The organism is Gracilibacillus kekensis, assembly GCF_900143085.1.
Classification (GTDB): Bacteria; Bacillota; Bacilli; order Bacillales; family Amphibacillaceae; genus Gracilibacillus; species Gracilibacillus kekensis.
The window spans coordinates 173,015-230,685 of sequence record NZ_FRCZ01000003.1; the positions used below are offsets into that span (position 1 = coordinate 173,015).

At 35.3% G+C, this 57,671-nt stretch carries 50 protein-coding genes, 2 riboswitches and 1 other annotated feature (2 of these 53 running past the window's edge); of the genes, 43 read left to right on the forward strand and 7 right to left on the reverse strand.

Annotated features, from left to right (window positions below):
* Window positions 1–376: the 3' portion of an Ltp family lipoprotein gene (locus BUC25_RS08725; RefSeq protein ID WP_073201491.1), read on the forward strand. It extends 338 nt beyond the left edge of the window; the window shows 376 of its 714 coding nt (coding positions 339–714); the start codon falls outside the window, past its left edge; the stop codon is at window positions 374–376.
* Window positions 377–510: 134 nt separating this feature from the next.
* Here BUC25_RS08725 and BUC25_RS08730 read toward each other — a convergent pair whose 3' ends face one another.
* The 5 genes from BUC25_RS08730 to glgB are packed head-to-tail and all read right to left on the reverse strand — an operon-like array spanning window position 511 to window position 8,524.
* A complete protein-coding gene (locus BUC25_RS08730; protein ID WP_084543438.1) occupies window positions 511–2,886 on the reverse strand; it encodes a glycogen/starch/alpha-glucan phosphorylase in 2,376 nt (791 codons plus the stop codon).
* A 23-nt stretch (window positions 2,887–2,909) separates the two neighbouring features.
* Window positions 2,910–4,361, reverse strand: coding sequence for a glycogen synthase (locus BUC25_RS08735; RefSeq protein WP_073201493.1), 1,452 nt, complete (start codon window positions 4,359–4,361; stop codon window positions 2,910–2,912).
* Window positions 4,362–4,379: 18 nt separating this feature from the next.
* On the reverse strand, window positions 4,380–5,483 hold the full coding sequence (glgD, locus tag BUC25_RS08740) for a glucose-1-phosphate adenylyltransferase subunit GlgD (RefSeq protein ID WP_073201494.1): 1,104 nt from the start codon (window positions 5,481–5,483) through the stop codon (window positions 4,380–4,382).
* A gap of 15 nt (window positions 5,484–5,498) precedes the next feature.
* Window positions 5,499–6,635, reverse strand: coding sequence for a glucose-1-phosphate adenylyltransferase (locus BUC25_RS08745; protein WP_073201495.1), 1,137 nt, complete (start codon window positions 6,633–6,635; stop codon window positions 5,499–5,501).
* Complete coding sequence (glgB, locus tag BUC25_RS08750; protein ID WP_073201496.1) at window positions 6,632–8,524, reverse strand: 1,4-alpha-glucan branching protein GlgB; 1,893 nt, start codon at window positions 8,522–8,524, stop codon at window positions 6,632–6,634. Before glgB ends, BUC25_RS08745 begins: the two co-directional genes overlap by 4 nt.
* A gap of 218 nt (window positions 8,525–8,742) precedes the next feature.
* Here glgB and pulA point away from each other — a divergent pair, with 218 nt between their 5' ends.
* From pulA to yihA, 7 genes are all read left to right on the forward strand, one after another.
* Window positions 8,743–10,842, forward strand: coding sequence for a type I pullulanase (gene pulA, locus BUC25_RS08755; RefSeq protein WP_073201497.1), 2,100 nt, complete (start codon window positions 8,743–8,745; stop codon window positions 10,840–10,842).
* A 135-nt stretch (window positions 10,843–10,977) separates the two neighbouring features.
* Window positions 10,978–11,928, forward strand: coding sequence for a D-2-hydroxyacid dehydrogenase (locus tag BUC25_RS08760; RefSeq protein WP_073201498.1), 951 nt, complete (start codon window positions 10,978–10,980; stop codon window positions 11,926–11,928).
* A gap of 87 nt (window positions 11,929–12,015) precedes the next feature.
* Entirely contained in the window at window positions 12,016–13,002 is a 987-nt protein-coding gene (locus BUC25_RS08765; protein WP_073201499.1) for a hypothetical protein, read from the forward strand.
* 264 nt (window positions 13,003–13,266) lie between these two features.
* Window positions 13,267–14,553: a trigger factor gene (gene tig / locus BUC25_RS08770; RefSeq protein WP_073201500.1), complete on the forward strand. Its 1,287-nt coding sequence runs from the start codon at window positions 13,267–13,269 to the stop codon at window positions 14,551–14,553.
* Between the two features lie 480 nt (window positions 14,554–15,033).
* Entirely contained in the window at window positions 15,034–16,305 is a 1,272-nt protein-coding gene (gene clpX, locus BUC25_RS08775; protein ID WP_073201501.1) for an ATP-dependent protease ATP-binding subunit ClpX, read from the forward strand.
* Window positions 16,306–16,617: 312 nt separating this feature from the next.
* Window positions 16,618–18,951, forward strand: a complete 2,334-nt coding sequence (gene lon, locus BUC25_RS08780; RefSeq protein WP_073201502.1) for an endopeptidase La — start codon at window positions 16,618–16,620, stop codon at window positions 18,949–18,951.
* Window positions 18,938–19,522 (forward strand): ribosome biogenesis GTP-binding protein YihA/YsxC, encoded by a 585-nt coding sequence (yihA, locus tag BUC25_RS08785; protein ID WP_073201503.1) that lies wholly within the window; start codon window positions 18,938–18,940, stop codon window positions 19,520–19,522. Before lon ends, yihA begins: the two co-directional genes overlap by 14 nt.
* A 592-nt stretch (window positions 19,523–20,114) precedes the next feature.
* On the opposite strand, the gene BUC25_RS08790 is transcribed toward yihA, so the two are convergent.
* Window positions 20,115–20,603 carry a LiaI-LiaF-like domain-containing protein gene (locus tag BUC25_RS08790; protein ID WP_342039395.1) on the reverse strand — a complete coding sequence of 163 codons (489 nt, stop codon included), beginning with the start codon at window positions 20,601–20,603 and terminating at the stop codon, window positions 20,115–20,117.
* A gap of 218 nt (window positions 20,604–20,821) precedes the next feature.
* Here BUC25_RS08790 and hemA point away from each other — a divergent pair, with 218 nt between their 5' ends.
* The 8 genes from hemA (at window position 20,822) to BUC25_RS08830 (ending at window position 29,862) form a co-directional block, all read left to right on the forward strand.
* A complete protein-coding gene (gene hemA / locus BUC25_RS08795) occupies window positions 20,822–22,189 on the forward strand; it encodes a glutamyl-tRNA reductase (protein ID WP_073201504.1) in 1,368 nt (455 codons plus the stop codon).
* 18 nt (window positions 22,190–22,207) lie between these two features.
* Window positions 22,208–23,026, forward strand: a complete 819-nt coding sequence (locus BUC25_RS08800) for a cytochrome C assembly family protein (protein WP_073201505.1) — start codon at window positions 22,208–22,210, stop codon at window positions 23,024–23,026.
* 24 nt (window positions 23,027–23,050) lie between these two features.
* Window positions 23,051–23,983: a hydroxymethylbilane synthase gene (gene hemC / locus BUC25_RS08805; protein ID WP_073201506.1), complete on the forward strand. Its 933-nt coding sequence runs from the start codon at window positions 23,051–23,053 to the stop codon at window positions 23,981–23,983.
* A complete protein-coding gene (locus tag BUC25_RS08810; protein ID WP_073201507.1) occupies window positions 23,980–24,741 on the forward strand; it encodes a uroporphyrinogen-III synthase in 762 nt (253 codons plus the stop codon). The genes hemC and BUC25_RS08810 overlap by 4 nt, the downstream gene beginning before the upstream one ends.
* 6 nt (window positions 24,742–24,747) lie before the next feature.
* On the forward strand, window positions 24,748–25,728 hold the full coding sequence (hemB, locus tag BUC25_RS08815) for a porphobilinogen synthase (RefSeq protein ID WP_073201508.1): 981 nt from the start codon (window positions 24,748–24,750) through the stop codon (window positions 25,726–25,728).
* 14 nt (window positions 25,729–25,742) lie between these two features.
* Window positions 25,743–27,035, forward strand: coding sequence for a glutamate-1-semialdehyde 2,1-aminomutase (gene hemL, locus BUC25_RS08820; protein WP_073201509.1), 1,293 nt, complete (start codon window positions 25,743–25,745; stop codon window positions 27,033–27,035).
* Window positions 27,036–27,303: 268 nt separating this feature from the next.
* Window positions 27,304–28,248: a stage VI sporulation protein D gene (gene spoVID / locus BUC25_RS08825; protein WP_073201510.1), complete on the forward strand. Its 945-nt coding sequence runs from the start codon at window positions 27,304–27,306 to the stop codon at window positions 28,246–28,248.
* A 597-nt stretch (window positions 28,249–28,845) separates the two neighbouring features.
* Entirely contained in the window at window positions 28,846–29,862 is a 1,017-nt protein-coding gene (locus BUC25_RS08830; protein WP_073201511.1) for a phosphotransferase, read from the forward strand.
* Here BUC25_RS08830 and BUC25_RS08835 read toward each other — a convergent pair whose 3' ends face one another.
* Window positions 29,863–30,051: a hypothetical protein gene (locus tag BUC25_RS08835; protein ID WP_058307227.1), complete on the reverse strand. Its 189-nt coding sequence runs from the start codon at window positions 30,049–30,051 to the stop codon at window positions 29,863–29,865.
* A gap of 237 nt (window positions 30,052–30,288) precedes the next feature.
* Between BUC25_RS08835 and BUC25_RS08840 the strand changes: the two genes are divergently transcribed.
* The 27 genes from BUC25_RS08840 to BUC25_RS08970 form a co-directional block, all read left to right on the forward strand.
* A complete protein-coding gene (locus BUC25_RS08840) occupies window positions 30,289–31,785 on the forward strand; it encodes an alpha/beta hydrolase (protein WP_073201512.1) in 1,497 nt (498 codons plus the stop codon).
* Between the two features lie 91 nt (window positions 31,786–31,876).
* Window positions 31,877–31,963: riboswitch (cyclic di-GMP riboswitch) on the forward strand.
* Window positions 31,964–31,998: 35 nt separating this feature from the next.
* On the forward strand, window positions 31,999–32,127 hold the full coding sequence (gene sinI, locus BUC25_RS19145) for a DNA-binding anti-repressor SinI (RefSeq protein ID WP_139251797.1): 129 nt from the start codon (window positions 31,999–32,001) through the stop codon (window positions 32,125–32,127).
* Between the two features lie 330 nt (window positions 32,128–32,457).
* Window positions 32,458–33,672, forward strand: a complete 1,215-nt coding sequence (locus BUC25_RS08850) for an NAD(P)/FAD-dependent oxidoreductase (protein WP_073201513.1) — start codon at window positions 32,458–32,460, stop codon at window positions 33,670–33,672.
* Between the two features lie 265 nt (window positions 33,673–33,937).
* On the forward strand, window positions 33,938–34,579 hold the full coding sequence (locus tag BUC25_RS08855; protein WP_073201514.1) for an ABC transporter ATP-binding protein: 642 nt from the start codon (window positions 33,938–33,940) through the stop codon (window positions 34,577–34,579).
* A complete protein-coding gene (locus tag BUC25_RS08860) occupies window positions 34,572–35,351 on the forward strand; it encodes an ABC transporter permease (protein ID WP_073201515.1) in 780 nt (259 codons plus the stop codon). Before BUC25_RS08855 ends, BUC25_RS08860 begins: the two co-directional genes overlap by 8 nt.
* A gap of 58 nt (window positions 35,352–35,409) precedes the next feature.
* Window positions 35,410–35,640, forward strand: a binding site (T-box leader).
* Window positions 35,641–35,864: 224 nt separating this feature from the next.
* Window positions 35,865–38,516 (forward strand): valine--tRNA ligase, encoded by a 2,652-nt coding sequence (locus tag BUC25_RS08865; RefSeq protein WP_073201516.1) that lies wholly within the window; start codon window positions 35,865–35,867, stop codon window positions 38,514–38,516.
* An 88-nt stretch (window positions 38,517–38,604) separates the two neighbouring features.
* Window positions 38,605–39,858 carry a bifunctional folylpolyglutamate synthase/dihydrofolate synthase gene (locus BUC25_RS08870; protein ID WP_073201517.1) on the forward strand — a complete coding sequence of 418 codons (1,254 nt, stop codon included), beginning with the start codon at window positions 38,605–38,607 and terminating at the stop codon, window positions 39,856–39,858.
* Window positions 39,859–40,074: 216 nt separating this feature from the next.
* Entirely contained in the window at window positions 40,075–40,536 is a 462-nt protein-coding gene (locus tag BUC25_RS08875) for a type IV pilus modification PilV family protein (RefSeq protein ID WP_073201518.1), read from the forward strand.
* Complete coding sequence (locus BUC25_RS08880; protein WP_073201519.1) at window positions 40,529–40,945, forward strand: PilW family protein; 417 nt, start codon at window positions 40,529–40,531, stop codon at window positions 40,943–40,945. The genes BUC25_RS08875 and BUC25_RS08880 overlap by 8 nt, the downstream gene beginning before the upstream one ends.
* Window positions 40,946–40,954: 9 nt before the next feature.
* Window positions 40,955–42,400: a pilus assembly PilX family protein gene (locus BUC25_RS08885; RefSeq protein ID WP_073201520.1), complete on the forward strand. Its 1,446-nt coding sequence runs from the start codon at window positions 40,955–40,957 to the stop codon at window positions 42,398–42,400.
* A 15-nt stretch (window positions 42,401–42,415) separates the two neighbouring features.
* Window positions 42,416–44,035 carry a GspE/PulE family protein gene (locus tag BUC25_RS08890; RefSeq protein ID WP_073201521.1) on the forward strand — a complete coding sequence of 540 codons (1,620 nt, stop codon included), beginning with the start codon at window positions 42,416–42,418 and terminating at the stop codon, window positions 44,033–44,035.
* Between the two features lie 9 nt (window positions 44,036–44,044).
* On the forward strand, window positions 44,045–45,079 hold the full coding sequence (locus BUC25_RS08895) for a type IV pilus twitching motility protein PilT (protein WP_073201522.1): 1,035 nt from the start codon (window positions 44,045–44,047) through the stop codon (window positions 45,077–45,079).
* Between the two features lie 14 nt (window positions 45,080–45,093).
* Complete coding sequence (locus BUC25_RS08900; protein ID WP_073201523.1) at window positions 45,094–46,296, forward strand: type II secretion system F family protein; 1,203 nt, start codon at window positions 45,094–45,096, stop codon at window positions 46,294–46,296.
* Window positions 46,297–46,355: 59 nt separating this feature from the next.
* Window positions 46,356–46,439, forward strand: a riboswitch (cyclic di-GMP riboswitch).
* Between the two features lie 59 nt (window positions 46,440–46,498).
* Entirely contained in the window at window positions 46,499–46,846 is a 348-nt protein-coding gene (locus BUC25_RS08905; RefSeq protein ID WP_073201524.1) for a prepilin-type N-terminal cleavage/methylation domain-containing protein, read from the forward strand.
* Between the two features lie 87 nt (window positions 46,847–46,933).
* On the forward strand, window positions 46,934–47,686 hold the full coding sequence (locus BUC25_RS08910) for a prepilin peptidase (protein WP_073201525.1): 753 nt from the start codon (window positions 46,934–46,936) through the stop codon (window positions 47,684–47,686).
* Window positions 47,687–47,737: 51 nt separating this feature from the next.
* Window positions 47,738–48,709, forward strand: coding sequence for a type IV pilus biogenesis protein PilM (pilM, locus tag BUC25_RS08915; protein WP_073201526.1), 972 nt, complete (start codon window positions 47,738–47,740; stop codon window positions 48,707–48,709).
* Entirely contained in the window at window positions 48,706–49,251 is a 546-nt protein-coding gene (locus BUC25_RS08920; protein ID WP_073201527.1) for a hypothetical protein, read from the forward strand. Before pilM ends, BUC25_RS08920 begins: the two co-directional genes overlap by 4 nt.
* Window positions 49,241–49,798 (forward strand): hypothetical protein, encoded by a 558-nt coding sequence (locus BUC25_RS08925; RefSeq protein ID WP_073201528.1) that lies wholly within the window; start codon window positions 49,241–49,243, stop codon window positions 49,796–49,798. The genes BUC25_RS08920 and BUC25_RS08925 overlap by 11 nt, the downstream gene beginning before the upstream one ends.
* A gap of 159 nt (window positions 49,799–49,957) precedes the next feature.
* Window positions 49,958–50,845 (forward strand): SPOR domain-containing protein, encoded by an 888-nt coding sequence (locus BUC25_RS08930; RefSeq protein ID WP_073201529.1) that lies wholly within the window; start codon window positions 49,958–49,960, stop codon window positions 50,843–50,845.
* 306 nt (window positions 50,846–51,151) lie between these two features.
* A complete protein-coding gene (gene radC, locus BUC25_RS08935) occupies window positions 51,152–51,820 on the forward strand; it encodes a RadC family protein (protein ID WP_073201762.1) in 669 nt (222 codons plus the stop codon).
* A 312-nt stretch (window positions 51,821–52,132) separates the two neighbouring features.
* Window positions 52,133–53,173: a rod shape-determining protein gene (locus BUC25_RS08940; protein WP_073201530.1), complete on the forward strand. Its 1,041-nt coding sequence runs from the start codon at window positions 52,133–52,135 to the stop codon at window positions 53,171–53,173.
* A gap of 12 nt (window positions 53,174–53,185) precedes the next feature.
* Window positions 53,186–54,064 (forward strand): rod shape-determining protein MreC, encoded by an 879-nt coding sequence (gene mreC / locus BUC25_RS08945; protein WP_073201531.1) that lies wholly within the window; start codon window positions 53,186–53,188, stop codon window positions 54,062–54,064.
* Window positions 54,061–54,600 carry a rod shape-determining protein MreD gene (gene mreD, locus BUC25_RS08950; RefSeq protein WP_073201532.1) on the forward strand — a complete coding sequence of 180 codons (540 nt, stop codon included), beginning with the start codon at window positions 54,061–54,063 and terminating at the stop codon, window positions 54,598–54,600. Before mreC ends, mreD begins: the two co-directional genes overlap by 4 nt.
* Before the next feature lie 36 nt (window positions 54,601–54,636).
* Window positions 54,637–55,320, forward strand: a complete 684-nt coding sequence (gene minC, locus BUC25_RS08955; RefSeq protein ID WP_073201533.1) for a septum site-determining protein MinC — start codon at window positions 54,637–54,639, stop codon at window positions 55,318–55,320.
* Window positions 55,313–56,110: a septum site-determining protein MinD gene (gene minD, locus BUC25_RS08960; RefSeq protein ID WP_073201534.1), complete on the forward strand. Its 798-nt coding sequence runs from the start codon at window positions 55,313–55,315 to the stop codon at window positions 56,108–56,110. Before minC ends, minD begins: the two co-directional genes overlap by 8 nt.
* 615 nt (window positions 56,111–56,725) lie before the next feature.
* Entirely contained in the window at window positions 56,726–57,505 is a 780-nt protein-coding gene (locus tag BUC25_RS08965) for a M23 family metallopeptidase (RefSeq protein WP_073201535.1), read from the forward strand.
* Window positions 57,492–57,671, forward strand: partial view of a site-2 protease family protein gene (locus BUC25_RS08970; protein WP_073201536.1) — the 5' portion only. Its footprint extends 675 nt past the window's final position; 180 of the gene's 855 nt are visible here — the first part of the coding sequence; its start codon is at window positions 57,492–57,494; its stop codon lies beyond the right edge, outside the window. Before BUC25_RS08965 ends, BUC25_RS08970 begins: the two co-directional genes overlap by 14 nt.

The window sequence follows — 57,671 nt, forward strand, 5'->3', positions numbered from 1 at the left end:
CGATCAATTGACTGCTGAAATGGGTGATCAATTCCCTGAAGAGGCGGCACAATACGCAATAGATAATATGGAAGCTGATTGGAACGAAAATGCATTGAAGTCAGCAGAAAATTACAGTGAGACGATGCATATGTCAAAAGCATCTATATACGATCAATTGACATCAGAAAATGGAGAGCAATTTACAGATGAAGAGGCGCAATACGCAATAGATAATATAGAAGCAGACTGGAATGAGAATGCCTTACAATCAGCAAAAAATTACCAAGAAACAATGGACATGTCTAAAGAGGCAATCAGAGATCAATTAACATCAGATTATGGAGACCAATTTACACAAGAACAAGCAGATTATGCTGTTGAGAATTTAGAATAATTACTTACGTAAACACCTACCAATTTATTTGGCAGGTGTTTTTTTACGTGACTAATTTACGTGGCGCTAAATCCTCGGTAATAAATCTGCTCACTAGGGTTTCTATTAGTAAAATAGTGTATTAATTATTCAATTTATAACTTCCAAATCGAAGTCGCATATTCCCTAATGGTGCGGTCACTGGAAAACTTACCAGAATGCGCAATATTCACAAGACTTTTGGATAACCACTTGTTGCTATTGCGATAGGTTTGATCTACAAATTGATGGGTTTCTACATAATCATCAAAGTCTTTTAAGATAAAATAAGGGTCATTGCTCGATAGCAGGTGGTAATAAATATCGTTGAATTCCTGACCGAAAAAACCATCCCTTATTTGATGCATGATTTGTGTGAGTCGTTCATCCGTTTGATAGATCTCTGTCGCTTGGTAATCACCATTATGATAATATTCCTGTACCTGATCAGCAGTAAGTCCAAAAAGAAAAATGTTCGACCTATTCACCAGATCTTTCATTTCAATATTTGCACCATCTAACGTACCAATGGTAAGGGCACCATTCATCATCATTTTCATATTGCCTGTGCCTGACGCCTCTTTACCAGCAGTCGATATTTGTTCACTTAGGTCTACTGCAGGTATTATTTTTTCTGCTAAGCTTACGTTATAATTTTCTAGAAAAACAACTTTAAGTTTCCCTTTAATAGATGGATCGTAATTAACGATGTCAGCTACCGTGTTAATCAATTTAATTACTTCTTTGGCAAAATAATAACTGGGAGCTGCTTTTGCTGCAAAAATAAAGGTGCGAGGTGTGATATCTAATGAAGGGGTATCTTTTAATTCATTGTATAAATAAATGACATGGAAAATATTAAGAAGCTGTCGTTTATACTCATGAAGTCGCTTGATTTGGACATCGAAAATCGAGTGATCATCTACTAATATACCTGTTGATTGCTGGATGAATTTCGCTAATTCTATTTTGTTTTCACGTTTTATCTGGTTGAGCCGATCTAATAAAGGCTGATCTTTAATATGTCTTATGAGATGTGTTAACTCTCTTGGGCGCAGGATCCATGCCGGGCTGATGGTTTCTGTGATGAGTTCAGATAGTTTTGGATTGACCATTAATAACCAGCGTCTATGTGTAATCCCATTGGTTTTATTATTAAAACGTTTAGGAAAAAGCTGATTAAACTCTTTCATTTCTTGTGTTTTTAATATTTCAGTATGTAGCTTAGCGACACCATTAACACTAAAACTACTGATGATGGCGAGTCTAGCCATATGAATTTGATTATCTGCAATCACAGCTAATTGTGGTATTTGATCTCGTAATTGAGGTTGATTGAACCATAGCCCCTGACAAAATCGTTCATTTATTTCATCAATAATCATATAGATGCGAGGTAAAAGGTTTCGAATCATGTCTACAGGCCATTTTTCCAAGGCTTCACTCATAATCGTATGGTTGGTATAGGCGAAAATGTTAGTGGTTATTTCCCAGGCGTCATCCCAACCAAAACCTTCTTCATCCATTAACAATCTCAACATTTCAGGAATAGCTAAAGTTGGATGAGTGTCATTGATTTGGATAACTGCTTTTTTTGGTAAGTGTTTTAGCGATTTTTTCATATTTGATTTAAAGTTTGAGATAATATTTTTTAAGCTTGCCGCCACGAGAAAATACTGTTGTTTGATTCGGAGTAATTTACCTTCCTCACTGGAATCATCCGGGTACAGAAAACCAGAAATTTGATCGATGGAATGATGATGGTCCAGTTGATGGTAATATTGATTGAATTCTCTTTGCTCTCTTGACGAAATGGGTTCAGCACTCCAAAGTCGTAACGTATTGACCACCTCGTTTTGATAACCGAGTATCGGTATATCATAAGGGACTGCCCGTACTTTGTCTGTGTTGATGTATTGAAAAACGAGTTCACCATTGTTGTCACGTTCCATTTGAACCGTTCCACCGAATTCCAGTTCAACCGCTTCATCGTCCTTTTTCCATTCCCAAGGATAGGGGTTATCGAGCCAATAATCGGGTAATTCGGTTTGATAACCGTTGATTAGCCGTTGTTCAAACAAACCGTAACGATAACGGATTCCAAATCCGTGGCCAGGATAATTCAGGGAGGCCATCGAATCCAAAAAGCAGGCAGCCAGTCTTCCGAGACCACCATTTCCGAGACCTGGATCACGTTCCTGTTTATATATTTCATCAGGACTGAACTCAAGCTTTGTCAATGCCTCATTACAAATGTGCAACATGTTTTGATTTAATAAATTGCTTTTCAGTAAACCACCAATTAGAAATTCCATTGATAAATAGTAAACTTGCTTTGGCTGTTTATTATTATACTTTCGATTCGTTTTTTCCCATTGTCTATTCACTTCTAATTTTACAATCTCACAAATTCCTTTATAAATTTGCTCTTTGGAAGCCTCTTTAAATGGATGACCACTCAATGCTTCTGTTGATTTAATGATCGCTTCCATGAGTGTATCGACTGTCCATTTAGTCAATTCGTTTCACTCCTTTTTGAAGTGGACTCAGATTCTGTTAAGGAACGATAGAGCTCCGCATATTGTATTGCGGATTCCTCCCAACTAAAGTGACTATCATTCACATTTCTCATTAACGAGTGCCATTTTTGTTGATTATGGTAGATCGTAAGTGAATATTTAAGTAAATGTAATAGTTCATGGGCATTATAGTTGGAAAAACTAAATCCATTACCTTTTTGAGTAAACTCATTAAAAGGAGTAACGGTATCTTTTAATCCACCTGTTTCCCTTACAATTGGTACGGAACGATATTGCAGAGCAATTAATTGTGCTAAGCCACATGGTTCAAATAGGGAAGGCATAACAAAAAAGTCGCTAGCGGCATATAGTTGCCTTGCTATCGCCTCATCAAATCCAAGATAACTAACCATCTTACCTTTATGTCGTTGCTCAGCATGATAAAAAAAATCATGGAATTCATCATCACCTGTACCCAATAAGACAAATTGAACATCTTCGTGTAAGAATTCATCTATTATAGCTTGAATTAAATGGAGTCCTTTTTGTTCTACTAAACGAGTAATCATAACATATAGTGGCATTTCTGGATTTTCTCTTAATCCCAATTTTTGTTGGAGTATCTCTTTGTTTTTTTGCTTTCTTGGTCCTGCATTTAAATAATTCGATGGTAAGTGTGGATCTAACAAAGGGCTGTACTCTTTTAGATCGATGCCATTAAGGATGCCAACGAAATCATCATGTCTATCCATGATCATCGGATGTAATCCTTCGGAAAAATAAGGTGTCTTTAACTCTTCTGCATAAGTCGGACTTACCGTGGTTATTTTATCTGCATGGAAGATTCCCGCTTTCATACAATTAAGCAAGCCATTCCATTCCATTCCAGCAATATGATCTGGTGGAGTGTTAAATAAGTCCTGGTAGGCGTCTTTTTGCATAATACCCTGGTACTTAATATTATGGATTGTGAAAACGGTTTTCAAATTTGGGGAAGGGAGTGTAATTTTTGCAAAAGCAATAGCTAATCCAGCCTGCCAATCATGAGCATGTAATATATCCATTTCCAATTCCAGTTCAGTTATTGTTTCAACGACAGCTTGACAAAAAAAGACGAACCGTTCGCCGTCATCTTCATAACCATATATGCCGTTTCTTGAAAAATAATAGTCATTACCTATAAATAAATAAGAAATATCTCGGTAAATCAATTGAAACACTGTAGCTTTATGTTCACGCCAACCTACTTCCACAGTGAATGATGTAACCTTTTCCATCTGATCCGACCAGTTATCTATCATATCCTTATAAAATGGAAGAATCACGGAAACTTTATATTTGTTTGTTTTCGTTAATGCCTGTGGCAAAGAACCGATTACATCTGCAAGTCCCCCTGTTTTCACAAAAGGAGTACATTCGGAAGCAACAAATAAGATTTTATTCCCCATTAATACCTGATCACTCCTTTAAATGGTTCTATTTTTTGCGATAATAAATGGTTGTTCCTTCGCTCCCTTTAATAGTTGATCTTCGGTGATGGTAACATCCTTATCTAAAATCACATTTTCTAAGTGTGCACCATCTTCTATTTTGCAATGTTGAAGAATGATTGAATTTTTTATTTTCACTCGTTTACCGACCTTCACTCCGCGGAAGAGAATGCTGTTTTCAACTTCGCCGTTAATCACACCACCTGTAGCAATTAATGATTGGGAGACTTCTGCAGAACCATTATATTTGGTAGGGGCTTGGTTGCCGATTTTTGTGTAGACTCGACCACCTTCAGAGAAGAGCCTTTGATAATTGTCAGGCTCCAGTAACGCCAAGTTTTGTTGATAATAACTATCGATAGAGTTTACTACCGCACTATATCCTTTATAGGAGAAGGAATGGATATTAAGACGACTCAGATTAGAAGTGATACCATCAAGGAAGAAATGATTTTTGTAATTAGCAATACATTCTTCCATTAATGCATACAATAAGGATTTGCGTATGACATAAATACCAGAAAAAACATGAGGGTTTTTTGTATCATTTGTGATCGCTTTGACTTTACCATTCTCATCTACTTCTACTTTCAGGGATGTATCATGTTCTGGCAACTGTACATAATCAGTGGTAAGTAACGTTATATCTGCTTCACTTTCGAGATGCGCTTCGAATAATTCCTGATAATTCATATTGGATATAAATTGACTGCCACTAATCAGGACATAATTCGACTTGCTTCGTTCAAAGTAGTCCCAATTGTTGCAAAAATGTCGTAAATCTCCCTTAGACACATCTGAGGGATCATGCCATTGAGGTGGTAGAATAAATAATCCACCATGGCGTTTGTTCAATTCCCAATCCGCTCCAGAACCTAAATGATCCATTAATGATCTGTATTTGTTTTTGGTGAATATCGCTATCTCACTTATATTGGACTTTGTCATATTTGAGAGAGTAAAATCAATTAAGCGATACCTGCCGGCAAAAGGTGTAGCAGCCCCACACCTAAAATAGGTTAGTTCATTTAAGAAGTCATGCTCATGTTCCAAGTTAATGAGTCCCATCATTGTCTCCATATGCCGAGCCCCTCCTTACGAAATAGATTCGAGATTTTCATTTGATAGAACGATAGGTTCTGAAGTAGATTCAGCAATGATTCTGGTATTACTTGGAATCGTCACATTCTCTTGAACGATCACTCTCTTTAGAATGACATTTTCACCTACTCTTACACCAGGAAGCAGTATAGATTGTTCGATTACAGCCCCATCCGCTACTTGAACATTTTCAAATAATACTGAATGATCCAAAGACCCTGAGATAATACAACCATTATTCACTAAAGAATGTCGAATAGTTGCCTGCTGATTGATTAGCTGTGGCGCAAAATTAGAATCATGGGAATAGATTTTCCAATTGTTATTAGGGGAGGAGAGTGACAGACTTTCTTCCAGAAGATCCATATGTGCCTCCCAATAACTTTGAATGGTTCCAACATCCTTCCAATAACCATCAAAACGATAGGCGTAAAGAGAGCGATTATCCATGATCATCGCAGGTAGAATATCTTGCCCAAAATCATGATTTGTTACAGAATCTCTCGCATCAGCTTCTAAATATTTTTTTAAGATATTCCAGTTAAAGATATAGATCCCCATCGATGCCAGATTATTTTTAGGATGGATTGGTTTTTCTTCAAATTGGTTAATTTTAAGGTCCTCTGATGTATTTAAAATACCGAACCGTGAAGTATCTTCCCACGGTACTTCAAGAGCTGAAATGGTCACATCAGCATTTTTTTCTTTGTGATACCTAAGTAACTTATCATAGTCCATATGATAAATGTGATCCCCTGATAAAACCATTAGATATTCGGGATCATATCGCTCAATAAAATGGATGTTTTTGGTGATGGCATCCGCAGTACCGAGATACCAGCTACCACCATCATTTACTGTAAATGGAGATAAAATGGTGAGGCCGTCTTCCATCCGATCAAGGTCCCAAGGTTTTCCGACGCCAATGTGTTTGTGCAGTTCCAAAGGGGAATATTGAGTTAAGACGCCGACAGTGTACATTCTTGAATTGAGACAGTTACTTAATGTGAAATCAATAATACGATACCTGCCACCAAAAGGTACGGCGGGCTTCGCAAGATTTTTAGTTAGTAGTCCGAGACGTTTGCCCGCGCCTCCAGCTAGAAGCATTGTTACACATTCTTTTTTCATAGAAACCCCTCCTCTATTTTTTGGAAAACGGAGACGGCAAGTGGTGGAATCGTCACTTTTATATGTTGTTTTTGATGATGCCATTCTTCAAAGATTGGTTCGTGCAAGAAAAAATTTCGCTGATCAGATCCTCCAAAACAAGCGGCATCAGAATTGAAGATTTCTTTGTATGCTCCTGCATAGGGCACACCAACTTTAAAACCATGATAAACTTCAGGTGTGAAATTACAGATTACAAGTAAATCTTCAGATTCATTACTGGTTTTACGTAAGAATATAAGAATACTTTGGTCATTATTATCAGCATCTATCCATTGAAATCCGTTCGGTTTATGATCGTATTTGTATAAAGCGGGTTGATGAAGATAAAAGTGAAAAAGGGTTTTAGTATAATGAAATAAGGATTCATGCAATGGAAAGTCAAACAAGAGCCAATCTAATTGATGCTGATCTCGCCATTCAATATATTGACCAAACTCACCGCCCATGAAGATAAGTTTCTTGCCAGGATGCACAATCATGTAGCCAAATAGTAATCTAAGGTTTGCAAATTGCTGCCATTGGTCTCCAGGCATTTTATTTAAAAGTGATCTTTTACCATGGACTACTTCATCATGTGATAGGGGAAGAACAAAATTCTCGCTGTAGTTATACATCATCGAAAAGGTCAGTAAGTTATGATGCCACTTGCGATAAACAGGGTCATACTCCATATAGGTAAGTAAATCGTTCATCCAACCCATATTCCATTTAAAATTAAAACCAAGCCCGCCATGATCAGTGGGGTGACTAATTTTAGGAAGGTCTGAACTATCTTCAGCCATCATTAAGGCATGTGGAAAAAATTCAAATACGACTTCATTAAGCTTTTTCAAAAAGGCAATAGCTTCTAAATTCTGATCGCCGCCTAATCCATTTTTTAATTTTTCTTCATTATCGTCTCTGTCAAAATTTAAGTATGTCATACTTGCAACAGCGTCAACACGCAGTCCATCAACATGAAATTCTTCCATCCAATAGATAGCATTAGATATCAAAAAACTTTGAACTTCAGGTCGACCAAAATCAAATGTCAACGTGCCCCAAGACCGTTTTTCAGCCTTTTTCGGATCCTTATATTCATATAGCGGTTCACCATCAAACTGTCGTAATCCTTGTTCATCTTTGCAAAAATGACCTGGGACCCAATCTATAATTACTCCAATATTATGCTGGTGACATTGATCGATAAAAAACTTCAAATCGCTAGGAGTTCCATATCGGCTAGTTGGTGCATAATAACCGGTGGTTTGATAACCCCAGGAAATGTCCAAGGGGTGCTCTGCGATTGGTAATAATTCAATATGCGTAACGTTCAGTTTTCTTACATATGGAATTAACTCATTTACTAATTCTCTATAAGAATAATAGCTTCCATCTTCTTTTGTTTTCCATGAACCAAGATGAAGTTCGTAAATCAATATCGGAGATTCATAAGGGTTATAATTCTTTTTGTTTGATTCCCATTTTTGATCGTTCCACATATACTTATCATGAGAAGGTGTCAAAGATGCTGTTAGTGGACGAAGTTCTGCCTGAAATGCATAGGGATCAGCTTTTAGAAATGCTGGTCCATTTTTCGGTGTAATTTGATATTTGTAAGCTGAGTTTGGTGGAATATTGGAATAATAGCCACTCCATAACCCATTTTTACTGACGCGTTGTAATTGGTGATCTTTTCCTGTCCAGTCGTTGAAATCACCAGTTATTTCTACAACAGAAGCGTTTGGTGCCCATACTGTAAATTGATAGCCTTTTTCTCTGGGGTGACAGCCAAGAAACTTATAGCTGTGATAGTGTGTTCCTTGATGGTAAAGATAAATGTCTAAGTCGTTAGTGTATAGATTCATTTAAACTCCTTTCAACTTCACCAGCATATTCTAACTGTTATTAATATATGATAGAAAAAATTGTTATATTACCTTAGTAGCTTGATATTATCTTACAGTCAGAAATGTTTTCACGAGTAATTGTTTGTCATTTTTCGAATCGAATTACTAAGTGGGAATTTAGGGTAGTTTACTTTCTGAAAGCTCTCACTTTATAAACAGATATGGGGTGTCTATTTATGGAGAGGTTGATTGCTTGGTTGGATGAAAAAGACCGAATAACGATAGAAAGTGATTATTTAGATATTTATAAGAATCATTTTCCTGAAATTACAGTAAATGAACGAGATGTGAGTGTTAGAGCAATTGACTATATAAATAAAGAAACAGTTGATATTTTGCTGAATAAAAATCTTCCTATTGGTCAGGATGCTTTTGTGAGATGGGGGAAAAATTGCATTCCTATATACCCGAGGAAGGTGGTACGAAGCGTATGGTTTGATCAAACTTTTGATGCAAGTAATGAACAGCTTGGAAACAATTATTCAAAAAAAGCAACAACCTTCTCTGTATGGACACCCGTAGCAACAAGTGTGCATTTGATTATAAACGATAAACGACTTGTGATGAGCAGGAAAACAAATGGTGTTTGGTTCAAAAAAGTGAAAGGAGATCTCAAAGGTTCTACTTATCAATTCGCTGTGACAATTAATGGGGAAGAACGATTGGTAAACGATCCATATGCTAAAAGTATGACAGCCAACAGTGAAAAAAGTGTTGTAATGGATTTGTTAAAGACAGACCCAAAAAACTTCAGAACTACTATTTCACCTAAAACAGATAAAAAAGATGCAATTATTTATGAACTACATGTGCGTGATGCTACAATTTGTGCGGAAAGTGGTGTGCAGAATAAAGGAAAATTCCTTGGGCTAACAGAGAAAAACACCAGTACGACTGACGGGTATTCAACAGGTTTAATCTATCTCAAGGAATTGGGATGTACTCATGTTCAGCTGTTACCTATTCAAGACTTTGCCCGTGTCGATGAGCTACGACCTGAAGAGAGTTACAATTGGGGGTATGATCCATTACATTTCATGGTGCCTGAAGGAAGTTATGCAACTAACGCAAACGACCCCGATTGTCGTGTGAAAGAATGTAAGCAAATGATTACTAGTTTCCATGAGGAAGGAATTTCGGTAATTTTGGATGTCGTATTTAACCATGTCTTTGATCATGAGAATTCTGTCTTTGAAAAATTAGTTCCAGGTTATTACTTTCGCTATTATGAAAACGGCGATTTAAGTAATGGCAGTGGCACAGGAAATGATTTAGCAACCGAGCGGAAAATGGTTCGGAAACTCATTTTGGATACGGTCGATTATTGGCTTCGTGAATATTTAGTCGATGGTTTTCGCTTCGATTTGATGGGATTAATTGATATCGAGACAATGCATGCGATTTATCAACGGTGTCAATTAGAACCTAGACCTATTTTATTATTAGGAGAAGGTTGGGATTTAGATACACCATTACCACCAAATAAAAAGGCAACCATTTCGCAATCTGATCAAATATTAGGTATAAGTCTATTTAATGATAGGTTTCGAGACGTAGTTAAAGGGAGTAATTTTATTAATAAGGGGTTTGTAAATGGTGATGGGCACTTTCTCGAACGTCTTCCACAAATAGTTTCGGCTTCTTCAGATTTGAGATTTGGAAATCGATTGTTTGCAGATCCACTTCAATCAATTAACTATGTAGAATGTCATGATAATTATACGTTGGCAGACTGGTTAATTAAAACAAATCCTCAAGCAATTGAAGAACATCGCAGAAGGATGCATCAATTAGCAACAGGCTTAACGATCATCAGTCAAGGTGTACCATTAATCCATGCTGGTCAGGAATTTTATCGAACTAAATATGGTGATGAAAATAGTTATATATCAGGTGATGCTATTAACCAATTAGACTGGAAAAAAAGAGTAGAGGAAAATGAAAATATTAAATGGGTTCAACAGCTTATTTCGCTGAGGAAACAATATAATGTTTTTCGTTTAGATTCAACTAAAAAGATACAAGAACACTTCCATGTTATTAAGACACCTCAACCGGTGTTTGGCTATATGCTTTTCGGTATAAAAGAAGATATTACTGTTTACGTGAATCCCTGTTCAAACAAAAGAATTATAACATTACCCGCCACCGGTAGATGGGAAAAAATAAGTAGTAATTATTCGGGTACTAACTTGCCGATTTGTTGCTCATGGCAAGGAAAAGGAGAAATAGAAGCATATGAATTAGCGATTTGGAAGAAAACGCGCAACACATAAAAAATAATACCTTGTTACCGTTCTCCTTCATCCATTATTATTTGGTACCTAGTGAATTCTGCTCCAAATTTGTTATGATAAATGATACAATATTCTATAGAATGGCATTTGCTTGCCAAGAATTGGAGAGGACTTATGACTCAAAAAACTTTAGTTGTCAACACGGATCTAGATGAAAAATATCTTCAACAATTAAAAAAAATTGCACCTGATTGGCGAATTGTGAACAACGAAAGTCCTGAAGATCTAAAAAACGCAGAAATAGTTCTCCATTGGAACAAAGAATCAAAGGATTTATTATTGCAGAAAAACACCAATTTACGTTGGGTGCAGGTTTGGAGTGCTGGTGTAAATGGTTTGCCTTTAAAACAATTAGAAGAAAAAGGTGTTTCACTAACAAGTGCTAATGGTGTCCATGCCTTTCCAATATCTGAAACAATATTTGCTTTAATGTTAAGTTTAACACGAAAAATTCATACATATGTGCGTCAGCAACAACAAAAGAAATGGGAAAATGCTGATTTAAAATTAGAAATTCATCAAAAAACGATTGGTATAATTGGTGTTGGTGAAATAGGTCTTGAAACAGCGAAAATTGCTAAAGCATTTGGTATGAAAGTATTAGGTGTACGTTATTCAGGAAAAGAAGCCAATCATGTGGATCGAATGTATACACAAGATCAGCTGTCAAAGGTACTTCCACAATGTGATTATGTAGTGGTTACTCTTCCATTAACAGATGAAACGAAGGGGATGTTCACTGCAACGCAGTTTAAACAGATGAAGAAAAGTGCATTCTTTATTAATATCGGTCGTGGAGCAATTGTAAAAGAACAGGATCTAATAGAAGCGCTAGATGCTAATAAAATTGCCGGTGCAGGATTAGATGTTTTTGCAAAAGAACCTTTACCAGATGACAGCCCGCTTTGGGAGATGGAGAATGTTATAGTCACTCCGCATACTGCAGGAGCAACCGAGCAATATAATCAACGAGTGATAGAAGATATTTTTATTCCTAATTTTAAAGAATACTTAAAATCAAATAAACCAAATATTAATTTAGTTAATTATAAAAAGGGATATTAACTGGTATAGTGTTATCATACTATCCCTTGAGTCTTTTACTAATAAATTTTATAATAGGACTATTACAATAAAAAGGTAGGTGAAAATATGGAAGAGGAACGGGAGAAGGTTATTATTTTTCCGAAATGGAAGGATAACTTGGAAGAGCAAGCGAAAAAGGCGATGCAAGAAAATCAATTTGACGAGGCTTATCAGTATTTTTCACAACTAACTGAAAATGGCGTAAGTTCTCATGAAGTGATGACAGGTAAATTAATTTGCATGATGGAGTTAAATATGCAAAAAGAAGCAGAAGATCTCTGTGAAGAACTAATTGCTAATAAAGATCAATATTTTGCCTATTATGTACATATTTATTCAACCTTATTATTTCAATCGAGCAAATATAAAGAAGTCATGTACCTTATCGAAGATGCGTTAGAACAAGAAGACATACCAGATCACATTAACGAACAATTACGACACATGTATCAGCTGAGTACCGAATTACAACAACAAGAAGATAAACAGTCATACATAGAAATAGAAAAACAATTAGAAGAAGCGATTACTGAGAAAAATGACCGTAAACAATGGTATATGATAAAGCGTTTAATACAATTAGAAACCAAAAATGACAAAAAGTTATTTAGAGAAATGTTACAGGACCCGGAGATCCACCCTGTCGTAAAAACAGCAATATTAGAATACTACGAGAAATTAAATCCTTCTACTTCGTTACATATTGAAAAATTTGATTTATTAGATATGATTGATTTTAAAGAATTAGATTCCGTTTTACCTACCTCATTTTTTACAGGTGTTACAAAATATTTGGAGGACTTGCAGCAACAAGACCCTACAAAATATCAAATGATTCAATTTATACTCGAACGTTTTGCCTATGTATACACTCCTTTTCTACCTCAGAAAGAAAATTATGAACTTTTAGCAGAATCTCTACAGTATTATGTGAACAGGAGTTTTCATTTTGTAGAAGACAATGATGATAGAAAAACTTCTTTGATGAAAGAACATTATTTAAAAATGCTTGATGTATCGGAAACATTATATGGCACTATTTTAGACGTGTAATCTTTATATACATAGAAATAATTATCTACATACGTTATCATTAAACTGCTTGTAATACCCTGAACGGAAATTTCAAGTGATAACAAAAAACTATGTGGAGATAAAACGGTCGATAACTCCCGTTGATTGAAGTCCCACTTTATTATTGAAAGCAAAAGCAATTATGTTATAATAAGATGGTTGCAATTTGCGTTCGGTCTATTATAGGATGGTATATTGAATGAACGTCAAATATACAAGTTATTAAGTTGGAGGGAATATAGAATGACAGCAAAATGGGAAAAGCAAGAAGGTAATGTCGGCGTACTAACGATCGAAGTTGAGGCTGACAAATTTAATAGTGCTTTAGACCAGGCCTTTAAAAAAGTGGTTAAAGAAGTTCAAGTACCTGGCTTCCGTAAAGGGAAAATGCCTAGAGGAATGTTTGAAAAGCGTTTTGGTGTAGAATCATTATATCAAGATGCAGTTGACATTATTCTACCTGGTGAATATACTGCCGCGGTTGAAGAGACAGGTATTGAGCCAGTTGATCAACCAGAAGTTGATATCGAGCAAATTGAAAAAGGCAAAAATCTTATCTTCACTGCAAAGGTTACAGTTAAGCCTGAAGTGAAATTAGGCGAATACAAAGGTCTAGAAGTAGAAGAACAATCTACAGAAGTAACAGATGAAGATGTCGAAGAAGAAATCAAAAAACAACAAGAACAACAAGCAGAACTAGTTGTCAAAGAAGATGGCGAAATCGAAAATGGTGATACAGCTGTTATCGACTTTGAAGGCTTTGTAGATGGAGAGGCTTTTGAAGGTGGTCAGGCAGAAAACCATTCATTAGAAATTGGTTCAGGTTCTTTTATTCCAGGTTTTGAAGAGCAATTAATTGGGAAAAAAGCTGGAGAAGAAAATGAAGTTGATGTAACTTTCCCTGAAGAATATCACGCGGAAAACTTAGCTGGTAAAGAAGCTACGTTCAAAGTGAAAATTCATGAAATCAAAGCAAAAGAACTTCCAGAATTGGATGATGAATTTGCGAAAGATGTAGATGAAGAAGTAGAAACGTTAGATCAATTAAAAGATAAAACAAAAAAACGTCTGCAAGAACAAAAAGAAAATGAAGCAGATGCAAGCAAGCGTGAAGATTTAATCCAACAGGCGTCAGACAATGCAGAAGTAGAAATTCCAGAAGCAATGGTACAGTCTGAACTAGATCGTATGCTTCAGGAATTTGAACAAAAGCTTCAAATGCAAGGTATGACATTGGATATGTACTTCCAATTCTCCGGTCAGGACGAAGATGCGCTTAAACAGCAAATGAAAGAAGATGCTGGTAAACGTGTAAAAACTAACTTGACATTGGAAGCAATCGCTCAAGCTGAGAATGTGGAAGTATCAGATGAAGATGTTGAAAAAGAATTAGAATCAATGGCATCTATGTACAACATGGAAATCGATCAAATCAAACAAGCACTTGGTGGAAACACTGCAGCGCTTCAAGAAGATTTGAAATTCAAAAAAGCTATTGATGTCCTTGTAGATAACAGTAAAACAAAATAAATCTATTAAACGAAAACAAGGTACACTAAATCGTGCCTTGTTTTCTCTAACATAATCGAAAGTATCCTACCTACATAACTGTCCCAACTTATACATATTATAAATTCAATGCAATAGAAGGATATACATTTGGTAAGACTAACATAGATATAATATAGTGAGGCTTTAATCAAAGGATGTTTTAAGATCCCACTATCGACGAACCGTATCAGGAAGTTAGTATCTGTTTAACCTCCACTTAGCTTAAATGCTAAAGCTCGAACTTTATCGTTAAGGGTATTATGTATACTAAACCTTGATATACTTTTCTTTACGCTACGCAAAATATTTGTAATCAAGATAAAAGACTGGTACGCTTCTAAAACGATAACGAAAAAGTGTATTACTTTTTTATTTTGAAACAATTTGATATGATTGGCTAAAGACAAACAAAATGTTTTTCGATCATATGAAATACTTTTTGAACAAGGGGTGAATGTCATGTATAAATTTAATGAAGAAAAAGGTCAATTGAAATGTTCATTCTGTGGAAAAAGCCAAGACCAGGTCCGTAAATTAGTAGCGGGACCAGGTGTTTATATATGTGATGAATGTATTGAACTTTGCACAGAAATTGTGGAAGAGGAGTTAGGAACAGAAGAAGAAGTGGAATACAAAGATATTCCTAAACCACAAGAAATCTGTGAAATATTGGATGATTATGTGATTGGACAGAAAAAGGCGAAGAAAAACTTATCTGTTGCTGTATATAATCATTACAAGCGTATTAATTCGCCAAAATCCAAGGATGAGGTTGAATTAGCGAAAAGTAATATTGCGATGATTGGTCCAACAGGTAGTGGTAAAACACTACTAGCACAAACACTTGCCCGAATTTTAAATGTACCGTTTGCTATTGCAGATGCAACTTCTTTGACGGAAGCAGGTTATGTAGGGGAAGATGTGGAAAATATCTTATTAAAGCTAATTCAGTCAGCTGATTATGATGTTGAAAAAGCAGAAAAGGGTATCATTTATATCGATGAAATCGATAAAGTGGCACGTAAATCTGAGAACCCATCGATTACACGTGATGTTTCTGGTGAAGGTGTACAACAAGCTTTACTGAAAATTCTTGAGGGTACAACAGCAAGTGTACCGCCTCAGGGTGGAAGAAAGCACCCACATCAAGAATTTATTCAAATTGACACAACGAATATATTATTTATTTGTGGTGGAGCATTTGATGGTATCGAACAAATCGTGAAACGTCGATTAGGTAAAAAAGTAATTGGATTTGGTGCTGACGCAGATAATCAGGAATTAGATAAAGCAGCATTACTTTCAAAAGTTCTACCTGAAGATTTATTGCGATATGGTTTAATCCCAGAATTCATCGGTCGTTTACCGGTAATCGGCAGTTTGGAACCTTTAGATGAAGAAGCATTAGTTGAGATCTTAACCAAACCAAAAAATGCATTAGTTAAACAATATAACAAATTATTCGAGATTGACGATGTCAACTTAGAATTTGAAGAAGGTGCATTAGAGGAAGTTGCCAAAAAAGCGATTGAACGTAAAACAGGCGCTCGTGGTTTAAGATCCATTTTAGAAGGTATTATGTTAGATGTAATGTTTGAATTACCATCTAGAGAAGATATTGAAAAATGTATCATTACCAAAGAAACGGTAACGGAAGAAAATGGTCGACCTAAACTTGTTCATGAAGATGGCACAGTAATCGACCTTCAATCACCAAAAGAGAGTGCATAAATAATGAAATCCCTTGTTAATTAACAAGGGATTTTGTATGTTTCATTAGCAATCGGTAAAACTAAATGCACATCAACATAATCGTATGAATTTATTCAGTGGAAGTTTTAAACTTCACTATATGCAACTATTATGTAAGCACTAATATTTTCGTTAAGGGTTTGACGGATGATTGCTCTGTGACAAATACTTTTAGATTTACAAAAAAACAAAACTTCTTTAAACTTATACCAATAGGTTTCAACATAACAACAATGGTACTAGGGAATTATTTTTAAATCATCGAACTAGTAGCTTTGACGGAGGTGCCATATGACAGAATCAAAATTTATACATATACCATTATTACCTTTGCGTGGTCTAATCGTCTTTCCTGGCATGGTGATTCATTTGGATGTAGGACGAGAAAAATCAATTGAAGCGTTAGAAAAGGCAATGATGAATGATCAAACGATCTTTTTAGCAGCACAAAAAGAAAGTGCTATTGATGAGCCTAATACCGATGACATACATACAATTGGTGCAGTGGCAAAAGTAAATCAGATGCTTAAGTTACCTAATGGGACCATGAGAGTCTTAGTAGAAGGTTTGTACCGTGCGGAGATTAAGCAATTTATAAACGAAGAAAAGCAATTCTTTGTTGAAATTGAAAAAATAAATGATGTACATCAGAAGAAAGCAGAAGAAGATGCATTGATGCGTACTTTATTAGATCAATTTGAACATTTCACTAAAATTTCAAAGAAAGTTAGTAAAGAAACTTTAGCAACAGTAACTGATATTGAAGAACCAAGCCGGTTTGCTGATGTAGTAGCATCTCATATCACACTAAAAATGTCTGATAAGCAAGAAATACTAGAAACAAAAAATGTAAAAAAACGTCTCAAGAAATTATTGGATATAATCTCAAACGAAAAAGAAGTATTGGAATTAGAAAGAAAAATTGGTCAGCGTGTAAAAAAATCAATGGAAGAAACACAAAAAGAGTATTATTTACGTGAACAAATGAAAGCCATACAAAAAGAATTAGGTGATAAGGATGGTAAGACAGGAGAGCTTGCTGCCTTACGGAAAAAATTACAGGAAAAAGAATTCCCAGATCGAATTGTAGAGCTCGTAGAAAAAGAACTTAACCGATATGAACGTGTTCCTCAAAGCTCTGCTGAAAGTTCAGTGATTCGAAATTATATTGATTGGGTACTTGCTTTACCGTGGACGGAAGAAACAGAAGATAATTTAGATATTAATCATGCAGAAAATATTTTAGATGAAGATCATTATGGTTTAGATAAAGTAAAAGAACGAGTGCTGGAGTATCTTGCTGTTCAACAGTTAACTAATTCTTTAAAGGGACCAATTCTTTGTTTAGTCGGACCTCCTGGGGTAGGGAAAACTTCTTTGGCAAAATCGGTTGCAAGAGCGATCAATAGAAGTTTTGTAAGAATTTCATTAGGTGGTGTTCGCGATGAAGCTGAAATTCGTGGTCACCGTCGTACGTATATTGGTGCATTACCAGGTCGTATTGTGCAGGGTATGAAAACAGCAGAAACAGTTAATCCAGTTTTCTTATTAGATGAAATTGATAAAATGTCCAATGATTTTAGAGGGGATCCATCTTCTGCAATGTTAGAAGTATTGGATCCGGAACAAAATAATTCCTTTAGTGATCATTATTTAGAAGAAACATATGACCTTTCCAAAGTAATGTTTATTGCAACAGCCAACAACCTGGCAACTGTTCCACGACCATTGTTAGACCGGATGGAAGTAATATCTATAGCAGGTTATACAGAATTGGAAAAATTACACATCGCGAAACAGCATTTGATACCGAAGCAATTGAAAGAAAATGGCCTTAAAAAAGGTCACTTACAAATTCGTGATGATGCATTATTAAAATTGATACGAATGTATACTAGAGAAGCAGGTGTACGTGGATTGGAGCGACAACTAGCATCGATCTGCAGAAAAGCAGCTAAAATTATTGTTTCAAAAGAAAAACAGCGTGTCATCGTAACAGAAAAACAATTAGAAAGCCTATTAGGTAAACCAAAATTTCGTTATGGTATTATGGAAGCAGAGCATCAAATAGGCGCTGCAACTGGCCTAGCTTATACGGCAGCTGGCGGAGACATTTTATCTATAGAAGTAAGTTTATCTAAGGGTAAGGGTAAATTAACATTAACAGGTAAATTAGGAGATGTCATGAAAGAGTCGGCTCAGGCAGCTTTTAGTTATATTCGATCAAGAGCAGACAAATTGAAAATTGATCCTAATTTTAATGAAAAGTACGATATTCATATCCATGTTCCCGAAGGTGCAACACCAAAAGATGGTCCATCTGCTGGTATTACGATGGCAACCGCTCTAGTATCAGCATTAACAGGACGTGCGGTAAGGAAAGAAGTTGGAATGACTGGGGAAATTACCTTAAGGGGAAGAGTGCTGCCAATTGGTGGTTTAAAAGAAAAATCATTAAGCGCCCACCGAGCAGGTATTACAACAATTATTATCCCGGCTGAAAATGAAAAAGATTTGGAAGACATTCCAGAGAGTGTACGTGAAGGCTTAACGTTTATACCTGTCGATCATTTAGATGCAGTTTTAGAGTATGCGCTATTGGAGGAGAAACATGAAAGTCAATAAAGCAGAGATCGTCATAAGTGCTGTTTCCGAGAAGCAATACCCAAATAACAGGTGGCCTGAAATTGCTTTGGCAGGACGATCAAATGTCGGGAAATCTTCATTTATTAATAAGCTGATAAATCGAAAAAACTTAGCTCGTACGTCTTCTAAACCTGGAAAAACACAAACATTGAATTTTTATACTATCAATGATGCTTTCTATTTCGTGGATGTTCCAGGCTATGGTTATGCGAAAGTATCTAAAAAAGAGCGAGAAAAATGGGGCGAAATGATGGAAGAGTATTTTTCTCTGCGTGATACTTTGCGTCTAACGGTCTTAATTGTAGATATACGCCATAAACCAACAGAAGACGATCGGATGATGTATGATTTTTTGAAGCATTTTGAAATACCTGTTTTGGTTATTGCTACTAAATTAGACAAAATACCGAAAAATAAAAAAGATACCCATTTGAAACGTGTGATTAAGACACTTGAAATGGATCCAAACGATGCAGTTATCCCTTTTTCAGCAGAGACGAGTGAAGGAAAAGAAGAAGCATGGCGTTATTTAAGTAACTATTTAAAATGAGACACTAGTAAAATAAAGGGTACCAACAATTAAAGTTGGTACCCTTTATTTAATAGTCGAAAAAGTTCGGATAAAAACTAAACTGCGAAGTAAGAGTCGAGATAATTTTGAAATAATTTGTCTATTAGTTATCCGCTCCGGCTGCCCACTTCCCTTTCCGTGGGGTTTTCCCTTCAGCTAACTTTTTCAAGAATAGACCGCTTGAAAAAGTGGATCTTCAGGTAAAACATTCCCACAGGAGTGAAAGTGGGCGGCCTACGCTATAATTAGGTTCTACAACGGTTTTACCAGTTATAAACTTGGCCTTTCTAGAAATGACGAGATAGTAGTCATTATTTTTAACTCTTGCATTCACTGTAGAATTTTATCTAGCGCATGCGTCCACTTCGACTCCGGGGGGATTAGCATGATCTGAAGATCCACTTTGGAAAGTGTTTTTCTTTTCAAAGTTAGCTGAAGAGCATGCCCCTGGAAAGCGAAGTGGGCAAGCCGTAGCGGCTGTTACGCACATACTTTCATTCAAAATTACCACTCTGCTTATTGCGCAGTTTGTTTGTGTCTAAGGTAGAGAGTAGCGCTATGGTAGCATAGTTTATTTCTTTTTCAAGAGCAGATAGACACCTAAACCTATTAAAAGCACTGGCCAAAATCGTTCGATCCAATACATTATTTGATTAATCCAACCGAACCATCCAGGCTGATTCTCGACAAAGATGGCAAAAATAGAAATGATTAATAAAATAATACCAGGTATACTACCTTTTTTAGTTTTAATGGCACGGATTAAAAATGCGATCGCAACAATAAAGGTATACATTCCCCAATGGTCAATCCAAAATGAATAATGGGTTAACCCATGAAAATGAATCCCCAATCCGAGTAAAACTACTCCAGGGAAAACGTTTTTGAAATCTTTAGAAGAAAATGAATATATTAAAAACGCCGCCCCAATTAATATTAACAAGGTGGGCCATGAATAAAAATCAGTTAAAATTGGTAATCGTAATTCTCTCAGTAAAAAGAATAGTCCAATTCCAATTAATAAGAAGGCGACAAGACCATTTTTTTTCAAAATAAACACTCCTAGATTAAAATAATTATTAATTGAGACTAATTTTCTTGATAAATGATATTGATTATGATAAAGTACAATAGAACTAATTATCAAAAAGACATCAATTTATATTTTACCATAGATGATTTAATAACTGTTCATAAAATCATCACTATTTAATTTTTAAAACGTGTTATAATAACAAATATAGGTGTTAGGCTTTTGCTTTTTTGGGGGTAGATATTGTGCATATTTTAACAGCAGGTATAAATTATAAAACAGCGCCTGTAGAAGTTCGTGAAATGCTTGCATTCCAAGAAGATACATTAATGGAGGCAATGACAGAACTCAATAGCAGAAAAAGTATTTTAGAGAATGTCATTATTTCTACTTGTAATCGTACGGAAGTATATGCGGTCGTCGATCAACTTCACACAGGCAGATATTTTATTAAGCAATTTTTAGCAGATTGGTTCGGAATAGAAAAAGAAGAATTTGTACCTCACATTATCATCTATGAAAATGAAGCAGCGATAGAGCATCTGTTTCGCTTGAGTTGTGGATTAGAATCAATGGTCATGGGGGAAACGCAAATTCTTGGCCAAGTGAAACAAACTTTCTTGACAGCTCAGCAGCATAAACTGACTGGCACTATTTTCAATGAATTATTTAAACAAGCGATAACGATCGGTAAAAGAAGTCAGCGTGAAACAATGATCGGTGAAAATGCAGTATCTGTAAGCTATGCAGCAGTAGAGTTAGCAAAAAAAATCTTTACAAAACTAAATGAGAAGCATATCGTTGTTATCGGTGCTGGAAAAATGGGTGAACTGGCTGCGAAGAACCTATATGGTTCCGGTGCAGAAAAAGTAACGGTTGTTAACCGTACGTTGGAAAAAGCTGAACAACTAGCCACTCAATTTCAAGGGACGGCAAGATCTACAGAAGAATTGGAAGAAACGTTAACAGAAGCAGATATTGTTATCAGTTCTACAGGTGCAAATGATTATATTATTACAAAAGATTTATATCAGCGTGTGGAAAGAAAACGTAAAGGACGCCCCTTATTTCTAGTGGATATTGCGGTTCCTCGTGATCTTGATCCATCACTAGACACTGTAGAAAATGTTTTCTTATATGATATAGATGATTTGCAAAATGTAGTGGATGCCAACCTTGAAGTGCGTAAAGAGGCTGCAGAAGTAATTGAATTATGGATTGAAGAAGAAATTGTAGCATTTAATGCTTGGCTAAGAACCTTGGGTGTTGTTCCTGTGATTACAGCACTTCGTGACCAAGCGTTATCGATTCAACAAGAAACAATGAAAAGTATTGAACGTAAAATGCCAAATTTAACAGAACGTGAACGAAAAGTATTAAATAAACATACGAAGAGTATTGTTAATCAAATGTTAAAGCAACCGATTCTTCAGGCAAAAGAACTTGCAGGTCAAAAGGATGCTGATGAAGCATTGCAACTGTTCATGCAAATCTTTAATATCGAAGATCGAGTAGAGGAAGAATCACAGAAGACTGGTGAGAATAAAGTGATTACTTTGGAACAAACCAAGGAGAAAGTCTTACAAAAACTACAAAATGTGTCCACACATTAATTGGGTGGTTTTCCCTTTATGTTAGAAGAAAGAATTTTACACGAGGGTATGTTATTACTCTATGGTTTAACTGTTATCTTTTATTTTATAGATTTTCTCTACCATAACCAGAAAGCGAACAGAATCGCTTTCTGGTTGCTTGCAATGGTTTGGGTTATTCAAACCATTTTTTTATTAACAGAAATATGGCATTCCGCTAGTTTGCCAATCCAATCATTTAACGATGGGCTGTATATCTATACGTGGATCATTATCACGTTTTCGTTAGTAGTCCATCTTTTTTTTCGCCAAGAATTTTTTATGTTTTTTATAAGTGTATTTGGTTTTTTTGTAATGATCATTCATACGTTACAATCGATAAAATTAAGCGATTCTACGCAAATTCCCGTTATGCTAAATGAAATGCTTTTTGCACATATAGTGTTGGCATTAATCTCTTATGGATTGTTTACGATTTCTTTTATTTTTGCATGCTTATATTTTATGCAATATCAATTATTAAAAAAGAAAAAAGGGTATAAATGGTTGAGAAGATTCCAAGACTTAGAAGGATTGGAAAAACGGGCCTTCCAATTAATTGTTCTTGCCGAACCAATGCTGTTATTGTCCATCATATTAGGGGTTGTATGGGCCTATATGACAGGCACCGAGTTTTATTGGGGAGATAGTAAAACGATAGGTTCAATTTTTGTGTTCAGTGTTTATGCGTTTTATTTGTTTATGCGAATACAACAACAATTTCGAGGAAAATTGATTTTAACATGGAATATCATTGCTTTTTTAATATTGTTGATTAACTTTTTCTTATTTAATAGCTTATCAAATTTTCATATGTAATAAAACAAGGAGGAGGCAACAAAAGTGCGCAAAATTGTTGTAGGATCTAGAAGAAGTAACTTAGCCATTACTCAATCTGAGTGGGTGATTGAACAATTAAAAAAACATGCGGGAGATAAATTTGACTTCGAGATTAAGAAAATCGTCACAAAAGGTGATCAGATCTTAAATGTTACTTTATCTAAAGTAGGTGGAAAAGGTTTATTTGTAAAAGAAATCGAAAAAGCGATGTATGACAAAGAGATTGATTTTGCTGTACATAGTATGAAAGACATGCCAGCTGTTATGCCTGAAGGGCTCGTAATAGGTGCTATTCCAGAAAGAGAAGACCACCGTGATGCTTTTATCTCGAATGATCATGTTCGTTTAGAAGATCTACCGAGCGGTGCTATAGTGGGTACTAGTAGTCTGCGTAGAGGTTCTCAAATATTAGCAGAGCGACCGGACCTTAAGATTCAATGGATTCGAGGTAATATTGAAACGAGAATGCGTAAATTAAAAGAAGAAAATTTTGATGCCATTATCCTTGCTGCAGCAGGTTTAAAACGAATGAAATGGAACGAAGATATTGTAACTCAATTTCTAGAGCCAGATGTTTGTGTTCCTGCTGTGGGGCAAGGCGCATTAGCGATTGAATGTCGTGAAGATGATCGTGAACTTCTAGAACTTTTGGAAAAAATTAAGGACACATATACCGAAAAAACGGTAACAGCGGAAAGAACATTTTTACATTTACTAAATGGTGGATGCTCGGTACCTATCGGTGGTTATGCTTATTTAAATGGAGAAGATGTTGTTTTAACAGCACTTGTAGCAAGTAGTGACGGAAAAACCGTTCTAAAAGAAGTGGCTAAAGGTAGAAACCCTGAAGAAGTTGGAAAAACGGCTGCTGAGCGTCTTCAGGAAAGAGGCGCCCAAAAATTAGTCGATGAAGCAATTGAGGAGAACCAAGAATGAAGCAACCTCTCGCAGGTAAAAACATAATGGTAACCAGGGAAGCGACACAAGCGCTTCCTTTAGTCCATTTATTAGAAGCAGAAGGTGCAAGCTGTTATCGTGTACCTTTACTACGATTTAAAGCCATTATCAATAAAAAAAATCACCAGCAATTTTTACAATTAAAGGAAAAGGCCGATTGGTTATTTTTCACAAGTGCTAATGCGGTTTGTTTCTTTGATCATTATGTTAAAACAATGGGATTAACGATAAATCAGAAAATTGCCTCAGTTGGAGAAAAAACAACAAGCATGTTAGAAAGTTATGGTTACATCATTGATTTTCAACCAACTGTTTATCGTGGCGACATAATGGTGAAGGAATTTTTACATAGATATGGAAAGCAAAAAATAGCCCTTATTGTTGGTTCAAAGTCAAGACCTGAAATTCCTCAGTTACTTAAGAAAGCAGAGATATCTTTTGAAAAAATTGTGATATATCGTACAATAAAAAATACAGAGGTGCAACCACTATTAAAGCAAACGGTATCAAAAGTAGATGCTGTTTTTTTTACTAGTCCGTCAACCGTACAAGCATTTCAACAATTTTTAACGACGCAACATTTTGAACGGATAAAAGAAGAAGTTGTTGCTGTTGCGATTGGACAGACAACGGCTACCGCTTTAGAAAAAGCGATGTTTAGTGATATAATTTCCCCAGATAACTTTACGATTGAAGATATGGTGCAATGCTATATTAACTATATGGAGAAAAGGTGATTAAAATTGAGAAATTCAGAATTTAGTCGGCATCGAAGACTAAGAACTTCCCAAACAATGAGGCGATTTGTGAGAGAGACGGATTTAAAAGTAGATGATTTAGTCTATCCATTATTTATTGTGGAAGGAGAAAGCATAAAAAATGAAGTTCGGTCTATGCCAGGAGTTTTTCAAATTTCTTTAGATTATTTGGACGAAGAGATTGAAGAATTAGTTTCATTAGGCATTCCATCGATCCTTTTGTTTGGTGTCCCTAAGGAAAAAGATGAAGTAGGGTCAGGTGCCTATGATCCAAATGGAATCGTTCAGCAAGCGATTCGTCATATTAAAAATAAAACAGATCAATTATTAATTATTGCCGACACCTGCTTATGTGAGTATACGTCTCACGGGCATTGTGGTGTGATTGAGCATCAAGATGTTGATAACGATAAGTCGTTACCACTTCATGTGAAAACAGCTGTCACACAAGTGGAAGCAGGGGCAGATATTATTGCTCCCTCTAATATGATGGATGGGTTTGTTTCAGAAATTCGCAAAGGATTGGATGAAGCGGGATTTGAAAATATTCCAATTATGTCTTATGCCGTTAAATATGCGTCAGCTTTTTATGGTCCATTTCGAGATGCCGCAGACTCTACTCCGCAATTCGGAGATCGTAAAACCTATCAAATGGATCCGGCAAACCGTTTGGAAGCTTTACGTGAAGCTTCCTCTGATATTGAAGAAGGTACAGATTTCTTAATAGTAAAACCAGCATTATCTTATATGGATATTATTAGAGATGTGAAAAATCAACATCCAGTGCCTGTGGTAGCATATAATGTTAGTGGTGAATATTCGATGGTGAAAGCAGCAAGTTTAAACGGTTGGATTGATGAAAAGGCAATTGTCTTAGAAAAGTTTATTTCGATGAAACGTGCGGGTGCTGACATCATTATTACTTATTTCGCAAAAGATGTAGCAAAATGGTTACAAGATAATTAAGGAGGAATCGGTTTATGCTTAAAAATCAAAGATCTGTAGACGCTTATAAAGAATCCGTTGATCTAATGCCAGGTGGAGTCAATTCACCGGTTAGAGCATTTAAATCAGTGGGAATGGATCCGATTTATATGGACCACGGCAAAGGGTCTACAATTTATGACATTGACGGTAATGAATATATTGATTATGTACTAAGTTGGGGACCGCTAATTTTGGGGCATGCCGATCAGCGTGTCGTATCCAAATTAAAAGAAGTAGCAGAAAAAGGGACAAGTTTTGGTGCTCCAACACTACTAGAAAACGAATTAGCGGAGCATGTGATTAATCGTGTACCGTCTATCGAAATGGTACGTATGGTCAATTCAGGTACCGAAGCAACCATGAGTGCGTTACGTCTTGCCCGTGGTTATACAGGCAAAAATAAAATCCTTAAATTTGAAGGGAATTACCATGGACATGGTGATTCACTGTTAATTAAAGCAGGTTCTGGTGTTGCAACCTTAGGACTTCCAGATAGTCCAGGAGTTCCTGAAAGTGTCGCCCAACATACCATTACGGTTCCATACAATGACTTAGAAAGTGTTCGATATGCTTTTGAGCAATTTGGTGATGATATTGCAGCCGTTATCGTGGAGCCTGTATCAGGAAATATGGGTGTCGTACCACCTAGCACAGAATTCTTACCAAGTCTACGCGAAATTACGAAGGAGTATCAATCTTTATTAATATTTGACGAGGTTATGACTGGATTCCGTGTTGGTTATCATTGTGCCCAAGGACATTTTGATGTAACACCTGATTTAACTTGCTTAGGGAAAGTTATTGGAGGTGGACTTCCAGTAGGAGCTTATGGTGGAAAACGCGAAATAATGGAACGGATTGCACCAGTAGGTGACATTTATCAAGCAGGTACACTTTCTGGAAATCCACTAGCTATGACAGCAGGATTAGAAACATTAAAAGCTATGGAACCTAGTGAGTATGAAGGCATTAATAAAAAAGTAGATCGACTTGTGGAGGGTTATCAACAAGCTTCAGAAAAATATAATATTCCTATTCAAATCAATCGAGCGTGTTCAATGGTCGGAATATTTTTTGCTGACGAACCGGTTATCAATTATGAAACAGCAGCCAAATCTGATACGGAAAAGTTTGCTAGTTACTATCGTTCTATGGCTGAAGAGGGAGTTTTCTTACCACCTTCTCAGTTTGAAGGACTTTTCCTCTCCACTTCACATACAGATGAGGACATTGATAGTACCATTACTGCTGTAGAAAAAGCATTTGCGAAATTAAATCAACAGTAATGTGAGTGTGAATTAAGTAAATAGTTTGAAGTGGGGTATAACGGACGTATTCCTATAATTAAAATACTTTTGATACTCTTCTTTTTTAGATGGATATTCATTACTAATCTAAAAAAGGAGAGTATTTTTTATTTATAAGATATTTACAGATTCTAATGATCTAATGACGGAAAGAACCGCATTCGCAAGCATAATTCTTTTCTTCCTTACATATAGTTTATTGAGATGCTAGTACGCCTTAGCTAAGCAAAAGGAAGGGGGAAGTGCTTTGCAAGAAGCCTTTACATTTAATATTCATGAAGCGATAGCATTTGATAAGGAACAGCAAATTAAAGAAATGCTAGGTATCGGGTTAGAACCAGTTATTTCAATGGAGGAGATCGGAAACACTTTATCTATTAGGGGAGTGATGGAGCTTAAAGGAGAATATATAAAAACCAACAACCCATCAGACACAGAGCAACGGAACACAGAAGCGACATATGTAGAAAGAGTTGAATCATTATCAGATGAAGTGAACGAATTTTTTCATAAGTTCTTAATTGATGTTTCTGTTCCGATGGAGAGGATTGCCTCCCTGGATGACGTGTCGATTGAAGTAGAACATTTTGATTACTCGTTGGATATGACCGATGAGATGGTAATTGAAGCAACATTAGTAGTGCATGGAATACGTGACAATGAAGTGGAAATGGAGGAAGTAGATAATACGCTTCCGTCATTAGAAGCAAATCGTTTAGAGGAAGAAAAAGAAGCTACCAATGAGTTCCATTTCAATGTCGAAGAAGAAGCGGAAGAAAAAGCGGAAGAAAAAATTGTTCCTTTTCAGTCAAACCGGGAAGATACGATCGAAGTAGATGTACAACCGAAAGAAGAAGAAAGTGAAGAATTAGTAAGAACAGAAGAGCCAGAAAGTGAGTTTGAGGATGAAAATGAAGATGAAGAAATAGAGAAGTCTGAAGATAAAATAAACGTCAATGCTAGAGAAGAACGTTTGAACGAGACATCTTATTTATTAAATATATTTGCTGAGGAAGAGACCTCTAGTTATTCACGTCTCAAATTGTATATTGTACAACCTGATGATCAAATACAATCGATCGCAGAACGGTACCAAGTATCTCCTCGCCACATAATGAGAACGAATAATTTAGAAGATGATGATGTTAGTGCTGGACAACTGATCTATATTCCGGTAAGTGTGGAAGAATAGCATCAAAAACCCCTTGGTCCTATAGCCAAGGGGTTTTTATATAGTTCATAAACTAAATTGCGAAGTAAGAGTCGTGATAATTTTGAAATGAATTGTCTATTTGTTATCCGCTCCGGCTGCCCACTTCCCTTTCCGTGGGGTTTTCCCTTCAGCTAACTTTTTCAAGCATAGACCGCTTGAAAAAGTGGATCTTCAGGTAAAACATTCCCACAGGAGTGAAAGTGGGCGGCCTACGCTATAAATAGGTTCTACAACGTTTTAACAGTTATAAACTTTGCCTTTCCAGAAATGCCGAGATAGTAGTCATTATTTTTACTCTTGCATTCTCTGTAGAACTTTATCTAGCGCAGGCGTCCACTTCGACTACTGGGGGATTCGCATGATCTGAAGATCCACTTTGAAAAGTGTTTTTCTTTTCAAAGTTAGCTGAAGAGCATGCCCCCTGGAAAGCGAAGTGGGCATGCCGTAGCGGCTGTTACGCACATACTTTCATTCAAAATTACCACTTGCATTCATAAGTAACCATTATTCGCAGTTTGTGTCTTAACGGGTTATGAATACTCAGTAGTTTGATTTTAAAGTTGGGAGTGGTGAAGTATGGAATGGTCTAAGATATTAACAGCTTTTCAAATTCAGCCAGAAGAAATGGAGCAAATCACAGAGCGTCTATTTAAAATAAGAGCAAATTCCCAGCAATTTGCTCTTAAGAAATCCAGATTGCATCCGGAAGATATCGGAAGATGGTTAGCCATATATCAATTAATTGAACAAAAGCAAGTGCATGGGTTTATACCACTATTTCTCACAAATAATAAACAACCATTCTATCAAGAACAATCTGACATCTATTATCTTATGCCCTGGGTAGAACGCAGCTACACCGAACAACCGGTAGATGAATTTGCAACAGTGATTCATGCTATGGGACATTTGCATGCCTCAACAATGGCTAATCACCAGATTACCTCTTTAAAACAAAATAAAAGTACGTTAGAACAACAATTTCAACAGGAGCTGACAAGCTACAGAGATCAAATGTTAACCTATGTCCGTTATTTTGAAGCAAAACGTTTTATGTCTCCATCAGAGCTGCAAATATGCATGTATTATCGTGATTTTGAACAAATTTTTACACAGATAGAAAGATGGCAAGAGATATATCTAGCAGAACTCGAAGAGACAGAGCAAATGAAATACACCCTCTGTCACGGCAATTTAAAGAATTCTCATTACATCATAACAACAACGAATACGTATCTTTTAAACTGGGAATCTGCAGTAATGACTTCACCAACATTCGATTTAGTGACATATTACCAACATCTATTTCAATTTCATGATTGTGATCTTGATAAAATTAAAGAATCATTCTCCATTTATTGTCGATATATTGATCTTACAGATTATGAAAAATCATTACTTGTATTGCAGATGCTCTCACCAGCTAATTGGATACAATCCGTAAAAAAATGTGCTCAACCAGCACGACGTAAAAATATAATCAAAGACTCTATAGAAATTGAAAAACAATATCGTAAGTTATTATTCAGCTTTGAATTACAAGAATTTATTTTGCAAACACTTAAAAGAGAACAGATCGAAGAAACGAATTGATTAAAACCATTCCAATTGAAAAGCAATTAAGATACCTATTAGAATACCCAGTAATAATACATCAAAAGTCGTAGGAAGAAAAAGTGTCCGAATACATTGGAAGATTACAATAGGCAGAATACATCTTTCACAAATCAAAATCCATTCACGAGCCCAAGGTGGTAAACGATAACGATAATAACGTCCCAAACAATCACCTCATTCACGATAAATTAAATAGGGTTATACCTTAACTTATGCAACGAATAAGGAATCGTACACAATTTTATTTTTTTATTGTGATCGATAAATATTTTATTTTGCTGCTAATCATTTTTCGTAAAAAATTGAAGTTTTTGAAGGAAATTTATAAAAGAATGGCGAATATGTATAGAATGGTAGGTAAAAAGAATTTTATATGAAGCAGTTTCAAATAAACTGGGGGTGATGCATATTCCATATCTAGAGATCGATAACAACATTATTCATTACCAATGGCATAACTCTGAAACTGCATCCGAAAAAAATGTGCTAGTCCTGGTTCATGGCTTAGGGTTAGATTTAAATTCATGGAATTTACTTTTACCATTGTTAAAAAAAGAATATCGCATTCTTCAATTAGATTTACAAGGTCATGGCAACAGCGGTTTTAATGGTTTAACCCCAATATTGGATGTTATGACACATGACATTCATCGTCTCATACACCATCTCGGAATTAAGCAATTTCACATAGTTGGACACGGATTTGGAGGTTTTGTAGCCATTCAATATTCCTATCAGTACTGTGAAGAAGTCCTCTCATTAACATTAATTTCTGTACCGGTTAATTATCCTGTGAAATTAGCGGAGAAACAAATTACTAAAAGAAAAGAACACAGTAGACATTCTGAGTCATTAGAATCTCTTGGGAAAGAGCTAATTCCAAAAATTTGTTACCAACTTACTGAAGAAAATGAGCAAATTTTATTAGAATCCTTTAGAAGAGTTAATAAAAAAGTATATTTTATGTTGTTTCATACAGAATTCAACAAATCAATGCAAAAATACCTCAAAGCACTTGATACACCGATATTACTTTTAACTGGTGCAGAGGATCCTGTTTATCCGCCTGAATTGTTTAGCATAACTTTAAACCTTGTTCCATATGCGCGATTCTTAACCGTTCCTGATGCAGCATTCGCAGTCCAACTGGATCAGCCTGCCATAGTAGCGAAATGGATTCACCAATTTATTCAACAGAAGAGTGTAGCGCGTGATAATTTAACTTACAACTATTTAGCAGATCTAAGCAACGAAATCCGAAGTGAGTTAACTATACAAAATCAAAAAGACCAACCACCCAATAATACTATTAGGGTAAATATTCTGAATCGCTTTGAAGTATTTATCAATGGTCAGACCATTTTGCAAGGATGGGGAAAAAGAAAGGCGAAACTTCTATTTGTTTATTTAATCCTACAAAAATCAGTAACAAGAGATGAATTATGTGATGTTTTTTGGCCGGATCTACCGTTAGACAAAGCCAAAAATCAATTAAGAGTATCCTTACATCATTTGAAAAAAATAATTGAACATGCACACCTTCGTGAAAATTCACCTATTGTTGTAACAGAAAGAGAACATGTGATGATAAGTGGAGTTATTCACTCTGATTATCTTATATATAAAGAATTATTGCAGAATAGTCTTAAACTAACAGATCCGAACCAAAAAATAACAGCCTATGAAGAATCGTTAACCGTGATTTCAGATAATCTTTTTCCTGGTCTATACAATGATTATTTTCTAAGGATTTGCTATCAAATTGAAAGGGTCTGGGCGGATATGGCAGAATTCTTGTCAGACTGGTACAATCAAATGGGTGATAAACAGAAAGCTAAAAAGTACCAAGAAATAATGGAACAATTAGGCTATACGAATCGTTATGATATTAAATTGTAATGATTGTGTAATTATTTGTAGTGTATTATAGGTATCATAGTTTATTAATACGAACGTCTTAAAGTCACAATTAAAATCGTGCAATTGAACGATCAGAAAAAGGCAAACCCATTGAGAAATGGGGACGCAAAGTTACAGATCCGTATTTACATAGCTTTCGGATGGCTGAGCTGCCTGAAATACAGATTTGTATTTTAGGAGGGGATTACATTTATGAAAGAAAAGCTGAACGTGGATTATGATTGGATTTATTTAATGGCAAAGGCTAAGGAAGAAGGCTTTACTATTGAAGAAATACGAACGTTTCTAGACAAAAATAGATTAAAAGAGTACGTAAAATAATAAATTTATCGTGGTATAATCGTCCTTCCACCCTAAACGTGAAGAAATGGATTAGTAAAGAATCAAAATGAGGGTTAAACGGAGGTTAACTATCTGATAAATTTCGTTCGCAATAAGTATGTGTGTAAAACTCCTGCTGAGAAATCTTACTTTATTTAAACCCTGTGTATATATAGGGTTTTTTATTTTGTCTATTTGGGTATAAGTTGTTAGACGGTCTATTATAGGTTTGATATACTATAATCGAATATTTAAATTCATACATACAATTGTTTGCTTTAACAAAACCTATCGTAGTTTGTCATATATAACTAAGAAGGGAAGGATTCGATGTCTGGAAGTAAATTGAAAGTTGTAGTACTTGGTGCGGGATATGCTGGTATGATGACAGTAAAAAGATTAACACAACAATTACCAGCAGAAGAAGTAGAAATTACATTAGTGAACAAACATAATTATCATTATCAAACTACTTGGCTTCATGAAGTGGCTGCAGGTACCATTGACGTCAACCGATCTCGAATTATGATTTCAGATGTAATCAATACGAAACGTGTTCAGTTTGTACATGATACCGTGGTGAAAATAAACAAAGAAGAAAAAACAGTACAATTGGAAAATGGTCAATTAAGTTATGATTATTTAGTGATCGGTTTAGGTTTTGAAAAAGCAACCTTTGGAATTTCGGGAATGGAAGAACATGCTTTCTCAATTCAAAGTGTGGATAAAAGTCGTATGATTCGAGATCACATTGAATATCAATTTGCTCGTTATCGAAATGAAAAGACTCCAGATCCAAGCATGCTCACCATTATTGTTGGTGGTGCAGGATTTACCGGTATCGAATTTTTAGGTGAATTGGCAGAGAGAATTCCGTATCTTTGTAAAAAATATGATATTCCTCGTCAAGATGTCCGAATAATTGATGTGGAAGCAATGGACACGATCTTACCAGGATTTGATGAAGAATTACTTGCATATGCTAAAGAATCTCTTGAAGCTAGAGGTATCGAATTTAAGCTTGGCACCATGATTAAAGAAGTTAAGTCAGATGCTGTAGTGGTTGGTGAAGAACATGAAGAAATTAAAGCAGGAACGATCGTGTGGACGGGTGGAGTACAGGCGAACCATCTTGTAGGTGAAGCAGGTTTTGAAATAACGAAAGGAAAAGTCAATGTGGATGCAACTTTACGTGCACCAGGTCATGATGAGGTATTTATACTCGGGGATTGCGCATGGGTGATGAACAATGAATCAGGAAAACCTTACCCACCGACAGCTCAGATCGCCATTCAAGAAGCGGATGTATGTGCTCATAACGTGAAAACTATGATATATGGTGGTACATTACAAGAGTTTCATTTTGATGATAAAGGTACCGTCGCTTCTCTAGGTGGTAGCGATGCCATGGGTACCGTTTTTGATGGGAATAAAATTTATGGTATGCAGGCTAAAGTAATGAAAAATGTAATCGATGATCGATATCTATTTTTATTAGGTGGACCAAAATTAGTATTAAAAAAAGGGAAATTCCGTCCATTTTAATAAAATATACGAGGAGGAATGGTCATGAAAAATACGTTGTTTTATACACTTTTAACCGCAGCTGCGACTGTTGCATATGTGCTAGTTTCTAGAAAAATGGAAGATAAGCGAGATTTTCGGTAATAAGGAGAGCAGGTACTGCATAATGTATCTGCTTTTTTATTGGGAGAAGTATAATTAAGGTTTACATACTCGCTTAGAAGAATGTTTGTACTAATTCATTACATAACTGACATACTAAACACAACAAGATAGGAGGTTCATTATGTTTGAAATACAAAATTTAAAATATAAAGATATCCTTGATATAAACATACTAGAACTTGAATCAGGTAAGGTTTTTTGTTTATTCGGTGAAAGTGGCAGCGGAAAGTCTACCTTACTTAAAATTTTTAATGGTATGTTAACACCAGATGAAGGGGTAGTTCGTTATAAAAAAGAAAAGATTACGCAGCTCGATCCTGTCGAATTGAGAAAAGAAGTAGTTATGTTAGGTCAAGATCCTGTCGTATTCGAAGGGACTGTTCGAGATAATCTCTTGGCAGGGTTACGCTTTTCAGGTGAAAATGAAGTAACAGATCAAGAGATGAGTTCGTTACTGAAAGAATTGCATTTAGAAAAAGAATTAGATGAAGACGCAACAAAATTGTCAGGTGGAGAGCAGCAAAGACTGGCATTTGGTCGTGTATTATTAATGAACGCAAATGTGTATTTAATGGATGAACCAACTTCTGCTTTGGACGAAGGTACGGAAACAGTGGTAATGGATTACTTTACAAAAAATATAAAAAAACAAAATAAAACAGTTATCATGGTGACCCATTCAAAAGAAATCTCCGAAAAATATAGTGATCGTATTATTTATATGGACGAGATATTAACAAAGGTGGGTGTGCACCATGAATGAAATGCTGGAAATTACAATTTGGCAGCTTGTATCAGCATACATCTTCATCGTTATTCTTTTAGCTATTGTACGATGGCGAAAAATTCCGCGTGAAAAAGAAATTGTGATTGCTACATTAAGGATGACGATACAACTTGTACTGGTTGGTTATTTATTAATGTTTATTTTTGAAAATGAAAAAATGATTTATTCCTTAATCGTTTTAACCATAATGGAAACTTTTGCAGTTTATAATATATTCAAGAGAACAAAGCAAAAACTGAGTAAAGACTTAAAGAAAATCATAGCATTATCAATGGTTTCTGGTACGTTATTTGCTTTTATTTATTTTGATTTTGTTGTCGTTCAATTTTCACCTTGGTATGACCCGCGATATTTTATACCAATTGCAGGTATGTTGATAGGAAATTCGATGACCGGCATCACTTTAGGGGTAAGTGCACTAGTAGAAGGTTTTACCTCTCGAAGGAAAGAAGTTGAAGCAGCTTTAATGTTAGGTGCTACCCCAAATAAAGCGTCACAAGGAATTGTGAATCATGCATTTGATTCAGCAATCTTACCAACAATCAATAGTATGGTAGGTATGGGGATCGTATTTTTACCGGGAATGATGACAGGTGTCATTCTATCAGGAGCTGGTCCGCTCGATGCGATAAAATACCAAATTGCGATTATGCTAGGTATAACGGGAAGTGTTTCATTATCTGTCATTTTATTTTTATATTTAGGCTACAAGACATTTTTTAATAAATACGCTCAATTAAAATTATAATTAAACTTGACTTGATCATTCATATTTAGATAAAATAACATATAATGAAAGACAATATTTAAATGCGATGATGAGAAGGAGTACTTCATACTGTTCGTAAGAGAGGAAAATCCACCAGGCTGAAAGATTTTCTCGAAAAAAGATGAAGGAATGTAGTCTCTGATGCAGCTTTACTGAATGCAAGTAGGTAATAGCCGGTGAACCCGTTATCTTTATGAATCAAGTGTATAAGTAGCGATACTTATAAACAAAGGTGGTACCGCGGAATCCAACCCTTTTCGTCCTTTATACAAGGCCGAAAAGGGTTTTTATATTGCGCTAATGATGAACGTATTCTTCACGGGATAATTGATTAGCTTCACGGGATAAGTCAACATATCCCGTGAACAAACTCAATTATCCCGTGAAGGGAATCAACTTTTAAAGAGTTGTCAAAAATTCTAAGTTGTTGTCTATTTTTATTTTAGTTAATAAAAATTTGTTCTATTGGTATACATGAAGGAGGAAATATAGATGTCTGAAAATAATGAAGTTAATTTACCGCCCAAGTATGATCCATCCGCAGTCGAAAAAGGTCGTTATGATTATTGGGTAAATGGAAAGTTTTTTGAAGCAGAAGGTAACAAAGAAAAGGAACCATTCACAATTGTGATTCCACCACCAAATGTAACTGGAAAGCTGCACATTGGCCATGCGTGGGATACTACTTTGCAAGATATCATAACAAGGATTAAACGAATGCAAGGTTATGATGTACTCTACCTCCCAGGTATGGATCATGCTGGAATTGCAACTCAAGCAAAAGTAGAAGAAAAACTTCGTGAAGAAGGTGTTTCTCGATATGATCTTGGTCGTGAGAAGTTTCTGGAGAAAGCATGGGACTGGAAAGAAGAATATGCAGGGTTTATTCGCACACAGTGGTCCAAGTTAGGTTTAGGACTCGATTATTCCCGAGAACGTTTTACGTTAGATGAAGGTCTGTCAGATGCTGTCAAAGAAGTATTTGTTACATTATATGAAAAAGGTCTTATTTACCGCGGTGAGTATATCATCAACTGGGATCCAGCAACGAAGACAGCATTATCGGATATAGAGGTTATTTACAAAGATGTTCAAGGTCATTTCTATCATATGAAATATCCATTAGCTGACGGATCAGGACATATTGAAATTGCGACAACACGACCAGAGACCATGCTGGGAGATACAGCTGTTGCGGTTCACCCTGAAGATGAGCGCTACAAAAACTTAATTGGGAAAAAAGTAAAACTACCGATCGTTGGCCGAGAAATAGAAATAGTTGCCGATGATTATGTAGATATGGAGTTTGGATCAGGTGCTGTTAAAATTACACCAGCACATGACCCTAATGATTTTGAAATTGGTAACCGTCATAACTTAGAACGGGTATTGGTAATGAATGAAGACGGTACTATGAACGACAATGCCGGTAAATATAAAGATATGGAGCGCTTTGAATGCCGTAAGCAAATTGTTAAAGATCTTCAAAATGAAGGCATTCTATTCAAAATTGAAGACCATATGCATTCCGTCGGTCATTCTGAGCGAAGTGGAGCAGTAGTCGAACCATATTTATCTACACAGTGGTTTGTTGATATGCAGCCTCTAGCAGATGCAGCTGTAGAATTACAGCAAGGGAATGATAATGAAAAAGTTCATTTTGTTCCGGATCGTTTCGAAAAGACATATTTACGCTGGATGGAAAATATTCGTGATTGGTGTATTTCACGTCAGTTATGGTGGGGTCACCGAATACCTGCTTGGTACCATAAAGAAACAGGTGAAATGTATGTTGGCAAAGAGGCACCAAAAGACATCGAAAATTGGGAACAGGACTTGGATGTACTAGATACGTGGTTCTCATCAGCATTATGGCCGTTCTCTACATTAAATTGGCCAAACACAGAAGATGATGATTTCAAACACTTCTTCCCAACGAATGCATTAGTAACTGGGTATGATATTATTTTCTTTTGGGTAGCTCGAATGATCTTTCAATCAAAAGAATTTAATGACGAACGACCTTTTAAAGATGTATTGATTCACGGTTTAGTACGTGATGCTGACGGGCGCAAAATGAGTAAGTCTCTTGGAAATGGTGTAGATCCAATGGAAGTAATTGAAAAATACGGTGCTGACTCTTTACGTTATTTCCTATCTACAGGGTCTAGTCCTGGTCAGGATTTACGTTTCCAATGGGAAAAGGTAGAATCCACCTGGAATTTCGTCAACAAGATTTGGAACGCATCTCGTTTCGCCTTAATGAATATGGACGGCCTGAAATATGAAGAAATTAATCTAAATGGCAAAAAATCTGTTGCCGATCAGTGGATTTTAACTCGTCTCAATGAAACGATTGAACAAGTAACACGCCATGTAGATAAGTATGACTTTGGTGAAGCGGGTCGCTATCTATATAATTTTATTTGGGATGATTTTTGTGATTGGTATATTGAAATGGCTAAACTACCACTATATGGTGAAGATGAAAATGCTAAATTAACGACTCGATCTATTCTGGCATATGTATTAGATAATATTATGCGAATGCTTCATCCGTTTATGCCTTTTGTAACCGAGGAAATTTGGCAACAGCTACCACACAAAGGTGAATCTATTGTTCGAGCATCATGGCCAGCCGTTAATCAAGAATTATCCAATAACGAAGCATCCGAAGTGATGAAGCAACTTGTTTCGATTATTCGATCTGTTCGTAACATTCGCGCCGAAGTAGACACACCTATGTCTAAAGAGATTCCAATTATGGTTCTAGCAAGTAATGAGAAAGTGAAAGAACAATTGGAAGAAAACCGCGTTTATATCGATCGTTTCTGTAACCCAAATGAGTTAACAATTGACACGAGTTTTGAAGTACCAGAAAAAGCGATGTCAGCAGTAGTGACTGGTGCAGAGATCTTTTTACCACTCGAGGGGTTAATTGATGTTGAGAAGGAATTAACCCGTCTGCAAGGGGAATTAACTAAATTAAATAAAGAAGTTGAGCGTGTGGATAAAAAACTTTCAAATGAAGGTTTTATAAGTAAAGCACCAGCACAGGTGGTAGATGCTGAAAAGGAAAAACAAAAAGACTACATTGAAAAACGTGAGAAAGTGCAAGCGCGTATAAATGAATTACAAAATTGATAACAGTTAGATCATGCAGATAAATCCCCGTTTTCGTAAATTGAGAAACGGGGATTAGTTCTTTAAAGCTGTAAAGGGATGTGTGAATATGATACGAACAGAGGCAGACTTAAATAAATTCATGGAAAACAGACGTCAATTAGGGATAAAGCCTGGATTAGAACGACTTGATTATTTATTACAAAAAGTAGGTCATCCACAAAAGTCAATCCCAACTGTCCATATTGCCGGTACCAATGGAAAAGGTTCCACACTTACTTATTTAAAAGAAATATTAGCCGAAAGTGATTATCGTGTTGGTACTTTCCAATCTCCAGGTTTGCCAACTATTTTTGACCATATGGCAATTAACAATCACTCGATTACTCCACAAGAATTTTTAGCTATATTAAATGAAGTTTTGCCGATTATTGAAGAGATGGATGAGCGAGTTATGTCACCATCTGAATATGAAATTTTAATGGTAATTGCACTTCTTTATTTTAGAGGTAATATTGATATCGCTATTGTAGAAGCTGCAATGGGTGGAAGAGAAGATGTGACAAATCGAGTGAATCCCCTTCTCACGATTATTACAACGATCGATTTTGATCATATGAAATTTTTAGGTAATACGTTAGAACAAATCGCTTATCATAAAGCTGGAATTATAAAAGAAAAAACACCTGTTATCATAGGTGATTTAGATAGCCTAGCTAAAAAAGTAGTGCTATATGAAGCAAATAATTTATCAGCACCAACCTATGTATATAACGAGGATTTTTCGGTGACCGTGCAAGCTTCTCGTACTTTTAACTGGTCTAATTCTTTCAAAAGCTATCCAATTAAACTGTCGATGTTAGGAGATCATCAAATACACAATGCGTCATTAGCCATTCAAGCAATAGAATTATTGAAAAAGAAAGGTTTCTCTATTTCAAACCAAACGGTTCTAAAAGGATTGCTTCAAACAAAATTGGCTAATCGTATTGAAGTGATTTCACAGCAGCCTACAATAATTTTGGACGGTGCACACAATGTTCAAAGTATTACTAAATTGGTGGAAACTTTAAAAAAAGAAAAGGTTGAAGGTGCCATTAAAATTTTGTTTAGCGGGTTTCGTGATAAAAATATTAGAGACATGTTAAAAATTTTATCAACAGTTACAGAAGAATTAACCATCACAAACTTTCCACATGAGCGAGCTTTAACCTCTGAATTAATTGAGGATCATTATAGATATGATCCCCAGTCAAAAAGAGCCCTGCTTCAATTACTTGAGAATTCTGAAAAGAATGACATGATTATAATTACTGGCTCTTTATATTTTGTAGAGTACATAAAAAATATACTCAGTACTTAATGATGGCTTCTTGTAAACAATTTAATCAGGTATAACAATATATATTCTAAAAGAAACTTCACCTCTTTTTTTAGATCGATTAAATAAAGATAAAAATCACTTTTTTCAGTCCATAAGTCCTGCTAAATAGTGTATAATGGTACTAATAATTAGTAAAAAGGACATATGTTATTATCCTTGTGATCATGAGTTTAGTAATATGAGGGAGGTGAATTGATGGAATATAAATGGATTAAAAATGAAAAGGGGCTTACTCTGGTTGAATTATTAGCATCCATTGTGATTTTATCCATCATAGTTGCTGCTTTTCTTACTTTTTTCATCAATTCAGCTCGTACCACTAATGTAGCAGAAGAAGTGGTAGATGCTACCTATGTTACTCAACAACAAATGGAATCCATCTACCACTTAGCAACTACAAATAGTTTCAATCAATTTATTGATGCTATGAAAGACCAAGCTGATCACTCCCAAACTAATTCTTCTACTCATCGATTTACAATTAGCAGTAATTCTTACCGACTTGAAGTAACGGTAGAACCTGTCAAAGATAATGACAATAATTCTATTCCCGATTTAATTCGTCTACTTATCAAAACTTATGATAAGGAAAACAGGCAAAAGGTACAAATGGAAACAAGACTATTAACAAGTGAGGCAGGCGGTGCGGATGATTAAAAGTGAAAAAGGTATTACACTTATTGAATTATTAGGTGTTTTAGCAATTTTATCGCTTGTGATTATGTTAATCAGTTCCGCTCATTTATTTGGACAAAAACAATATATGCAACAGAAAGATGAAATTAATCATAAACAAGAAGTACAATTGTTGATGAGCCATCTAACTAAAGATATACGTATCGCTTCAGTTGAAGAGTTATCTGCAGGCGATGATTTAAAAATCGGCTCACACCATTATAAACTGGAGGGTTCATCTATCTATAGAGACAGTCAGATAGTAAGTACTAAACTCGCCGAATTTAACTATGAAATTACAGAGGATTATATAGATATTGAAATTTCAAGTGTTCAGGATAAGAGAGGAGAACAACATGATTTAAGCACAAGAATTTATTTTAGAAAGTAGGTGGCTGAAATGCATAAAATAAAAAAAATGTGGCTGAAAGATGAAAGTGGAGTAAGTCTGATGATCGTGTTAATGGCACTTGTCATTTTGACTCTCTTAGGTACAGCTCTGGCAACTATATCATTTGCTAATGTTAAGTTAACAACAAACGACCGTGAATATCAGTCCACCTACTATATTGCAGAAGCTGGAGTTAACCAAGCATACGCACAAATAGAAAACGAATTAATAGAAATATACGAAACCCGAAATAGTCAGGAAAGTTTCTTTACTGGAGTTAATGATTATCTTTCTATTGAGATTGATAATGTTGCCTTCGAAAATTTTGAAGAAAGCTTTTCAGAAATGCCAAAAGCGATAATATCTATTGACCAATTAACAAATGAAAACCCCAGCGAATACAAAATTACTTCCGAGGGAGTTATTGGCAATCGTTCTCGAACTGTAGAGAAAATAATTGAAGTGAAGTGGGTATCAAGAGGAACAGGTCCGATTTTACCTCTAAATGTAGCACTAATTTCTAAGGAAAGTGTGAAATTGACAGGTTCAGCAAAAGTTAATGGTCATGTCCATTTACTAGATGGTGGAGTAGATAAAATAACTTTAGATGGAAACGGCAATATTCACCAACCAGATCAAACATCAAAAGGATTAGTTCATGTTCATCCTGATTCTGTGGATCATGTACTTAATGTACCCGATTGGTATAATGATAGTCCAGAAATAAAAGGCTCAGACTCTCTATTTCAACTGGACAGTTTAATTGAATTGCTTGATATTGCCCCAGCCACCACAAGTAAAACAATGGGTGATATATCTATTTCCGGTAACACAAATCAAGAAATTTCGCTCTCCTCCAATACTTATATTGAGAATATACGCATTGAAGGAAATAATAATTTAAATATAGATATAGGTGATGATGAGTATCACTTGGTTGTAAACAATTTTGAATTGGAGCAAGGCCATGTAAATATTATCGGCTCTGGAACACTTCACCTCCATGTGCTTGACACTTTTTCTATTGGTGGAAGCAGCTCAATTAACAAAAATGGCACTATTAATCAGTTAAACTATTATTATTATGGAGGTAATCCGTTTATACTTGGAGGTTCACAGCGAATTAAAGGCTCACTATATATAGAAAAAGCAAGTGTTAATATAGGAGGAAGTGGTGAAATAGAGGGAGGTTATGTCTTAACTGGATCTTCAGATCTGACCATTGACGGTGGATCACATAATAATTTAGTTATTCTGGCTCCAAAAGCATTCGTGACTTTAGGTGGGGGTGCACAAGTAAATGGTGTTGTGATTGCAAAACGGTATGAAGCTAGTGGAGGCAATAGTATAAACTATCGAGATGTTAATACGGATGATTTTCCATTCGGAAGTGGAGAAGCTGTAGATAATATCGATCTTATCGAGGCACAACCGACACAAGAGACTGATGAATAGAGAGGAGGAAAATAAATGGCTATACGTGAAAAAAGAAAATTAGGAGACTTGTTAAAAGAGAATGAACTAATTACAGAAAATGAAATTCTGGAAGTTCTGGAAAATAAAAGTTCCAGACAAAAGCTGGGTGATGCCCTTGTTGATCAAGGTTATATAACAGAAAAACAATTATTACAAGTTCTGGAAGTGCATCTTAAAATACCCAGTGTCTCTTTATTCCGCTTTCCTGTTGATAATCAATTAATTGAATTAATACCAAAGGAAGTCGCCCGAGAAAATATATTATTCCCGATTGACCAGCAAGAGAATATTCTGACGATTGCTATGAATGACCCATTGGATTATTATGCGATTGATGATTTGGAATTGTTAACGGGTTTTGAAGTGAAGCCAGTTATTGCTGCAAAAGATGATATCCTGCAAGCAATTAATAAATACTATGATATGGATGAAACTTTTGAACAGGAAACTGATGATAAAGCCCCAGCCGTTCGAATCTTAGATCAGATATTACAAACAGGGGTCACTTTAAAAGCAAGCGATATTCATATTGATCCATATGAAGGAAATCTCGTGATTCGTTATCGAGTTGATGGGGTATTGCGGTCAGAGAAAACTTTTCCAAAACGAATTCAAAATGCATTAATTGCTCGTGTTAAAATATTAGCAGAATTAAATATAACAGAAACTAGAATGCCTCAAGACGGCCGAATACGGACAGTGATAGATGCGAAACCTATTGATTTACGTATTTCTACTTTACCAACCGTATTTGGAGAGAAAATTGTTATCCGTATCCTTGATCTTACGAACGTTATCAAAAGTTTGTCAGAAATAGACCTTAATGAAAATACATTAAAACAATATCGAAAACTTCTTGACCGACCCTCAGGTTTGATTTTATTAACTGGACCTACTGGTTCTGGTAAAACAACCACTCTGTATGGATCTATAAATGAATTAAATCAGGAAGATGTAAATATCATAACGATTGAGGATCCGGTAGAATACCAATTAGAAGGTATTAACCAGGTGCAAGTGAATAGTAATGTAGGACTCACATTTTCAGCCGGACTTCGTTCCATTCTTCGTCAGGACCCCAATATTATTATGGTGGGCGAGATTCGTGACAGAGAAACAGCTGAAATTGCAATTCGGTCTTCGTTAACAGGTCATATTGTCTTTAGTACATTACACACAAATAGTGCAATAGATGCGATACCACGTCTTTTTGATATGGGAATTGAACCATATTTGGTTGTCTCATCATTAAGTGGTGTTATGGCACAACGTCTTGTGAAAAGAATTTGCAAGGATTGTAAAGAAGAACGTGAAGCTACAGTTATGGAAAAAGAAATATTTCAACGCAGAGGAATGAATATTAATACTATTATAGCAGGAAAAGGTTGTGACCGTTGTCGCGGGACAGGTTATCGAGGCAGGATGGCGATTCATGAATTACTTGTTATTAATGATCACGTCAAAAAATTAATGTTACAGCAAGTGACAATTTCAGAAATAAAACAACATGTGAAGGAACAGGGAATGTCCTTTTTAATTGATGATGGATTAGATAAAGTGAAAAAAGGATTCACAACAATTGATGAAGTATTGAGAGTAGCATTAGAGGAATAGAGGTGAAGTATGAATAATTTAGTGGAATTATTAACGAAAGCATTTCGCCAAAATGCATCTGATATACACTTGACTGTCGGCTCATTACCGATTTTTCGTGTTGATGGACGGTTAATTCCTTATAAAGGTGATGTTATCAGACCTGAAGATACAAAAAATATGACAAAATCCATCGTTACAGATAAATTGTGGGACCGTTTAGAGCAAGACAGAGAGATAGATTTATCCTATGGCATATCTGGTATTTCCCGGTTTCGGGTCAATATATTTTATCAGCGGAATAATCTTTCAATGGCATTTCGTGTGATACCTACGAATATTCCAAAATTAGAGGAATTAGAGCTGCCAGAGATACTTAAAAATATTGCAATGAAACCACATGGCCTAGTATTGGTTACAGGCCCAACAGGGAGTGGAAAAAGTACTACTTTAGCTGCAATGATCGATTATATGAACCAACATATGAACCGACATATAATTACCTTGGAAGATCCCATTGAGTATTTGCATAAGCATCAACAGTCTGTAATTGATCAGAGAGAGATTGGCTTTGATACTTTATCTTTTCAAAAAGGATTGCGTGCTTGTTTAAGACAAGATCCCGATGTTATTTTAGTTGGGGAAATGCGGGATTTAGAAACAATTTCTACAGCCATTACTGCAGCTGAAACAGGACATTTAGTATTGGGAACCTTGCACACACAAGATACAGCATCCACAATGGATCGCATTATTGATGTATTCCCTGCAGCACAGAAAGATCAAATTCGTATCCTCTTGGCTAATGTTTTGGAAGCGATCATTTCTCAACGTCTATTTAGAAATGCAGAACAGCCGGGAAGAGTGGTAGCTACTGAAATTTTGATTAATAATGCAGCTATTAAGAACTTAATACGTAATGAGAAAATGCATCAAATACAGAATGTGTTGCAGACATCACGAGATCAAGGGATGCATACAATGGAGATGGATATACGACAAAAAGTTAAGGAAGGTTACATTACTCGTCAGGATGCGGAGCCATATCTATCAAATATAGAATAGGAGGTGATTAGATCGTGGCATTTTATTCCTATAAAGCAAAATCGGCAGATGGGAAGATGAAAAACGGTAAATTGGAAAGCGAAAATAAAGCAGAAGCTGTAGAAGAACTTAATTCAATAGGTTTACATGTTTTTCAAATTAAAAAAGTTAATTCTCTTTTATATCGCGATATTTACATAGGCAATCCTATTAAACATAAAGATTTCATCGTATTCTTACGACAATTTTCTACATTGGTTGATGCTGGATTATCTTTAGTAGATACTATTGAAATTTTAGCTGAACAATCAAATAGTAAAGTATTAAAAGAAGCTTTGGAGGAAGTACAGGATATGATACGAGAAGGCAAACCTTTATCTGAAGCCTTTTCTCATTTTCCTAAGTTGTTTCCTTCGTTACTGATAAGCATGATTAGAGCTGGAGAAGCAAGCGGTAGATTGGATGAAATTTTAGACCGTATGGCAACTTATTATGAAAAACAATACCAATTAAAACAGAAAGTAATTACTGCACTTACATATCCTGCTGTAATAGGGATTTTGTCGCTTTCTATTACTATCTTTTTATTTGCATATATTGTACCAATTTTTGCGGATATGTTTTTATCATTTGGACAGGAATTGCCTTTTTATACTCAACTAGTTTTAGATATGAGTGGGTTCTTTCAGAAGTTTTGGTGGATTATTTTGATTATCATTTTTATGTTGGTTTTCTTTATGCAACTAATTGTTAAAAATGAAGTAATGGCCTATAGGTTTGATGTTATAAAATTAAGGATGCCTATTATAGGAACATTTATTCAAAAAGCAACACTGTCAAGAATGACCCAAACCTTAAGTTCACTTATTAATAGTTCTGTTTCTATTTTACAAGCAGTTGAAATTACGAAGGATGTTATAGATAATCGAGTAGTAAAGGGAGTTTTAGTGGATTGCAAAAAGGCATTGGAAAATGGGCAATCGTTAGCTAAACCTATGAAAGAACATTGGGTTTTTCCAAAATTAATAACCCAAATGATTGCGGTGGGAGAAGCAACAGGTTCCATAGATCAAATGCTGAAGAAAGTGTCTGATTATTATGAACAGGATTTGGAAGAAGCTTCCGACAAGCTGAAATCGTTAATAGAACCAATTATGATTGTTTTTTTATCAATAATAGTAGGGTCTATAGTACTAGCGATTGTTATTCCTATGTTTACTTTATTTGAAACAATTTAGTACTTTTTTGCACTTTTTTACTAGACATAGAGGGAAAATATAGTATAATATAATCAAAGAGTTAGAACAGAGACATTGATCATTTACCTTAATTTGGGCACTTTGGCAAATGGGAGTTAGTAGTGCAACCGGCTGGCATCATAAATGAATATTTGTGTTGTGAGTCTTTTTTATTGTTTAAAATGGTGAGGAGAGTGAAAAAATGAATGCTAAGTTAAGAAAAATGTTAAAGCAGGAAAAAGGTTTTACTCTAGTCGAACTTTTAGCAGTTATTGTTATTTTAGGTATTATTTTAGCCATTGCTATACCAGCTATAGGGAATATTATTGATAATGCTGAAGATGATGCTAATGAAGCATCAGAAGAGTTGATTTTGGATGCTGCAAGATTAGCTGATGTCCAAGATGATTTTGAAAGTGGTACTACGACGATTCAAGACTTGATAGATGATGGTTATTTAGAAGTAGATCCTGATGATTTGCCAGAAGGAAGATCTAATTCAGATACGATCAGTAAAGCCGATGACACTGGAACCTTCTCATTTGATTGATCGCTGACAAAATTCTAAAATAGAATTGTATAATTAAATTTTTGAGACTCCTCTAAGAGGAGTCTCAATCTATTAGGAGATAAAAAAATGGAATGGATGTATTACCTGTTTTTCTTTGTTTTCGGTGTCATACTTGGCTCATTTTTTAATGTAGTAGGGTTACGAGTACCGGAAGGAAACTTTTTATCGTCAAATAGGTCCTTTTGTCCGAATTGTAAAAAAACATTGCAATGGTATGAACTAATACCTGTATTTTCCTACCTTATTCAAATGGGGAAATGCAGAGGATGTTATCAATCCATTAAGAAACTTTATCCTATCATTGAAATTCTTACAGGCATTTGCTTTGCTGTAAGTTATTATTTCTATGAAATCAGCCTTTCTCTATTATTTGCTTTACTAGTTACCTCATTAGCCATTATCATTATAGTAACAGATAGCACTTATTATCTAATACCAAATAAAATATTGTTGTTTTTTGTCCCGTTTCTTGTTGTTTATCGAATTTTTGTACCTATTGATCCATGGTGGTCACCGTTAGCTGGTGCAGTTGGTATTTTTATTTTAATGGTAATTATTATCTTTGTTAGTAATGGCGGTATGGGTGCAGGGGATATGAAATACTACACCTTATTGGGATTGGCTTTTGGTTATGTTGATATTTTATTAATCTTTTTTCTATCAACTTTATATGGAACCGTAATAAGTATAATGTTGATAATAACTGGTAAAGCTGGAAGAAAATCGGAGATTCCGTTCGGACCATATATTAGTATCGCTACAATCACCGTTTTATTTTTCGGAGAACACATCAAGAATTGGTACTTATCATTTTTTTAATAATAAGTTAACAATTTTTAATGACCCGATCACATTAAAGGGGGAATCATCATGGCTTTATTTAAGAAAGATGCGGTCAATGTATCGATAACAGACCAAAGTATTCGCTATTTAGTATGCCCCAATCACAAAAATAAGCGTGAAGCAGATTATGGTGAGATGGTGTTGGATGCAAATATTGTGGAAGATGGTAAAATTATTGATCATAAAAAATTAATGACAGCATTCAAAAAATTAGTAGATGAAAAAAGATGGAAAGGACGTAAGTTGCATTTTATTGTGCCTGACAGTTTTGTAACCATGAGGTCCGAACAAATTCCAGCATCATTAACTAAAGAAGAGGCTAAATCTTATATTAAATTGCAATTAGAAGGAAGTATTCGTTTACCATTTAAAAACCCGCTCATTGATTTTCATATCACAAAAAAGGGCGAACAAAAAAATGATATTTTACTTTTTGCTTATCCAGAGGATCGCCTTCAGCCCTTTTATGAGCTTTTTACTGATGTCAGCCTCAAGCCTCAAGTGGCCGATTTATCCTTTTTAAGTATATATCGCATATATGCAGAATTAGATTTATCATATGATAACCAGCATCTCTTAATGATTCAATGGAATACATCTGATCTTGTGTTGACAGTATTCCATAAGGGCCTTCCTATTTTTAACCGGCATATAAATTTTGCAAATATGTTTGATAATTATATTACTAGTGACAATAATCAGAAAAGCATATGGTATCAGAATAATGATATCGTTCAAAACTTTATTGAAGATCAGTTCGTAACGATCGAACGTTTTATGGATTTTTATCAGTATTCTGTAATGAATGGAAACGCTCAAATCACTGATATAGTTTTAACGGGCGATGTACCGGTAAGAGAAAATATTCACCAACAACTGTTAGACCGATTTGAATTATTGATCCATCCAGTTCCCTTACCTTTTGACTTAAATGAGGAATATAGTAAATTATATGGACTTTGTATTAAAGGTAAAAAGAATGAGGGGCGAATTAAATGATAGAAATTAATTTTTTTGAAAAAAGAAAAAAGAATATTGCTCCCTATATTTTAGCTGGTATTTTCGTGATTGGACTTATTTCTATTTTCATTATTAGTTATGTGATAACAAATCAATTATCACACCAAAAAGATGTAAATTTAGCAAAAATAGAGAAACAAACAGATATAGTTGAAGAATATCAAAAAGAGAAGTTAGTACAAAGCCAAGTACGTGAGTTGGAATCTCAGGTTAGTCAAATAGAAGAAGCTAAGTTTCCAACCGTTTATTTGTATCAATATGTTCAAAATAGTTTGCCGTTAAATACAGAAATAATAGAGTATCGTTTCTCCCTTACAGATAGATTATATATAAGACTGCAGTTTAATGATTTTGATCAGGTAGCTGAATTGCAGAGGTCATTCGTGGATACTTCCTTTTTTGAGCAAGTAGATATAGATGTTATAAGTTTAACGGAGGAAGAACAAACTTCTTATGAAAGTGAATTACTTATAGATATTGATAGAGATCAGCTAAGTGAGGTGGCAGAAAATGCAGATTAAGTGGTCACGTACATATATATTGCTTTTAATAATGATTTGTGTACTATTAATTGGTGTTTTCTTATACATTAAAGCGAACTGGCTGGATATGAAAAGAGAGTCATTACAAGTAACCGAACATACACTAAGTGAACAACAGGAATTAATTGACTTTGCGAGCAACACCGACCGTTCAAAACAATCTTGGTTAAGTGATAGTGATAATTTGAGAAAAAAGATTCCGACTGCTGCCAATGTGGATCAATTGGTTACTTTAATAAAAGGGATAGAAAAAACCTCCAATATAACTGTTAAGCAAATGAATCGTCTTTCGAACCAAGAAGTGCCAGAACAAGATTTTTACCCTGCAGATATAACCTTATTGGAATATCAATTAGATGTGGAGGCTTCTTCATTACATGTATTTGAACAATTTGTTAATAATTTAAGTAATAGTGAGCGTGTAATAGAGCTGACACATATATATTACACTGCGGAAGAGGAGATTCTTACAGGGAGCGTCATTATTCGTTCTTTTTTTAATGAAAATATCTTAATCAATAATTAACCACTTAAGTTTATCTAATTCTGAGACTACATTTCTTGAATGTAGTCTTTTTTGTCATTAATTGAAGAAATCTTTTAATAGTTTTATGACAAAAGTCGTCTTACATCTCACTATAGATATGATAGGGTGATAGAAAAGGATTTGAAACGAGGGATTTTCGTGAACAATAAAAAGCAAATTTCGATCCAGTTAAATCAACCACCGTCTGAAAAACCTAAAGCTAATGCAACAAGTTTGGAAGAGTATATTAGAGAAAATCACCACCCTGTTATGGATGAGGATCAAACATTTAAACGCAATTATACACCAGGTTCAGATCCATTTTATTCTCCGAAAAGACAAACATTTTGGAAAAGATATAAATCATTCTTTCTGTCGGCTTTAACAGCTATATTAATCGGCTCTTTCTTAGGTTTTCTAATGTTAAAGATTTTTATTGATATTGATCCGGAAGAAGTGACTTTTGATTCGAACTCTACTAATAATCAGGCGGTTACAGCATCGTCTGATGAAGCAGATGAAGAAAATGAAACTACCAGTTCTGAAACGGAAACCTATCAAGGTCATAACTTTCATTTTTTTGTAACACAAGCAGGAGTATTTTCTACGGAGGCCGGAGCAGAAGAACTAGTTCAAGAGTTAAGTACTGAAGGAATTAAAGGGATGGTATGGCATCGTGATGATAGCTTCCATGTATTTGTAGGTCTAAATTCAACACTTGAAGGATCTAAGCAATTTGCAAGTGCAAATTTCCCAACTGGAGAAGAATTTTATGCAGGTAAAGAATGGCAAACAAATGCAAATGAACTTCATGTTGCAAAGCAAGATATTGAATGGCTACAAACACTAGAAACAAATATAGAAGAACAAATATCAAATACAAATGAACTATCCGAAGTAGAAGAGTGGTTAGAGGGAAAACCAGAAAAACCTACAGAAACATCACAAGCAATTATAGCTGAAATCGACATTTTAAAAGACTTGAATGAAGAGCAAGCTATTCAAGTTCAATTGTTATCTATCTTATTCCAATACGAAAATTTATAATGGCTTAACCTTCCATAATCATTGCAATTCAGGTTTTCATCATTAACAAGTAAGCTTTGTTAGTAATAACTGTTGCTACCTTTTATGCTGGGAGTCTGAAAACTCCTTCTGATTGAAGCAATTTCATATTATTGAGTATGTCACCTCAGAAGATAGATGATTTTTCTTATATAAAAAACAGATTATGTGTACTAAGCAAAGGTGAGAAATCAATATTACTTGGTTTGCTGAAGATAAGCCTTCTCATTACAATAGAGTATATTACAGTGAAGGAGGCTGAAGTAGTTGGAAATTACCTCGATTAAAATGAAGGATGTTCCAAAAGAAGACCGGCCAAGAGAGAGGTTATTGGAGTATGGCGCAAGCGCTCTCTCTAATCAAGAATTATTAGCTATACTATTAGGATCAGGGACACAAAAGGAAAATGTTCATCAATTAGCAGAAAAAGTATTACGTCACTTCGAAGGGTTACGTATGCTGAGGGAAGTAACAATTGAAGAATTGACTGAAATAAAAGGCATTGGACAGGCTAAAGGTGTTAATATATTGGCGGCAGTTGAATTTGGGAGAAGAATTCAACAGTTTAAGGAGAAAGAAAAATACGTAATTAGAAGTCCAGAAGATGGTGCTGATTATGTAATGGAAGAAATGTGTCGTTTAAAACAGGAACATTTTGTCGTTTTATTTTTGAATACAAAAAACCAGGTCATACACAGACAAACTATTTTTATAGGAAGTTTAAATGCTTCTATTGTCCATCCCCGAGAAGTATATCGTGACGCTATCAGAAGATCTGCGGCCTCTATTATTTGCGCTCATAATCATCCCAGTGGCGATCCTTCACCATCTCAAGAAGATATTCATGTCACTAAGCGTTTGTTAGAAAGTGGTAAAATGATAGGAATCGAGCTATTGGATCATTTAATTATCGGGGATCATAAATTTATTTCATTAAAAGAAAAAGGGTACTTATAGCACTATCTATTTTTAAAAAAATTCAGTATAATAAAGGCAACAAGCTTTTAAAGCGCCATATACAAGATTGCTTGTATATTGGCGCTTATTATTGTACGTTAGGAAAGTCATAAAATTTAGCGATGAAGTAGTTCAATGAAGGGAAAAAATATGAATGTACAAAGTAGAAGAAAAACTTCGGCATTCGCTAAGAGACGAGGCGAATGCTGTGTTTTTCTAATGAAAATAAATAAATGCTTGATAGAAAGCAAATAAAAGCATAAAATACGGAAGTAACTATTTGTATAATTATGGGTGAGAGGAAGAAAAAGATTGGGATTATTTAGTTTTTCGCAAGATTTAGGAATTGATTTAGGTACAGCAAATACATTAGTATTTATTAAAGGTAAAGGAGTTGTTGTACGTGAACCTTCCGTTGTTGCTATCAATAAGTCAACAGGAGCAATCGAAGCAGTAGGTGGTGACGCTAGAAATATGATTGGCCGTACACCAGGGAATATTTCAGTAATTCGTCCAATGAAGGACGGAGTGATTGCAGATTATGATACAACTGCTTCAATGATGAAGTATTATATAAAACTAGCACAAAAGAATCGTTCAAGCTTTGCTAAAAAACCAAATGTAATGGTTTGTGTGCCATCAGGTATTACAATGGTAGAAGAGCGGGCTGTCATTGACGCGGCAAAAGCGGCTGGAGCAAAAGATGCTTTTCCAATTGCTGAACCATTTGCTGCAGCTATTGGAGCAGGTTTACCTGTTTGGGAGCCAACCGGAAGTATGATTGTAGATATTGGTGGAGGAACAACAGAAGTAGCTGTCATTTCACTAGGCGGGATTGTAACTAGTGAGTCCATTCGAACTGCTGGTGATGATATGGATGAAGCAATCATTCAATATGTGAAAAGAACGTATAACCTAATGATAGGTGAACGATCTGCAGAATCCATCAAAATGGATATTGCTTCAGCAAAGCCCTCTGCGGAAAAAGTGGAAATGGATATACGTGGACGTGATTTACTGACAGGTTTACCTAAAACAATTAGTATTTCTGCTTCAGAAGTTGCTTCCGCATTAAAAGATACGGTAGATTCTATAATACAAGCAGTCAAAGTTACACTTGAACGAACACCACCAGAATTAGCTGCCGATATAATGGATCGGGGTATTGTTCTCTCTGGCGGTGGAGCACTTTTAAAAGAATTGGATAAAGTAATTAGTGATGAAACAAAAATGCCAGTGTTTGTTGCAGACGAACCTTTAGACAGCGTAGCTATAGGAACAGGACAATCTCTTGAATATATTGAACATTTCCGGGCCCATCCAAATGTTGGGGTGCAACACTTATCGGATTAAGAAGGTGTTATCATGTTTTATAAAAAAAAGCGTTTATTTATATTTTTAATTTCCTTGATAATTATTGTAGGATTAATTGGTTTTTCGTTAAGAGAACGATCTGAATTAACAATCATAGAAGATTTTATTCATGACACAGTAGGCTGGGTACAAGAAGTTGTTAATCAACCAATTTCTTTTACCACAACTTTTGCAAATAATGTCAAAGAAATTAGAAATGTCTACCGTGAAAATCAAAAGTTAAAATCCAGTTTAGAAGAGATGCGTCAATTAGAATATGAAAATCAAGAATTATCAAAGGAAATAAATGAATTAAAGGAAACTTTAGAGAAAACCGATTCAGATTTTTTACAGAGCTTTAATTCCATACAAGCATCTGTGATAGCTAAAAGTAAAGATCAATGGTTTAAACAAATAACAATTAATAAAGGAACACAAAATGGTGTTGAACCTAACATGGCAGTGATTACCGGTAAAGGTATGATAGGAAAGGTGCAAAACAGTTCTCCATTTACGTCAACTGTATTATTACTAAATGGTTTTGACCGAACTAACAGAATTTCTGTAAATGTCGATGTAGAAGATGCAAAAACAGATATCTCTGGTTTTATTGTCGGTTATGATGAGGAATCGGAACATTTGTTATTAGAATTAAATGAAAAAAATCAAGAATTATCTAAAGGTCAGTATGTTTTTTCTTCTGGTTTAGGCGGAGTTTTTCCTAAAGGACTGGAGATCGGTGAAATTGTAGAAGTACAAGCAGATCGCTATGAACTAACTAGTATTGCCCATGTAAAACCTTCAGCAGATTTAGAACAATTAAATCATGTGATTGTAATCGATCGGAATATGCCAACCGTTGATGAGCAAGTCGAGGAGGGTGAATCATGAAAAACATGATCCCCTTTCTAATTGCAATTATTTGCTTTATTCTAGTAATACTGGAAGGAACATTATCCTTAATCAACGTGTCCTTATTCGCAGATGATTGGATGATCGTTTCCCATTTTATGTTTTTGTTTTTAATATATGTTACTATTTATTTTGAAAAAATAACTACTTTTTATGCAATTGCGTTATCTATTATCTTTTCTTTGATCGTAGATATTGTCTATACCGATGTAATTGGGGTCTATGTATTTGCGTATACATTGGTTTTATATATTATCAGAGTCTTTATGAAAGTGTTGCAATCCAATTTTTTAATTGCAATGCTGATGACAGTTTTTGGGGTAATTACTACAGACATTTTGATTTTTTTCCTATATAATATTATTCAAATACACCAATTAAGTTGGGAATTTTATTGGCATAACAGATTGATTCCAAGTGGGGTTTGGAATTTAATCGCTGGCTTGTTTATATATATCGCTTTTGCTAAAAGATTACAGAAATGGTCGTTCATTAAATTTGAACGGTCGGATTGAATATCTGTAGTGATCGTTTTAAGGGGTTGAAAACTTGTGACAACGAATAAATGGATTACAATCAAGGGGACAAGAGACGGTCTGACCCTATTTATGAATGATAACTGTTCGTGGGACGAGCTTCTTATTGAATTGGATGAGATTCTATCTGCAAAGCATGTAACAGTAGATGAACCACTAATTACAGTGAAAATCAAACTAGGTAATCGCTACATTACGAGAGAGCAAGAGCAAGCATTGCTTGAAATTACACGAAAACATAATAAATTAGTAGTTGATCAAATAGTTTCTAATGTAATTCTTAAGGAAGAAGCTCTTAACTGGAAGGAAGAAACAGATATAAAGTTACATAATAAGGTGGTTCGTTCTGGACAAGTACTTGAAGTTAACAGTGATGTATTGTTAATAGGAGACGTAAATCCAGGAGGGAAAATTATTGCAACAGGAAACATATTTGTTTTAGGGAATTTAAGAGGAATTGCACATGCTGGGGCAAAAGGAAACAGAGAAGCTGTAATTGCTGCTTCTTATATGGCTCCAAGTCAATTAAGGATAGCTGAAATTATTAGTAGATCACCAGATTCAGATAAAGAAGGTGTCCCAATGGAATGTGGTTTTATCGAAAAAGATGGTGAACAAATTATAATGGATCGAATCAGTTCTTTAGTAAAATCTCGGCCACAACTAAATGCTTTTGAAAGGAGAATTATGAATGGGTGAAGCAATTGTTATTACTTCAGGCAAGGGTGGTGTCGGTAAAACGACCACTACTGCAAATCTAGGAACTTCATTAGCATTACTAGACAAGAAGGTATGTTTAATTGACACGGATATAGGTTTAAGAAATTTAGACGTTATAATGGGATTAGAAAATCGCATTATTTATGACATTGTCGACGTGTTAGAGAAAAGATGTAAAATTTCTCAAGCGTTAATTAAAGACAAGCGTTTTGATTGTTTATATTTACTTCCTGCTGCACAAACAAGCGACAAGTCAGCTTTAACACCGGAAGGTATGGTAGAAATAATAGACGAATTAAAACCAGATTACGATTACATATTAATAGATTGTCCAGCAGGGATTGAACAAGGCTATAAAAATGCAGTTGCAGGGGCTGATAAGGCGATTGTTGTTACTACACCTGAAAAATCAAGTGTACGAGATGCAGATCGAATTATTGGATTATTAGAACAAGAGGATATTGAACCACCTCACTTAGTAGTGAATCGTATTCGAAATCATATGGTTAAAAGTGGTGACATGCTTGATGTCGATGAAATTGTCCAAGTATTATCCATTGATTTATTAGGCATTGTAGCGGATGATGATGATGTAATAAAAGCATCTAATCATGGAGAACCTGTTGCCTTTCAACCAAATACAAAAGCATCCATTGCGTATCGTAATATTGCAAGGAGAATTTTGGGAGAGTCTGTTCCATTGTTATCTTTAGAAAAGAAAGAAACATTTATCGATAAAGTAAAAAAAGCATTCGGCATACAGAAATAATCAAAACTGGGCGATCAACGCCCAGTTTTATTTATATTAGACAAAATCTGAGCAATAAGCAGAGTGGTAATTTTGAATGAAAGTATGTGCGTAACAGCCGCTACGGCTTGCCCACTTCGATTTCCGGGGGGCATGCTCTTCAGCTAACTTTGAAAAGAAAAACACTTTTCAAAGTGGATCTTCAGATCATGCTAATCCCCCAGGAGTCGAAGTGGACGCCTGCGCTGGATAAAAATCTACAGTGGATGCAAGAGTTAGGATAATGACTACCTATCTCGTCATGTTTATAAAGGCTAAGTTTATAACTGTTAAAATCGTTGTAGAACCTATTTATAGCGTAGGTCGCCCACTTTCACTCCTGTGGGAATGTTTTACCTGAAGATCCACTTTTTCAAGCGGTCTATGCTTGATAAAGTTAGCTGAAGGGAAAACCCCATGGACAGGGAAGTGGGCAGCCGGAGCGGATAACTAATAGACAATTCATTTCAAAATTATCACGACTCTTACTTCGCAGTTTAGTTTTAAAGTGTTTTTCGTTAAATCGTAGTATCTGTTCATATTCCTATGGTTGTCCACATATACTTGTACAAACGTTGGGAAAAGGAATGGATGCTGATGAAAAAGAATAATCTTTCACAAATACGCCAAAATATTTCAAGACGAAAACTATCAAAAAAGAAAATCTCTTCGACTAAATTATCACAAATGAAAAACACGTCATTTTTTAATCGGAATTCGGTTGAAGATGAAGAACGGCATGGATTCTCGCCATCTATGAATCAATATCAAGGTGGAAAGGATGAATCGACCTACTTACGCCCTTTTTTAGTGAAAAGTGTGACTGCTACCATTATATTTTTCATTACAATGGTTTCTGTTTCAACGGATCATAAGTTACTTGAACAACCCAAAAATTGGACAAACTATGCAATGACTGAGGAATTTCCTTTTGCAACTGTAAATCAATGGTATCAGGCAAGGTTTGGAGCACCGTTTGCACTTGAGGCAGATCTGGGAAGTAGAGAAGATTATAAGCCAACCGCACTACCAGTATCTGGTCAAATAAGTCAGACTTTTCAAGAAAATGGTGAAGGAATTTTGATCTCTTCTAATGATGAAACAGAGGTCATTGCAGTGGATGCTGGAACGGTACTTTTTGCAGGTAACCATCGAGAAACAGGAAAAACTGTAGTTATTCAGCACCCTGATCAAAGTAAGTCCATTTATGGGAATTTAACAGATCTCAATGTACACTCCTATCAATCCATACGCGCCAACCAGCAAATCGGCAGTTATCAACCAGAAGAAACAGATGTCGCAATGTATTTTGCAATTGAAAAAAATAATGCGTTTTTAGACCCAATTCAGGTGATACAAGTTGATGAGCAACCTTAGACTACCACCGATTCATATTCATCCTATTTTATTTTTCTTTATTTTTCTTTCGATTGCGACAGGGATGTTAGTTGAATTAATGGTTATCTTTTTTATCGTTCTCATACATGAACTGGGACATTATAGTTGTGCGCGGTATTTTAATTGGCGAATTCGGCGCATTTTT

Excerpts from the sequence above, each read along its gene's own strand:
- BUC25_RS08730 (WP_084543438.1), bottom strand. The coding sequence starts at position 2,886 with ATGGAAGCGATCATTAAATCAACAGAAGCATTGAGTGGTCATCCATTT.
- BUC25_RS08735 (WP_073201493.1), bottom strand. The coding sequence starts at position 4,361 with ATGGGGAATAAAATCTTATTTGTTGCTTCCGAATGTACTCCTTTTGTG.
- glgD (WP_073201494.1), bottom strand. The coding sequence starts at position 5,483 with ATGGAGACAATGATGGGACTCATTAACTTGGAACATGAGCATGACTTC.
- BUC25_RS08745 (WP_073201495.1), bottom strand. The coding sequence starts at position 6,635 with ATGAAAAAAGAATGTGTAACAATGCTTCTAGCTGGAGGCGCGGGCAAA.
- glgB (WP_073201496.1), bottom strand. The coding sequence starts at position 8,524 with ATGAATCTATACACTAACGACTTAGACATTTATCTTTACCATCAAGGA.
- pulA (WP_073201497.1), top strand. The coding sequence starts at position 8,743 with ATGGAGAGGTTGATTGCTTGGTTGGATGAAAAAGACCGAATAACGATA.
- BUC25_RS08760 (WP_073201498.1), top strand. The coding sequence starts at position 10,978 with ATGACTCAAAAAACTTTAGTTGTCAACACGGATCTAGATGAAAAATAT.
- BUC25_RS08765 (WP_073201499.1), top strand. The coding sequence starts at position 12,016 with ATGGAAGAGGAACGGGAGAAGGTTATTATTTTTCCGAAATGGAAGGAT.
- tig (WP_073201500.1), top strand. The coding sequence starts at position 13,267 with ATGACAGCAAAATGGGAAAAGCAAGAAGGTAATGTCGGCGTACTAACG.
- clpX (WP_073201501.1), top strand. The coding sequence starts at position 15,034 with ATGTATAAATTTAATGAAGAAAAAGGTCAATTGAAATGTTCATTCTGT.
- lon (WP_073201502.1), top strand. The coding sequence starts at position 16,618 with ATGACAGAATCAAAATTTATACATATACCATTATTACCTTTGCGTGGT.
- yihA (WP_073201503.1), top strand. The coding sequence starts at position 18,938 with ATGAAAGTCAATAAAGCAGAGATCGTCATAAGTGCTGTTTCCGAGAAG.
- BUC25_RS08800 (WP_073201505.1), top strand. The coding sequence starts at position 22,208 with ATGTTAGAAGAAAGAATTTTACACGAGGGTATGTTATTACTCTATGGT.
- BUC25_RS08810 (WP_073201507.1), top strand. The coding sequence starts at position 23,980 with ATGAAGCAACCTCTCGCAGGTAAAAACATAATGGTAACCAGGGAAGCG.
- hemL (WP_073201509.1), top strand. The coding sequence starts at position 25,743 with ATGCTTAAAAATCAAAGATCTGTAGACGCTTATAAAGAATCCGTTGAT.
- BUC25_RS08830 (WP_073201511.1), top strand. The coding sequence starts at position 28,846 with ATGGAATGGTCTAAGATATTAACAGCTTTTCAAATTCAGCCAGAAGAA.
- BUC25_RS08840 (WP_073201512.1), top strand. The coding sequence starts at position 30,289 with ATGCATATTCCATATCTAGAGATCGATAACAACATTATTCATTACCAA.
- sinI (WP_139251797.1), top strand. The coding sequence starts at position 31,999 with ATGAAAGAAAAGCTGAACGTGGATTATGATTGGATTTATTTAATGGCA.
- BUC25_RS08850 (WP_073201513.1), top strand. The coding sequence starts at position 32,458 with ATGTCTGGAAGTAAATTGAAAGTTGTAGTACTTGGTGCGGGATATGCT.
- BUC25_RS08855 (WP_073201514.1), top strand. The coding sequence starts at position 33,938 with ATGTTTGAAATACAAAATTTAAAATATAAAGATATCCTTGATATAAAC.
- BUC25_RS08860 (WP_073201515.1), top strand. The coding sequence starts at position 34,572 with ATGAATGAAATGCTGGAAATTACAATTTGGCAGCTTGTATCAGCATAC.
- BUC25_RS08865 (WP_073201516.1), top strand. The coding sequence starts at position 35,865 with ATGTCTGAAAATAATGAAGTTAATTTACCGCCCAAGTATGATCCATCC.
- BUC25_RS08870 (WP_073201517.1), top strand. The coding sequence starts at position 38,605 with ATGATACGAACAGAGGCAGACTTAAATAAATTCATGGAAAACAGACGT.
- BUC25_RS08875 (WP_073201518.1), top strand. The coding sequence starts at position 40,075 with ATGGAATATAAATGGATTAAAAATGAAAAGGGGCTTACTCTGGTTGAA.
- BUC25_RS08880 (WP_073201519.1), top strand. The coding sequence starts at position 40,529 with ATGATTAAAAGTGAAAAAGGTATTACACTTATTGAATTATTAGGTGTT.
- BUC25_RS08885 (WP_073201520.1), top strand. The coding sequence starts at position 40,955 with ATGCATAAAATAAAAAAAATGTGGCTGAAAGATGAAAGTGGAGTAAGT.
- BUC25_RS08890 (WP_073201521.1), top strand. The coding sequence starts at position 42,416 with ATGGCTATACGTGAAAAAAGAAAATTAGGAGACTTGTTAAAAGAGAAT.
- BUC25_RS08895 (WP_073201522.1), top strand. The coding sequence starts at position 44,045 with ATGAATAATTTAGTGGAATTATTAACGAAAGCATTTCGCCAAAATGCA.
- BUC25_RS08905 (WP_073201524.1), top strand. The coding sequence starts at position 46,499 with ATGAATGCTAAGTTAAGAAAAATGTTAAAGCAGGAAAAAGGTTTTACT.
- BUC25_RS08910 (WP_073201525.1), top strand. The coding sequence starts at position 46,934 with ATGGAATGGATGTATTACCTGTTTTTCTTTGTTTTCGGTGTCATACTT.
- pilM (WP_073201526.1), top strand. The coding sequence starts at position 47,738 with ATGGCTTTATTTAAGAAAGATGCGGTCAATGTATCGATAACAGACCAA.
- BUC25_RS08920 (WP_073201527.1), top strand. The coding sequence starts at position 48,706 with ATGATAGAAATTAATTTTTTTGAAAAAAGAAAAAAGAATATTGCTCCC.
- BUC25_RS08925 (WP_073201528.1), top strand. The coding sequence starts at position 49,241 with ATGCAGATTAAGTGGTCACGTACATATATATTGCTTTTAATAATGATT.
- radC (WP_073201762.1), top strand. The coding sequence starts at position 51,152 with ATGAAGGATGTTCCAAAAGAAGACCGGCCAAGAGAGAGGTTATTGGAG.
- mreC (WP_073201531.1), top strand. The coding sequence starts at position 53,186 with ATGTTTTATAAAAAAAAGCGTTTATTTATATTTTTAATTTCCTTGATA.
- mreD (WP_073201532.1), top strand. The coding sequence starts at position 54,061 with ATGAAAAACATGATCCCCTTTCTAATTGCAATTATTTGCTTTATTCTA.
- minD (WP_073201534.1), top strand. The coding sequence starts at position 55,313 with ATGGGTGAAGCAATTGTTATTACTTCAGGCAAGGGTGGTGTCGGTAAA.
- BUC25_RS08965 (WP_073201535.1), top strand. The coding sequence starts at position 56,726 with ATGAAAAAGAATAATCTTTCACAAATACGCCAAAATATTTCAAGACGA.